General features: G+C 69.4%; 55 protein-coding genes (1 of these 55 only partly in view). 22 read left to right on the plus strand and 33 right to left on the minus strand.

Annotation, left to right across the window (positions count from 1 at the left end; all coding sequences use genetic code 11):
* From EV668_RS11115 to EV668_RS11145, 7 genes are all read left to right on the plus strand, one after another.
* On the plus strand, positions 1-1,074 hold the 3' portion of the coding sequence (locus EV668_RS11115) for an adenylate/guanylate cyclase domain-containing protein (RefSeq protein ID WP_133769801.1). Its footprint begins 126 nt before the window's first position; 1,074 of the gene's 1,200 nt are visible here — the last part of the coding sequence; the start codon falls outside the window, past its left edge; the stop codon is at positions 1,072-1,074.
* Positions 1,075-1,125: 51 nt separating this feature from the next.
* Positions 1,126-1,422 (plus strand): hypothetical protein, encoded by a 297-nt coding sequence (locus tag EV668_RS11120; RefSeq protein WP_133769802.1) that lies wholly within the window; start codon positions 1,126-1,128, stop codon positions 1,420-1,422.
* Positions 1,423-1,662: 240 nt separating this feature from the next.
* On the plus strand, positions 1,663-2,001 hold the full coding sequence (locus tag EV668_RS11125; protein ID WP_133769803.1) for a GCG_CRPN prefix-to-repeats domain-containing protein: 339 nt from the start codon (positions 1,663-1,665) through the stop codon (positions 1,999-2,001).
* 43 nt (positions 2,002-2,044) lie between these two features.
* Positions 2,045-2,560 (plus strand): Spy/CpxP family protein refolding chaperone, encoded by a 516-nt coding sequence (locus EV668_RS11130; RefSeq protein ID WP_245513007.1) that lies wholly within the window; start codon positions 2,045-2,047, stop codon positions 2,558-2,560.
* Positions 2,561-2,632: 72 nt separating this feature from the next.
* Entirely contained in the window at positions 2,633-4,099 is a 1,467-nt protein-coding gene (locus EV668_RS11135; protein WP_133769804.1) for an FAD-dependent monooxygenase, read from the plus strand.
* A gap of 84 nt (positions 4,100-4,183) precedes the next feature.
* Positions 4,184-4,630 (plus strand): GlcG/HbpS family heme-binding protein, encoded by a 447-nt coding sequence (locus EV668_RS11140; RefSeq protein ID WP_133769805.1) that lies wholly within the window; start codon positions 4,184-4,186, stop codon positions 4,628-4,630.
* Between the two features lie 93 nt (positions 4,631-4,723).
* Complete coding sequence (locus EV668_RS11145; RefSeq protein WP_133769806.1) at positions 4,724-6,724, plus strand: AI-2E family transporter; 2,001 nt, start codon at positions 4,724-4,726, stop codon at positions 6,722-6,724.
* A gap of 10 nt (positions 6,725-6,734) precedes the next feature.
* On the opposite strand, the gene EV668_RS11150 is transcribed toward EV668_RS11145, so the two are convergent.
* Entirely contained in the window at positions 6,735-7,019 is a 285-nt protein-coding gene (locus tag EV668_RS11150) for a hypothetical protein (RefSeq protein ID WP_133769807.1), read from the minus strand.
* A 118-nt stretch (positions 7,020-7,137) separates the two neighbouring features.
* Between EV668_RS11150 and EV668_RS11155 the strand changes: the two genes are divergently transcribed.
* Positions 7,138-7,671, plus strand: a complete 534-nt coding sequence (locus tag EV668_RS11155; protein WP_133769808.1) for a hypothetical protein — start codon at positions 7,138-7,140, stop codon at positions 7,669-7,671.
* A gap of 18 nt (positions 7,672-7,689) precedes the next feature.
* On the opposite strand, the gene EV668_RS11160 is transcribed toward EV668_RS11155, so the two are convergent.
* From EV668_RS11160 to EV668_RS11175, 4 genes are all read right to left on the minus strand, one after another.
* Complete coding sequence (locus tag EV668_RS11160) at positions 7,690-8,346, minus strand: response regulator transcription factor (protein ID WP_133769809.1); 657 nt, start codon at positions 8,344-8,346, stop codon at positions 7,690-7,692.
* Between the two features lie 212 nt (positions 8,347-8,558).
* Entirely contained in the window at positions 8,559-9,017 is a 459-nt protein-coding gene (locus EV668_RS11165) for a secondary thiamine-phosphate synthase enzyme YjbQ (protein ID WP_133769810.1), read from the minus strand.
* On the minus strand, positions 9,014-10,825 hold the full coding sequence (locus tag EV668_RS11170) for a cisplatin damage response ATP-dependent DNA ligase (RefSeq protein ID WP_133769811.1): 1,812 nt from the start codon (positions 10,823-10,825) through the stop codon (positions 9,014-9,016). The genes EV668_RS11165 and EV668_RS11170 overlap by 4 nt, the downstream gene beginning before the upstream one ends.
* Complete coding sequence (locus EV668_RS11175; protein WP_133769812.1) at positions 10,822-11,895, minus strand: ligase-associated DNA damage response exonuclease; 1,074 nt, start codon at positions 11,893-11,895, stop codon at positions 10,822-10,824. The genes EV668_RS11170 and EV668_RS11175 overlap by 4 nt, the downstream gene beginning before the upstream one ends.
* 115 nt (positions 11,896-12,010) lie before the next feature.
* Between EV668_RS11175 and EV668_RS11180 the strand changes: the two genes are divergently transcribed.
* A complete protein-coding gene (locus EV668_RS11180; RefSeq protein WP_425359602.1) occupies positions 12,011-12,418 on the plus strand; it encodes a PRC-barrel domain-containing protein in 408 nt (135 codons plus the stop codon).
* A 51-nt stretch (positions 12,419-12,469) separates the two neighbouring features.
* Here EV668_RS11180 and EV668_RS11185 read toward each other — a convergent pair whose 3' ends face one another.
* The 4 genes from EV668_RS11185 to solA form a co-directional block, all read right to left on the minus strand.
* Positions 12,470-12,808, minus strand: a complete 339-nt coding sequence (locus EV668_RS11185; protein WP_133769813.1) for an AzlD domain-containing protein — start codon at positions 12,806-12,808, stop codon at positions 12,470-12,472.
* Positions 12,801-13,544, minus strand: coding sequence for an AzlC family ABC transporter permease (locus tag EV668_RS11190; protein ID WP_133769814.1), 744 nt, complete (start codon positions 13,542-13,544; stop codon positions 12,801-12,803). Before EV668_RS11190 ends, EV668_RS11185 begins: the two co-directional genes overlap by 8 nt.
* A 130-nt stretch (positions 13,545-13,674) precedes the next feature.
* The gene (locus tag EV668_RS11195) at positions 13,675-15,993 is read right to left on the minus strand and encodes a xanthine dehydrogenase family protein molybdopterin-binding subunit (RefSeq protein WP_245513009.1); all 2,319 of its coding nucleotides are present in this window, start codon (positions 15,991-15,993) and stop codon (positions 13,675-13,677) included.
* A gap of 181 nt (positions 15,994-16,174) precedes the next feature.
* Positions 16,175-17,335, minus strand: coding sequence for an N-methyl-L-tryptophan oxidase (gene solA / locus EV668_RS11200; protein WP_133769816.1), 1,161 nt, complete (start codon positions 17,333-17,335; stop codon positions 16,175-16,177).
* 136 nt (positions 17,336-17,471) lie between these two features.
* On the opposite strand from solA, the gene EV668_RS11205 reads away from it, so the two are divergent.
* Complete coding sequence (locus EV668_RS11205; protein ID WP_133769817.1) at positions 17,472-18,704, plus strand: hydantoinase/carbamoylase family amidase; 1,233 nt, start codon at positions 17,472-17,474, stop codon at positions 18,702-18,704.
* A 195-nt stretch (positions 18,705-18,899) separates the two neighbouring features.
* Positions 18,900-19,589, plus strand: a complete 690-nt coding sequence (locus tag EV668_RS11210) for a DJ-1/PfpI family protein (protein WP_133769818.1) — start codon at positions 18,900-18,902, stop codon at positions 19,587-19,589.
* 192 nt (positions 19,590-19,781) lie between these two features.
* On the opposite strand, the gene EV668_RS11215 is transcribed toward EV668_RS11210, so the two are convergent.
* The gene (locus tag EV668_RS11215) at positions 19,782-20,669 is read right to left on the minus strand and encodes an alpha/beta fold hydrolase (RefSeq protein WP_133769819.1); all 888 of its coding nucleotides are present in this window, start codon (positions 20,667-20,669) and stop codon (positions 19,782-19,784) included.
* A 94-nt stretch (positions 20,670-20,763) separates the two neighbouring features.
* Positions 20,764-21,840 (minus strand): MBL fold metallo-hydrolase, encoded by a 1,077-nt coding sequence (locus EV668_RS11220; protein WP_133770187.1) that lies wholly within the window; start codon positions 21,838-21,840, stop codon positions 20,764-20,766.
* A gap of 122 nt (positions 21,841-21,962) precedes the next feature.
* On the opposite strand from EV668_RS11220, the gene hrpB reads away from it, so the two are divergent.
* Complete coding sequence (hrpB, locus tag EV668_RS11225) at positions 21,963-24,509, plus strand: ATP-dependent helicase HrpB (protein ID WP_133769820.1); 2,547 nt, start codon at positions 21,963-21,965, stop codon at positions 24,507-24,509.
* Between the two features lie 177 nt (positions 24,510-24,686).
* Here hrpB and EV668_RS11230 read toward each other — a convergent pair whose 3' ends face one another.
* The 6 genes from EV668_RS11230 to miaA form a co-directional block, all read right to left on the minus strand.
* Positions 24,687-25,868, minus strand: a complete 1,182-nt coding sequence (locus EV668_RS11230; protein WP_425359603.1) for a CaiB/BaiF CoA transferase family protein — start codon at positions 25,866-25,868, stop codon at positions 24,687-24,689.
* A 192-nt stretch (positions 25,869-26,060) separates the two neighbouring features.
* A complete protein-coding gene (locus EV668_RS11235; protein WP_133769822.1) occupies positions 26,061-29,012 on the minus strand; it encodes a M10 family metallopeptidase C-terminal domain-containing protein in 2,952 nt (983 codons plus the stop codon).
* A 57-nt stretch (positions 29,013-29,069) separates the two neighbouring features.
* Positions 29,070-29,600: a toxin-activating lysine-acyltransferase gene (locus tag EV668_RS11240; protein ID WP_245513011.1), complete on the minus strand. Its 531-nt coding sequence runs from the start codon at positions 29,598-29,600 to the stop codon at positions 29,070-29,072.
* Positions 29,601-29,889: 289 nt separating this feature from the next.
* Complete coding sequence (locus EV668_RS11245; RefSeq protein ID WP_133769823.1) at positions 29,890-30,852, minus strand: aldo/keto reductase; 963 nt, start codon at positions 30,850-30,852, stop codon at positions 29,890-29,892.
* Positions 30,853-30,891: 39 nt separating this feature from the next.
* Entirely contained in the window at positions 30,892-31,614 is a 723-nt protein-coding gene (locus EV668_RS11250; protein WP_133769824.1) for a DUF1013 domain-containing protein, read from the minus strand.
* A 167-nt stretch (positions 31,615-31,781) separates the two neighbouring features.
* On the minus strand, positions 31,782-32,735 hold the full coding sequence (gene miaA / locus EV668_RS11255) for a tRNA (adenosine(37)-N6)-dimethylallyltransferase MiaA (protein ID WP_133769825.1): 954 nt from the start codon (positions 32,733-32,735) through the stop codon (positions 31,782-31,784).
* Positions 32,736-32,749: 14 nt separating this feature from the next.
* Here miaA and serB point away from each other — a divergent pair, with 14 nt between their 5' ends.
* From serB to EV668_RS11275, 4 genes are all read left to right on the plus strand, one after another.
* Positions 32,750-33,643 (plus strand): phosphoserine phosphatase SerB, encoded by an 894-nt coding sequence (serB, locus tag EV668_RS11260; protein WP_133769826.1) that lies wholly within the window; start codon positions 32,750-32,752, stop codon positions 33,641-33,643.
* Between the two features lie 865 nt (positions 33,644-34,508).
* On the plus strand, positions 34,509-35,261 hold the full coding sequence (locus EV668_RS11265) for an SDR family oxidoreductase (protein ID WP_133769827.1): 753 nt from the start codon (positions 34,509-34,511) through the stop codon (positions 35,259-35,261).
* 67 nt (positions 35,262-35,328) lie between these two features.
* Positions 35,329-35,601, plus strand: coding sequence for a type II toxin-antitoxin system ParD family antitoxin (locus EV668_RS11270; RefSeq protein ID WP_133769828.1), 273 nt, complete (start codon positions 35,329-35,331; stop codon positions 35,599-35,601).
* A gap of 2 nt (positions 35,602-35,603) precedes the next feature.
* Positions 35,604-35,900, plus strand: coding sequence for a type II toxin-antitoxin system RelE/ParE family toxin (locus EV668_RS11275; protein WP_133769829.1), 297 nt, complete (start codon positions 35,604-35,606; stop codon positions 35,898-35,900).
* On the opposite strand, the gene paaZ is transcribed toward EV668_RS11275, so the two are convergent.
* The 7 genes from paaZ to paaA form a co-directional block, all read right to left on the minus strand.
* Entirely contained in the window at positions 35,891-37,966 is a 2,076-nt protein-coding gene (paaZ, locus tag EV668_RS11280) for a phenylacetic acid degradation bifunctional protein PaaZ (protein WP_133769830.1), read from the minus strand. The two genes, EV668_RS11275 and paaZ, sit on opposite strands and share 10 nt — an antisense overlap.
* 193 nt (positions 37,967-38,159) lie before the next feature.
* A complete protein-coding gene (locus tag EV668_RS11285; RefSeq protein ID WP_133769831.1) occupies positions 38,160-38,930 on the minus strand; it encodes a Phenylacetic acid catabolic protein in 771 nt (256 codons plus the stop codon).
* A 17-nt stretch (positions 38,931-38,947) separates the two neighbouring features.
* The gene (gene paaE / locus EV668_RS11290; protein ID WP_133769832.1) at positions 38,948-40,021 is read right to left on the minus strand and encodes a 1,2-phenylacetyl-CoA epoxidase subunit PaaE; all 1,074 of its coding nucleotides are present in this window, start codon (positions 40,019-40,021) and stop codon (positions 38,948-38,950) included.
* Positions 40,022-40,231: 210 nt separating this feature from the next.
* Positions 40,232-40,726: a 1,2-phenylacetyl-CoA epoxidase subunit PaaD gene (gene paaD, locus EV668_RS11295; RefSeq protein WP_133769833.1), complete on the minus strand. Its 495-nt coding sequence runs from the start codon at positions 40,724-40,726 to the stop codon at positions 40,232-40,234.
* A 5-nt stretch (positions 40,727-40,731) separates the two neighbouring features.
* On the minus strand, positions 40,732-41,502 hold the full coding sequence (paaC, locus tag EV668_RS11300; protein WP_133769834.1) for a 1,2-phenylacetyl-CoA epoxidase subunit PaaC: 771 nt from the start codon (positions 41,500-41,502) through the stop codon (positions 40,732-40,734).
* Positions 41,502-41,786 (minus strand): 1,2-phenylacetyl-CoA epoxidase subunit PaaB, encoded by a 285-nt coding sequence (gene paaB / locus EV668_RS11305; RefSeq protein ID WP_133769835.1) that lies wholly within the window; start codon positions 41,784-41,786, stop codon positions 41,502-41,504. Before paaB ends, paaC begins: the two co-directional genes overlap by 1 nt.
* 176 nt (positions 41,787-41,962) lie before the next feature.
* A complete protein-coding gene (gene paaA, locus EV668_RS11310) occupies positions 41,963-42,958 on the minus strand; it encodes a 1,2-phenylacetyl-CoA epoxidase subunit PaaA (protein ID WP_133769836.1) in 996 nt (331 codons plus the stop codon).
* A 207-nt stretch (positions 42,959-43,165) separates the two neighbouring features.
* Here paaA and EV668_RS11315 point away from each other — a divergent pair, with 207 nt between their 5' ends.
* Entirely contained in the window at positions 43,166-44,095 is a 930-nt protein-coding gene (locus EV668_RS11315) for an NAD(P)-dependent oxidoreductase (protein WP_166652408.1), read from the plus strand.
* Between the two features lie 8 nt (positions 44,096-44,103).
* Here EV668_RS11315 and EV668_RS11320 read toward each other — a convergent pair whose 3' ends face one another.
* Positions 44,104-45,126: a Bug family tripartite tricarboxylate transporter substrate binding protein gene (locus EV668_RS11320; RefSeq protein WP_166652409.1), complete on the minus strand. Its 1,023-nt coding sequence runs from the start codon at positions 45,124-45,126 to the stop codon at positions 44,104-44,106.
* Between the two features lie 105 nt (positions 45,127-45,231).
* Positions 45,232-46,041 (minus strand): SDR family NAD(P)-dependent oxidoreductase, encoded by an 810-nt coding sequence (locus EV668_RS11325; protein WP_133769839.1) that lies wholly within the window; start codon positions 46,039-46,041, stop codon positions 45,232-45,234.
* A gap of 104 nt (positions 46,042-46,145) precedes the next feature.
* On the opposite strand from EV668_RS11325, the gene catC reads away from it, so the two are divergent.
* A complete protein-coding gene (gene catC / locus EV668_RS11330; protein WP_133769840.1) occupies positions 46,146-46,424 on the plus strand; it encodes a muconolactone Delta-isomerase in 279 nt (92 codons plus the stop codon).
* A 35-nt stretch (positions 46,425-46,459) separates the two neighbouring features.
* Here catC and EV668_RS11335 read toward each other — a convergent pair whose 3' ends face one another.
* The 5 genes from EV668_RS11335 to EV668_RS11355 form a co-directional block, all read right to left on the minus strand.
* Positions 46,460-47,677, minus strand: a complete 1,218-nt coding sequence (locus EV668_RS11335) for a CaiB/BaiF CoA transferase family protein (RefSeq protein WP_133769841.1) — start codon at positions 47,675-47,677, stop codon at positions 46,460-46,462.
* Positions 47,664-48,626, minus strand: coding sequence for a Bug family tripartite tricarboxylate transporter substrate binding protein (locus tag EV668_RS11340; RefSeq protein ID WP_133769842.1), 963 nt, complete (start codon positions 48,624-48,626; stop codon positions 47,664-47,666). Before EV668_RS11340 ends, EV668_RS11335 begins: the two co-directional genes overlap by 14 nt.
* 28 nt (positions 48,627-48,654) lie before the next feature.
* The gene (locus EV668_RS11345) at positions 48,655-49,059 is read right to left on the minus strand and encodes a cupin domain-containing protein (protein ID WP_133769843.1); all 405 of its coding nucleotides are present in this window, start codon (positions 49,057-49,059) and stop codon (positions 48,655-48,657) included.
* Positions 49,060-49,069: 10 nt separating this feature from the next.
* The gene (locus tag EV668_RS11350) at positions 49,070-49,801 is read right to left on the minus strand and encodes an IclR family transcriptional regulator (RefSeq protein ID WP_133769844.1); all 732 of its coding nucleotides are present in this window, start codon (positions 49,799-49,801) and stop codon (positions 49,070-49,072) included.
* A gap of 89 nt (positions 49,802-49,890) precedes the next feature.
* Entirely contained in the window at positions 49,891-50,685 is a 795-nt protein-coding gene (locus EV668_RS11355; protein ID WP_133769845.1) for an SDR family NAD(P)-dependent oxidoreductase, read from the minus strand.
* Positions 50,686-50,809: 124 nt separating this feature from the next.
* Here EV668_RS11355 and EV668_RS11360 point away from each other — a divergent pair, with 124 nt between their 5' ends.
* Positions 50,810-51,556, plus strand: coding sequence for a YebC/PmpR family DNA-binding transcriptional regulator (locus EV668_RS11360; protein WP_133769846.1), 747 nt, complete (start codon positions 50,810-50,812; stop codon positions 51,554-51,556).
* 20 nt (positions 51,557-51,576) lie between these two features.
* A complete protein-coding gene (ruvC, locus tag EV668_RS11365; protein ID WP_133770192.1) occupies positions 51,577-52,086 on the plus strand; it encodes a crossover junction endodeoxyribonuclease RuvC in 510 nt (169 codons plus the stop codon).
* 9 nt (positions 52,087-52,095) lie between these two features.
* Here the strand turns inward: ruvC and EV668_RS11370 are convergent, their stop codons facing one another.
* A complete protein-coding gene (locus EV668_RS11370; protein ID WP_133769847.1) occupies positions 52,096-52,905 on the minus strand; it encodes a UDP-2,3-diacylglucosamine diphosphatase in 810 nt (269 codons plus the stop codon).
* A 35-nt stretch (positions 52,906-52,940) separates the two neighbouring features.
* Positions 52,941-54,080 carry a ceramide glucosyltransferase gene (locus tag EV668_RS11375; RefSeq protein WP_245513013.1) on the minus strand — a complete coding sequence of 380 codons (1,140 nt, stop codon included), beginning with the start codon at positions 54,078-54,080 and terminating at the stop codon, positions 52,941-52,943.
* Positions 54,081-54,240: 160 nt separating this feature from the next.
* Here EV668_RS11375 and ruvA point away from each other — a divergent pair, with 160 nt between their 5' ends.
* Together ruvA and mobA are read left to right on the plus strand one after the other, a co-directional pair.
* On the plus strand, positions 54,241-54,861 hold the full coding sequence (gene ruvA, locus EV668_RS11380; protein ID WP_133769849.1) for a Holliday junction branch migration protein RuvA: 621 nt from the start codon (positions 54,241-54,243) through the stop codon (positions 54,859-54,861).
* Positions 54,862-54,944: 83 nt separating this feature from the next.
* The gene (mobA, locus tag EV668_RS11385) at positions 54,945-55,562 is read left to right on the plus strand and encodes a molybdenum cofactor guanylyltransferase MobA (protein WP_133769850.1); all 618 of its coding nucleotides are present in this window, start codon (positions 54,945-54,947) and stop codon (positions 55,560-55,562) included.
* Positions 55,563-55,585: the final 23 nt, after the last annotated feature.

Genomic DNA, 55,585 nt, shown 5'->3' on the forward strand with positions numbered 1-55,585 from the left:
CCGCTCTGGCGCACCCATCTCTCCTTCCCGACCCTCGACCCCGCAAAGCGCAGCGAGAACATCGTCTGGCTGCGCGACACCGGAGCGACGCGCGAGGTGCTGGGTCACGAGGAATTCGACGCCGCCTATGAGCACTCGCCCTTCCCCGAGATGCTGAAGACCAATCGGCTGCTCGGCCGGTGGCGGCTCGAGCAGCCGGGAAGCGTCGCCGGCTATCCCGTCATGGAGGCGATGCAGCGGAACGGAGGAACGGACCTCCTCCTGCGTCTCCTCGCGTTCGGCGGCCATGTCGGCGCGCTCCTCGGCACCGCGATCTCGGCCGCGACCGACAAGCCGGGCGGTTTTTCGCCGGCGGAGATCGAGGCCCTGACCGCCGTCACTCCGGCGGTCGGCCTCGCCGCCTACAGGATCCTCCTCGCGGACGTGATGGGCTCCGTCCTGCGCGCCTATATCGGCCATGATGCGGGAGGACATGTCCTCGGAGGCCAGATCCGCCCCGGAGAGGGCCATCGCGTCACGGGGGCGCTGATGTTCGCCGATCTGCGCGGCTTCACCTCCGCGACGGAGCGCGAAGGCGCGGGCGTGATCGGGCGGCTCGGCGAGCATCTCGCCGCCATGGCCGAGCCCGTCGAGGCCGCAGGCGGCGAGGTTCTGAAATTCCTCGGCGACGGCCTCCTCGCCGCCTTCCCCGTGATGAGTTCGGAGGGCGCGGCCTGCGACAGCGCGCTCGACGCGGCACTGGATGCCCTCGCGCGCAACGCCGCCGTGAACGACCGCCATCCCGGCACGCCGCGGCTCGATCTCGACATCGCTCTCCATCTCGGAGAGGTCTTCTACGGCAATATCGGCGCCGCCAGCCGGCTCGAATTCACCGTCATCGGCCCCGCCGTCAACGAGGCCTCGCGCCTCGAAGCGCTCTGCGGCACGCTCGACCAGGCGATCCTGACCTCGGAGCCCTTCGCGCGCCACTGCTCGAGGCCGTTGACGCCCCTCGGCCAGTTCGACCTGCGCGGTGTGTCGGGGAAGCGCGCGGTCTTCGCGCCTGTCCGGCCGGAGGGCTTTCGGGAGCGTTAACGCTTTCTGATCCGCCTGCGGCGCAGGTTGCGCCCGGACAGGACCGATCCCATGCGATTCGTCGTGATTTCCGGCCTCGCCGCCTGCCTCGTGCTGGCTGCGGCGATCCCGGCCGTGGCCGCCGATCTTCGCGAGCCACCGATAGGCGCGTATGGCTATCCGCAGCCCTCCCGCTATGGGCAGATCTGGGACGAGCAGGATTACGGTCCGGCGCGGCGCCACCCCCGCAGGCCTCCGACGCGGGTGATGGGTGGCCCGGGCTATGTCGGCTCCGATTACGGCCTCGGCAAGCCGGCCTTTTCGGGTGTCGGCCCGCGCCCCGACTGGGGTCGCTCGTCGATCGATTGACGAGGATCGGGACAGGTCCCCGCCGGCCGGAAGCCCGCCTTCGTCTCGACCGCTAGCCCCGTCATTCGCGCGTCGGCGGGAGACGTCTTCACCTCCTGAAGAAAAACATCGGCGGCGGGGCTCCGCATACGCTTCCAGCGATTGCTCTCGCAAATAGCCACGCCTACTGCTTTCCCCGAAAAGATAATCGGCACAAACGGCCCATCTTCTTTTCATCGATCGTCAAACGAGGATAATTCGATGAAAATCCTACCGATCATTACCGCGGCTTTCGGGCTCGCGGTTTGCGCCGCTATGCCTGCTTCGGCTGCGGGCGTTCCGATGGACCGTTCCCTGGCCGGTCCTTCGCTCGACGTGACGCTCGTGTCGGGCGGCTGCGGACCGTTCGCCTGGCGCGGCCCATGGGGTCACTGCCGCGACACGCCCTATTCCGGTCCGCTCCCCGGCGGGGGCTGGGCCGGAGCCGCGCGCGCCGACTTTTTCGGCAACGGCTGCCCTCCCGGCTACTGGCACGGCCCCTGGGGACATTGCCGCGACACGCCGTTCCACGGCCGCCGCCCCGACGGCACCTGGCAGTGACCGCGCCCCATCCCTCCGATCCCTCCGAGACATGAGACCGACGATGACCACGATAAAGGTTCTGGCGGCGGCATTCGCCCTGATGACGTTCGGAAGCGCGACGGCGCAGGCGCAGACCGCACCGGCCCAGACGGCCCCGGCCCAGCCCGGCGCGGCTCCCCAGATGATCGAACTCCACACGGCGGAGGACGCCGATGCGGTGCTCGCGGCGCGGCTCTCCGCGCTCAAGACGGTGATCGGTCTCAACGCCGATCAAGACAAGCTCTGGACGCCCGTCGAGACCGCGATCCGCCAGGTCGCCAAGAATGCCGCCGCGCGCCGGGCTGACCGCGCCAAGGCAGCCCAGCCGCAGGATTTCGTCGACATCCTGGTCCGCGTCGCCGATGCGGAAGCCGCGCGTGCTGCGGATCTCAAGACCGTCGCGACGGCGCTGAAGCCGCTCGTGACGTCGCTGACCGATGCCCAGCGGCGGCGCATCCCGGCCTTCCTCGGCCTCCGCGAGGGGAGCTACGGCAGGCCGCAACCGACGGCCGAGCTCTGGCTCTTCGAGGAAGAATAGGACAACGTGCCGGCCGAATCCGCATCGCGGATCTCGGCCGGCACCGACCCCTTGCCGCCTGCGGAGCAAGACATGCCGACCGTTCTCGTCGCAGGCGCGGGTCCGGTGGGTCTGACGATGGCGGCCGAGCTTGCTCGATACGGGATCGCCGTTCGGATCATCGACGCATCGCCCCATCAGACCGAGACGTCGAAGGCCCTCGTCCTGTGGTCCCGAACCCTCGAACTGATGGATCGGATGGGCTGCACCGCGCCCTTCCTCGATGCGGGCCTTCGCGCCCGCGGCGCCGCCATCCGCAGCGACGGCGCCCTCCTCGGCACGCCGCGCTTCGATGCCATTGCGAGCGCGTACAACTACGCGCTCATGATCCCCCAGCGCGACACCGAGCGCCTCCTGACGGATCATCTTCGATCGCTGGGGGTCGAGATCGAGCGGGAGGTCGAACTGACCGGCTTCACGGCGCGCGAGACCGGGGTCGAGGCGACTTTGCGCCATGTCGACGGCCGCGAGGAGGTCGTGCAGGCGGATTGGCTGATCGGCTGCGACGGCGCCCACAGCACGGTCCGGCACGGCCTCGGGGCGACGTTCGCCGGCTCGGCTCAAGGGGACGACTGGCTGCTCGCCGATATCCGCATCGAGGGGCCGAAGGCGCCGCCGAGCGACGAACTCTCGATCCATTTTCACCCCGACGGCCCCTTCGTCGTGTTTCCGCTGCCGGGCGGGAGGGCGCGTGTCGTCGCGCCGGTCGGAAAGAGCGACCCGTCCCGCCCGCGCGACGCGCCGACGCTGGCGGAGGTCCAGGCCCTGGCCGACGCGCGCGCCGGCGGCGGCTTCCGTCTGACGGACCCTGTCTGGCTGTCGAACTTCCGCATCAACGAGAGGAAGGTCGCCGATTACCGATACGGGCGCGTGTTCCTGGCCGGAGACGCCGCCCATATCCACAGCCCCGCCGGGGGCCAGGGCATGAATACGGGGATGCAGGACGCGATCAATCTCGCCTGGAAGCTGGCGATGGTGGTTCGGGGATCGGCCGACCCGGTCCTGCTCGACAGCTACAGCGCGGAGCGCTCGGCGGTCGGCGACATGGTTCTGCGCAACGCGACGCGTCTCACGGCCGCGGCGACCCTGTCCCGGCCGGCCGCCCGGTTTCTGCGCGATGCCGTCATGCGGTTCCTGCTGGGGTTCAAGGCAGTCCGGGCGGGGATGGTCTCCACGATGAGCGAGATCAACATCGCCTACCCGAACAGTCCGCTGTCCCATGGCTCAGGAGGGGGCACGCGCTGGGATCCCCGGCACGACCGAGGCGCGCCTCCCGGAAGCGGGCGCGAGCCTCGCTTCGTCCTCTATACCGACGATGCGGCGCGAGGCGCGGGGCTCGCCGCGCGCTTCCCGTCCCTGCTCGAAGCGGAGCCGCGTAAGCCGGTGGTTCCGGGAACGCTCGTCATCGTCCGGCCGGACGGCTATGTCGGGCTGTCCGGATCGGCCTCCGACTGGGGCAGCGCGGAGAGCTATCTCGGGCGCCTCGCGAGCGCCGGCTGACGGAGCCGCCAGCCCCCGCGCTGGCAACACGCCCCCGCCGATGCTACCGCGGAGGCAGACCGCTCACCGCAGACAGGACGGATCATGGCCAGCCTCACCCTTGCACAGGCTTCGACGATCGTAGACGCGGCCCTTGCAGACGCGCGCGCCCAGTCGCTGGCGCCGATGACGGTGGTCGTCCTCGATGCCGGCGGACACATGGTGGCGCTGAAGCGCGAGGACGGCTCGGGCATCCTGCGGGTCGAGATCGCGGCCGGGAAGGCCTGGGGCGCGCTCGGGGTCGGGGCCGGCAGCCGGGTTCTCGCCGACCGCATCGCCACGGGCCCCGCCGGCGAGGCCTTCGTGACCGCCGCAGCCGTCGCGAGCGGAGGCCGGCTCGTTCCGGTCGCGGGCGGCGTCCTCATCCGCGACGGCGGCGCCGTGATCGGTGCCGTCGGCGTCTCGGGCGACCTGTCGGACAAGGACGAGGCCTGCGCCCTCGCCGGCATCACGGCGGCAGGGCTCGTCGGCGACACGGGCGCCAAGGCCTGACCTCCGGCAAAATCGGGGAGACGCCTCGGATCGATCGGGGACCTCTCGCGTTGTGACCCCGCCGAGAACGGGCTCGGCGGATCGGATGGTTCTATGGCGGGCGCGTTCTCTTCTTCCCGGCGCGGCGAAGTCGAGGGTAAGGGGCCGCGCTTCAACGCGAGTGCGCTCGTCGCCGCCGGGATCGTCGTCGCCGGCCTGTATCTCGCCCGTGAAGTTCTGGTCCCCTTCGTCATCGCGGTGCTGCTGAGCTTCGTGCTCGCGATCCCGGTGCGGCTGCTGCAAGGCTTCGGCCTGGGCCGCGCCTTCCCGGTCGCTCTCGTCGTTCTGCTCGCCTTCCTCGCCCTCTTCGGCATCGCGACCGTGGTCGCGAGCCAGGCAACGGACCTCGCCGGCGAGCTGCCGCGCTATCAATCGACCATCCGCGAGAAGATCGGCGCGATGAAATCGGCCGCCTCCGGCAGCGGCCCCCTCGAACGCTTCGCCGACATGCTGCAGAACCTGTCGGAGGAGTTCGGCCGGAAGCCGGCCGCGACGGACAACCCGACCGCACCGCCGATCCAGAAGCCGATCCCGGTCGAGATCACCACCCAGTCGAGCCCGATCACGACGTTGCTGAACGTCATCTCGCCGGTGCTGCATCCCCTGGCGATGACGGGCCTCGTGATCGTCTTCACGGTCTTCATGCTGCTCCAGCGCGGCGACCTCCGGAACCGCGCGATCCGCCTCGCCGGCTCGCGCGACCTCCAGCGCACGACCGCGGCGATGAACGACGCCGCGACCCGCCTCTCGCGCTTCTTCCTCGTGCAGGTGCTGCTGAACGGAAGTTTCGGCATCGTCGTCGGGATCGGGCTGTGGCTGATCGGCGTGCCGAGCCCGATCCTCTGGGGCATCCTCGCGGCGATCTCCCGCTTCATTCCCTATGTCGGCGTCGTCATCGCCACGCTCGGACCGCTCGTCCTGGCCGCGGCCGTCGATCCGAACTGGACGATGCTGGTCATCACGGCGATCTTCTTCGGGGTGTCCGAATTCCTGCTGGGCCAGGTGATCGAGCCGCTGGTCTACGGCCACTCGACCGGCCTCTCGCCGATCGCGGTGATCGCCTCGGTCACGTTCTGGACCTGGCTCTGGGGGCCGATCGGTCTCCTTCTGGCGACGCCGCTGACCGTCTGCCTCGTCGTCCTCGGCCGCCATGTCGAGCGGCTGGCCTTCCTCGACGTGATGCTGGGGGACCGACCACCGCTCACGGTCACCGAGAGCTTCTACCAGAGAGTCCTGGCCGGCGATTCCGGCGAGGCGATCGAACAGGCGGAGGACTTCCTCAAGGAGCACCGGCTCTCGACCTTCTACGACGAGGTGGCGACGAAGAGCCTCGGTCTCGCCCAGGCCGATCTCTCGCGCCGGGCGCTCGACGACGATCATCTGACGCGGATCGGCGATACGATGGCGCTGCTCATCGAGGACCTCGAGGAGCACGAGGATCCGCCCGGCGATCCGGAAGACCGGCGACCCGAGACCCGCCGCGAGGTCAAGCGCGCGGCCGGCGACGAGGGCCTCGATGTTTCGCTGGAGGAGGCCGACCTCTCGGCCGCGCGGCTCCCGGTCATCGATCGCGCCGCCCTGCCGGCCGGTTGGCGTGGCGCGGCCGCCGTCGTCTGCATCGCGGGCCGGAACGAACTCGACCGCATCGGCGCGCTGATGCTGGCGCAGATTCTCGAGAAGCACGGCCTCGGCACGCGCGTCGAGGCTGCGGAGAGCCTGATGCCGGGTGCGAGCATCGTCCAGATGCCCGAACACGACACCCGCATCGTCGTCCTGTCCTATCTCGATACGGGCTCCCCGGTGCATATCCGCTACGCGGTGCGCCGGCTCCGCCGCCGCTTCCCCGATGCGCGGATCGTGGTCGGCTCGTGGGGGACGGCGCAGGACCAGTCGAAGACGGTCTGCGAGACCGCGCGGTCCGATGCCTGCGTCAGCCGGCTCGTCGACGCCGCGGCCCTCTGCCTCGATGCGGCGCTGAACCCGACGGACGGGACGCAGGAGGCGGCTCTCGCCGATGAGGGTGAGGCGCCCCCGCTCGCCGCCGGACGGGCCTGATCGGACGACCTCAGACCGCCGGCACCTCGTCGGAGGCGCCGGCGGCTGGGGCCGCGGAACCCGGCTCGTCCACGACCCAGAGCAGGTCCTCCTCCGCGAGGACGCGATAGGCCGCCTCGCCCTCGTCCAGTCCCGCGCCGAGGAGTGCGTCGAATCTGGCGAGGCACGACGGAGCGCGCAGGCCCGCGCGGCGCCCCACGGCATCCCTCCACGTCTCGGCGACCTTGCGCCTCGCCACCAGCGGCATGGTCCGGCTGTCCTCGATCTTTCTCAGGTACGGGCTGAAGCCTCGCATTTAGCGGATCGATCGCCTTGCTGCGATCATAATGTGCCGCCATCAGCGATGGCTGGGCGCAAGGACATCGAATATCGCTCTCGCCACGCGCGGGCGCGCCCTGGGTTCACGAGGTCACATGGCGGTCGATCTGAGGCACGAACTGACGCGGCCGCTTGCGCTCATCCTCGCGGCCTTCGCCGTGCTCGGCTGGGTCCTGTTCGGTCTCTCGTCCTGGTCCGCCTCGTCGGTGCAGAAGGCGCAACGGCTGCAACTCGTCGAGATGAGGACGAAGGCCGACACGCTCTCGGCCGATCTCGCCAAGCAGACGGCCCTGATCGCGGAGGCCGGCGGGCTCGAGAAGAAGATGCTCGCGACGCGCGAGGAACTCTCTCGCATGACGCAGGCCAAGGCGGACGTGCAGTCGGAACTGGCCACCGCACAGCGCCGCCTGTCGACCGTAAGGCGGGACGTGAGCGAGGCCGACCGCAGCCTCGCCGCCCAGGCCCAGAAGCTGTCCGACCTGCAAAGCAGCGCGGCCGAGGCTAACAACGCCGCGCCCGACCAGACCACCCAGCCCACGCCGCGCGTGGGCCGCGGAGCGCGCCGCGGCACCTGGACCCGCCGGGGTCGCGCCTACCGTTCCTATTCGATCATGAGCCGCCCGCGCTGAGCCGCGCAGGGACGCGCGTCAGGAATTCGTGCGGCCCGTCGCGCCGATCCGGCCCGCCGCGATCACCGCCTGGGTGCGGCTGTCGACGCCGAGCTTCTGCAGGATCGCGGAGACATGCGCCTTCACCGTCGCCTCCGAGACGCTGAGCTCGTAGGCGATCTGCTTGTTCAGCAGCCCCTCCGACAGCATCATCAGCACCCGCATCTGCTGCGGCGTCAGCCGACCGAGACGGCGCACGAGGTCGGAGGTATCGCGATCCTCGGCCGTCTCGAGATCGACGTCAGGAGGGGCCCAGATGTCGCCCGACAGCACCGTTCGCACCGCGTTGCCGATCCCGTCGAGATCGAGCGATTTCGGGATGAACCCCGAGGCGCCGAAATCGATCGCGCGGCGGATGACGACGGGATCCTCGTTCGCCGAGACGATCACGATCGGGATCTCGGGATATTGGGCCCTGAGGTAGATCAGCCCGGAGAAGCCCTGCACCCCCGGCATGGTCAGGTCGAGCAGGACGAGATCGACGTCGCGGGAGCGGCCGAGTTGCTCCTGAAGCGTGTCGAGCCCCGTACATTCGGCGACCTCGGCCTGGGGGAGGATGGTTTCGAGCGCCCGCCGCAACGCCTCGCGGAAGAGAGGATGATCGTCGGCGATGATGATCTTGACGCTAGCCTGCAACGAACGCGTCTCCCGCCTGGAGTTGCCCGCCCAATTCGCAGGCCGCTCTGTTTTGGTTCGATCGCGTAGAGGCTGTTATGGACCTTGGCCCGTTCTCGCCGAGCGGCGAGAACGCTAGAAGGGGTCCATAACGGCCTCTAGGTGCGACAATCTGAAACGATGGCCGTTCACCATAGAATCCTTCTGCGCCCCCGTCATGGCCGCCGCGCAATTTACCCCCCGTTAAGGTTGACGACGATTTCGCGGCGATGCGGCGCATCGCGATGCTCGGCGAGGAAGATGCCCTGCCAGGTGCCGAGCCCGAGGCGCCCGTCCATGATCGGGATGGACAGCGAGGCCCCCGTCAGCATGGCCCGGATGTGGCCCGGCATGTCGTCCGGGCCCTCGGAATCGTGCACGTAGCCGGCATGGCGCGGCGCCAGCCGGTCCAGGGCTGTCAGGAGGTCGTGCTGCACGGCGGGATCGGCGTTCTCGCCGATCAGGAGCGAGGCCGAGGTATGGCGGCAGAAGACCGTCGCGAGGCCGGCCTTGATGCCGCTGGCGAGGACCAGGCGCGCGACATCCGCCGTGAGTTCGGTGAAGCCCGGCCCCGGCGTCGACACGACGATCCGGGCGAGCACCTGCCGCGTCACGGGACCGTCGGCGAGGGTCTGGACGGCGACACGCTTCATGGGCCGGCTCCTCCGGTCGGATGCATCTCGGTCTCTCCCTTGGAGAGGATTCGCTCGAGCGCGTCGAGGCGGTCCGCCTCGCCGGCCGGTTTGTCCCAGCGGATGCGGTTGATGCGGGGAAAGCGCATCGCGACGCCGGATTTATGCCGGGCCGAGCGCTGGATGCCTTCGAACGCGACCTCCAGCACGAGTCCGCGATCGGGGCCGTACGCGACCTCGCGCACCGGGCCGAAGCGCTGGGTCGTGTGGTTGCGGACGAAACGGTCGAGCTTGAGCAGCTCGGCATCCGTGAAGCCGAAATAGGCCTTCCCCACGGGCACGAGCTCCGGCCCGCTCTCGCCGTCGCGCCAGCAGCCGAAGGTGTAGTCGGAATAGAAGGACGAGCGCTTACCCGAGCCGCGCTGGGCGTACATCATCACGGCGTCGACGAGATACGGGTCGCGCTTCCACTTCCACCAGGGACCTTTGGGCCGGCCCGGCAGATAGGGCGAATCGGCCCGTTTCAGCATGCAGCCCTCGATCGCGTCCGCATCCGGCCCCGCCCCCGCGGAAGCGGGATCGGCGCGGGCGGCGGCGAGGTCGTCCCAGCTCGCGAAGGGGATCTGCGGCGAGAGGTCGATCCTGGGCTCTCCGAGACGCGCGACGAGGTCCTCGAGGAGCCGCCGCCGCTCGTCGTAGGGCCGCTCGCGCAGGTCCTCGCCGTCGAGGACGAGGAGATCGTAGACGCGCAGATGAGCGGGAAACTCGGTCAGCATCTTCGGCGTCACCGTCTTCCGGTTCAGCCTCTGCTGGAGCACGTTGAAGCTCTCGACGCGCCCCTCCCGCACGATGAGCAACTCGCCGTCGAGCGCGCCGTCGAAATCGAGCGCCTCGACGAGATCGGGGAAGGCGGCGGAGACGTCCTCGCCGGTGCGCGAATAGATCCGCCGCACGGTCTCGCCGTCGCCGTCGCGTCCGGCCACCGCCTGGAGGCGGATGCCGTCCCATTTCCACTCGGCCCGGAAATCGGCCGCATCGAGCTTCGCAAAATCCTCGTCCTCGACCGGATGGGCCAGCATGGGCGGGCGGAAGGGCGCGGGATCGATGCTTTCCGGCCTCTCCCCCCTCCCCTCGACCCAGGCGAAGAGGTCGAGATAGGGCGGCGCGAGCCCGTGCCAGACCTGCTCGACATCGTCGGGCGCGATGCCTTCCCCGAGGCTCGCCACGGCCGTCTTGGCGAGACGGGCCGAGACGCCGATGCGCAGCTCTCCCGTGATCAGCTTCAGCAGCGCCCAGCGCCCGGTCTCGTCCAACGCATCGAGCCAGGAGGCGATCAGGGCCGGGAGCTCGGCCTTGCCCGCATGGGTCAGCCCCTCGACCACCTCGGACAGGAGCGGGCCGTCGGCGGGGGGATGGTTGTGGCCGATGGCAGCTCTTCCACCCGCGTCCTCATCCTGAGGCGCCTCGCGAAGCGAGGCCTCGAAGGACGCACCATCGTCGGCCGTGCTTCGAGGGCTGCCTGCGGCAGCCGCCTCAGCATGAGGAGGTCGTGGATCCGGCGCCCGCCAGATCAGCGCGATGGTCTCGGACGTGTCCCCGACATAATCCCGCGACAGGCGGAAGAGCACGGGGTCGGTGCGCTCCATGGCGAGGCCACGGATGATGCCGGGCTTGGCGTGCCGGAACGTCAGCGCGCCGGTGAGGGCCGCGAGCGCGAAGCCGCGTTCCGGATCGGGCGTCGTGCGGAAGTAATCGGCAAGCAGCCTGATCTTGGCGTTTCGCCGCGGTTCGTAGCCGACGCGGTCGATGAGGCCGGCGAAGCGGTTCATGCCTCGGCCTCGGCCGGCGTCGCGTCGGCGAGGGCCTCGTCGGCCTCCCCCGCCTCTTCGTCGCCATAGCCCAACAGGTGCAGCGGCTTCGCCCGGATGCCGCGGCTGCGGCACCAATGGACGAGCGCATCCTCCTGGCCATGCGTGACCCAGACCTCCTCGGCCTGCGTCTCGAGGATCGAGCGGCAGAGATCGTCCCAGTCGCAATGGTCGGAGATGACGAGGGGCAACTCGACGCCCTTCTGCCGGGCGCGGGCCCGGACGCGCATCCAGCCCGAGGCGAAGGCCGTGACCGGATCGGGGAAGCGCCGCGCCCAGACGTCCTGGATCGACGAGGGCGGACAGATCACGATCGCGCCCTTGAGCGAGGCGCGGTCGGCGGCCGCGACCTTCGGCGTCTCGCCGAGCGCGATGCCCTCGCTGCGGTAGTAGTCCGTCAGCCGCTCCATCGCCCCGTGCAGCCAGATCGGCTCGTCGTAGCCGGCCTCGCGCAGCAGCGCCATGACGCGCTGCGCCTTGCCGAGGGCATAGGCGCCGACGATATGCGCGCGCTCCGGGAAGAGCCGCACGGATTGCAGCAGCTTCGCCACCTCGTCCCGTACGTCCGGATGGCGGAAGACCGGCAGGCCGAAGGTCGCCTCGGTGATGAAGACGTCGCAGGCGACCGGCTCGTAGGGGAGGCAGGTGGGGTCGCGACCCCGCTTGTAGTCGCCCGAGACGACGAGGCGGCAGGACGAGCCATGGCCGCCCTGCTCGATCACGATCTGCGCCGAGCCGAGGACGTGGCCCGCCGGCACGAACGTCACGGTCACGTCCCCGACCCTGACGACCTCGCCGAGGACCGCCTCCTGCGTGCTGCGCGCGAAATCCTCGCCATAGCGGATGGCCATGATCGCCAGCGTCTCGCGCGTCGCCATCACGTGGCCGTGGCCGAACCGGGCATGGTCGGAATGGCCGTGCGTGACGAGCGCCCGCTCCACGGGGCGGAGCGGATCGACATGGAAGTCGCCCGCCGGGCAGTAGAGCCCCTGGGGCGTGAGGGTGAGGAGATCGGCCGCGCGGGACGCCATGACCTCTCATATAGGCGGTCCGGGCGGCGATCGCCGCTCCCGTCGCGTTCGAGACGAACGGAAACATTCGCGGAGACGGCCGTTTCCTTCCCAACCACGAACGGAGGAGGATGTGATGGCTGAATCATTCGGCTCGATGCAGGAACGGATGGCACGGGACCCGGCGACGGGCTCGAATCCGCTGATCGAGAGCGACCGCGTCGAGGGCACCGAGGTCTATGGCGCGGACCAGCGCGGCGTCGGTTCGATCAAGCGCCTGATGATCGACAAGAAGAGCGGCCAGGTCGCCTATGCCGTCCTCGGCTTCGGCGGCTTCCTCGGACTCGGCGAGGAGACCTATACGATCCCGTGGGGCAAGCTGAGCTACGACGTCGATCTCGGCGGCTACCGGACCGACCTCACGGCCGACCAGATCCAGGGCGCCCCGGACTTCTATCGCGGCGACGATTACGGGTGGCGCGAGCGCGACAAGGAGCGCGAGCTGCACACCTATTACGGCGTGACGCCCTATTGGGGCATCTGAGCCGTCCCTGAAACATCCGGAGGGCCGGCACGCGGCTCTCCGGATGCGGGATTACGGTCCGTAGTACCAGGCGCCGGTGATCAGCACGGCCTCGCCGACGAGGATGCCGACGAGGAGGGAGCGCCGCGCGACATAGGCGGATCCGAGCCCCAGCCCGACCGAGGCGAGCCGCAGCCAGAGCGGCACGGCAGCCAGGATCGCGGGCGGCGCCAGGATCAGCTTCGAGACGACCGCCGCCAGGAGCGCCACCGCCACGATCCTGATCCAGGTGAAGAACTCGGAGCGCTCGTTGACGCGCCGGCCGAGCAGTGCCCCCGCGACGCGGAATGCCTCGTTGGGCAGGAAACCCGCGAGGATCACGATCAGATAGGGCCAGAGCGCGTCAGACATCGCTCGATCCTGACGGCACGCGCTCGGTCCGCCTGCGCCTGAAACGGTCGATCCCATACGCGATCGTTCCGGCCACCAATCCGCCGGCCAGGATGTCGTAATCGGAGGTCACGGCCCAGGTGGCGACGGGCAGAAGGGCCATCCCGAGGCCGATCGCGAGCCAGTCGCCGAGCCTCATCGCGCCGAACGCCATGGCGATGGTGAAGTAGATCGGGATGATGAAGACCAGACCGGCCGCCAGCGCGACCGGCAGCGCGCCGACCAGGGCGTAGCCGATCCCCGTCATCGTCACGCAGATGGTGGTGCAGGTGATCGCGAAGCCCGCGTAATAGGGCACGCGGCCCGCCTGCTCCATCGGCGGCAGGCGCCGCATGCTCTCGATCCAGATCGTCGCGGCGACCGGGTGGGCGAGGAGGACGAGTTCGGCGGTCGATTGGTTCGGCCGGCGCAGATAGGGCATCAGCGACAGCGTCATCGGGAACAGACGGATCGCGGAGAACGCCACGGCGATCGCCGCCGCGACCACGGATCCTCCATTCGCGAGGGCCGTATAAAGGATCAACTGGGCCGGCGCGGCATAGATCATCAGCGTCGACAGCATCGCCGCGCCGATCGGGTGGCCGACATCCCTCACGAGGCTGCCCACGCCGAGGAACGAGAAGCCGATGATCCACGCCGGCAGGACGAGCGCCGACCGCGCGCCCGCAAGCGCGTAACGCCGCGTGATCACGTTCACGGGACGCGTCGGTTCCGACCGGCGCCGGCACCGAGCCTTTTCCGCTCATCCCGGCGAAAGCCGGAATCCAGCGGCATCTGCGAGTTGGATCCCGGCTTTCGCCGGGATGAGCGGGTGGACACCATCGAGCCTAGCGCCCCGCCTGGGCATCCGCGATGGCGCGCCAGACACGGGCAGGCGTCGCCGGCATCTCGACGCCCCTGGCCCCGACCTCCGACAGCGCATCGTTCAGCGCGTTCACGACGGAGGGCAGCGCGCCGGCACAACCGGCCTCGCCGCAGCCCTTGGCGCCGAGGACGTTCGTGGTGGCGGGGACGGGGCGGCTCTCGAAGACGAAGGGCGGCGCGTCCTCGGCCCGCGGCAGGGCGTAGTCCATGAAGGAGCCGGAGACGAGCTGGCCCTCCTCGTCATAGGCCGTGCGCTCCATGAGCGCCTGGCCGATGCCCTGCAGCACGCCGCCATGGAGCTGTCCCTCGACGAGAAGCGGATTCACCACCGTGCCGAAATCGTTGACCATCACGTAGCGCACGACCTGGACGGTCCCGGTCTCGGGATCGACCTCGACCTCCGCGACGTGGCAGCCGTTCGGATAGGCGGAGGGCGCCGCCTCATGGACGTGCTTGACGTCGAGCGAGGTCGGGACCCCGTCCGGCATCGAGACGCCGGCGCGCAGCTGCGCGGCGAGGTCCATGATGCCGATGCCGCGGTCGGTGCCCGCGATCGTGAAGCGGCCGTCCTTGAACTCGATGTCGCCGACGCCGGCTTCCAGCAGCTCCGCCGCGATCACGCGGCCGATCCCGATCACCTTCTGCGAGGCCTCGACGATGGCCGCGCCGCTCGCCATCAGCGATTTCGAGCCGCCCGTCCCGCCGCCCGCGATGAGCTGGTCGGAATCGCCCTGGAGCAGCCGGATCTTATCGAACGGCACGCCGAGATGGGCGGAGAGCACCTGCGCGAAGGGCGTCCAGTGGCCCTGGCCGTAATCGAGCGTGCCGGTCACGATGGTGACGGTGCCGTCCTCCTCGAAGCGGATGCCGCCCATCTCGTTCGCGGGCGGCGCCGTGACCTCGAGATACTGGCCGATGCCGCGCCCGCGCAGGAGGCCGCGCGCGCGGCTCTCCTCGCGCCGGGCCGCGAAGCCGTCCCAATCGGCCGCTTCGAGCGCCCGGTCGAGGATGGCGGTGAACTCGCCGGAATCGTAGGTCGTCTCGACCGGCGTCGTGTAGGGGATCTGATCCGGCTGGATGTGGTTCAGGCGCCTCAGCGTGACCGCATCGAGACCCATCTCGCGCGCCGCCTGCTCGATCAGGCGCTCCATGATGTAGTTGCCCTCGGGGCGCCCGGCGCCGCGATATGCGCCGACCGGGACGGCATTGGTGAGGGCGCAGCGCACCTCGGCCGAGACGGCGGGCGTGCGATAGGTGCCGACGGCGTTCTTCGGGATGTTGATCGAGGAGAAGAGCGGCGCGACCGGCGCGAGATAGGCGCCGAGATCGGCGAGGCCCTTGATCCGGAGGGCGAGGAAGCGGCCGTCCGCGTCGAGCGCGAGCTCCGCCTCGGCTTCGAGCCCCCGGCCGTGGAAATCGCCGACGAAGCTCTCCGAGCGCATGTCGGTCCATTTGACCGGCCGGCCGAGATCGCGCGCCGCATGCATCACCGCGACGTATTCCGGGAACGGCGCGATCTTCATCCCGAAGGAGCCGCCGACATTCCCCGTCAGCACGCGGACCTTGTCCCGACCCGTGCCGAGCACGCCGGCCAGCATGTTGCGCATGCCGAAGGCACCCTGGGAGCCGGCCGTGAGCGTGTATTTCTCCTGCTCGGGATCCCACTCGCCGATCGCCGAGCGCGGTTCGAGCGGGTTGATGACGAGGCGGTGGCTGTCGATGGCGAGCTTCGTGACATGGGCCGCCTTCGCGATCCCGGCCTCGACACCCTCCGCATCCCCGTATTGGTAATCGAGGAAGACGTTGCCCGGAATCTCGTCGTAGAGGCTCGGCGCGCCCTCGGCGACGGCGTCCCTCGCGGTCGGCACCGCCGGCAGCGGATCGATCTCGATCGCGACCGCTTCCGCCGCCTCGCGCGCCTCGACCAGCGTCTCGGCGACGACGAAGGCGACCGGATCGCCGACGAAGCGCACCCGGTCGGCCGCGAAGGGCTTGCGCTTCGGCTTCAGCATCGCCGAGCCGTCGCGGTTCTTGAAGGCCGTGACGTTCGGGAAGTCGCCGTAATGGGCGAGGTCCTGCGCGCCGTAGACGGCGAGGACGCCCGGCATCTCGCGGGCCGCATCGAGATCGACGGATCGGATGACGCCGTGCGCATAGGGGCTGCGCACGAAGGCGGCGTAGACCTGCCCCTCGACCTGGACGTCGTCCGTGTAGCGGCCATGGCCCTGGACGAGCGTCGGGTCCTCGCGGCGGTGGACGGGCTGGCCGATCCCGAACTTCATTTCGGCGACGGCGCCCGGGCGGTCCGGCACATCGCAGGGAACAGGCTGGTTCGAGCCGTGGCGCATGGCGTGGGGACCGGAGCTTGGAAGGGCTGGAAGGTGGTGTCAGACAATCATGTCGTGCCGCGCTTCGCAATCGCCCGCAGCGCCCGGCAGGGTGGCGCCGGCTGCGGGCCGAGGCTCAGCCCGTCGTCTCGGACGGCGAGAAGCGCGACAGGGCGTGCAGACCGAGAGCGAAGCGCGAGCCGCCCGTCGTCGCGAGATCGGCCAGGACCTCGCCGACGACGCTGCAGAACTTGTAGCCGTGTCCCGAACAGGGCGAGGCGACGACGACCTGCGGCAGGTCCGGCAGAGTATCGATGATGAAATGCTCGTCGGGCGTGTTGGTGAAGAAGCAGGCGCGCAGGGCCATGGTGGCGCCGTCCGCCTGCGGAAAATAGCGGCGCACGGCCGGCCTCAGCGCATCCTCGTCGCGCGGCCCGGCCTCCCGCGACAGCGCGTCCGCGGCCCCGGTCTCGCCGAGGTGATGCCAGCGCCCGATCTTGAAGCCCGGCACGTGCCAGACCGGGAAGCCGTAGAACTTCCCCTCCTCGGCCTCCATGTTGAAGACGGGAAAGCGCTCGGGCGAGAACAGCGCCGGCTCCTTCGGCTGGAACCAGCCGAGCACCTGCCGCTCGGGCACCGCCACGCGGCGGAGCGCCGGCACGAACTCGCCCATCCAGGCTCCTGCCGAAAGGACGAGCCGACCGGCCTCGTAGGTGCCGCGCTCGGTCGTGACCCGCACGCCGCCGGAGGCGGTCGGCTCCCAGCCGAGCACGGGCTCGCGCGCCCGGATCTCGGCTCCCGCCGCCTGGGCGAGCCCGACATGGGCGACGATGGCCCGCTCGGCCGAGACGAAGCCGCCATCGGGCTGGAGCACCGCCTGGTGCGTCGCCGGCAGGTCGTAGCCCGGCGCGACGGCGTGAAGCTCCGTGCCGCTCAGCACGCGGTGCGGCAGATCGTGCTCGCGGCAGGCGGCGAGCGATCCCTCGACCATCGCCGAACCGGCCGGACCGGCATCGACGGACCCGGTGATGAAGAGAAGCTGCTCGCCGAACCGGCTCTCGAGCTCGCGCCAGTTCTCGTAGGCGCGCCGCAGCAGCGGCACGTAGGACGGGTCCTCGAAATAGGCGAGCCGGATGATGCGGTTGAAGCCGTGCGAGGACCCCATCGTGTGGGGGATGTCGAACCGTTCGAGCCCGAGCACGCGCACGCCGCGCCGCGCGAGATGCCAGCAGGCGGCCGAGCCCATCCCGCCGACGCCGATGACGATGACGTCGTAGCTGTTCGGATTAGCCGGCATCCTGTCCTTCTCCCGTCGCGGGGCCTCGCCCCGACGCCCCTATCACGGACCGGGCCAACTGTTTCTGCAAGCCGTTCCGTCTGGCGAGGCGGGCGCCGCCGTGCCATCGTCTCCGCGTCCCGAGCCGGAGCCTGCCTTGTCTTTCCCACCCATCGACGGCGACCGCCTGTGGTCCGACCTCATGACCCTCGCCCGGATCGGCGAATTGCCGGCCGGCGGCTGCGACCGCCTCGCCCTGAGCGATGCCGACGGGATGGCGCGCAACGTGTTCCGCTACTGGATGGAGGAGATCGGCCTCAAGGTCAGCGTCGATCCGATCGGCAACATGGTGGGGCGGCGCGAGGGCACCGATCCGTCGCTTCCGCCGATCATGATGGGCAGCCATCTCGACACCCAGCAGCCGGGCGGAAAATATGACGGCCCGCTCGGCGTCCTCGGCGGTCTCGCCTGCCTGCGCGCCATCGCTGCGGCGGGCCGCGCGACGCGGCATCCGATCGAGGTGGTGAACTGGACGAACGAGGAGGGCGCGCGCTTCCAGCCGGGCCTCCTCGGCTCGGCGGTGTTCACGGGGCAACTCGACCTCGAGACGGCCCATGCCACGAAGGATGTCGGCGGCCGCAGCGTCTTCGACGAACTCCGGCGCATCCGCTATCTCGGCGACGCTCCGCTGCAGCGGAAGGTCGACAGCTATTTCGAGCTGCATATCGAGCAGGGGGACCGGCTGGAGAAAGCCGGGATCACCATCGGCAACGTCGCCGGCTGCGAATACAACCTCTTCGCCGAGATCACCTGCCACGGCCGCAACGGCCATTCGCAGGCGACGCCGATGGACCAGCGCGCCAACGCCCTCGCCGCGGCGGCGGAGGTGATCGTCGCCATCGAGGAGATCGGCCGCAGGCATTTCCCGGCGGGTTCGGCCGGCGTCGCCTCGCTGCGGCTCTGGCCGAACAACCGCATCAACATCCCGCATCTGGCCAGGATGAGCTATTCGGCCACCCATCCCGACCGGGCCGGCATGGCGCAGATCCGGCGCGAGGTCACGGAGGCCGTCGAGGCGGCCGAGACCCGCACGGGCCTTCGGATCGAGATCGAGCAGCCGCCGGAGCGCGAGGCGGTCGATTTCGATGCCTCGCTCGGCGCCCTGGTCGAGAGGGCGGCGGAGGAACTCGGCCATTCGACGATGTCGCTCCGCAGCCGCGCCGGCCACGACGCCATCCGCATGGCGCCCCATTGCCCGACCCAAATGATCTTCGTGCCGTGCAAGGACGGCATCTCCCACAGCGAGTTCGAGGAGATGACGAAGCAGCACGCCGTGGCCGGGACCGAGGTGATGCTCCGGGCCGTGCTGGCCCGCGACGGAGCGGCCTGACGGGCCCTGCCCTCCCTCGGAGAGGTCCGGGCGGGGTGACGCCGCATCCGCCTCGCGGCGGACGACGATGACAGGAGGTGGGATCGACCCCACCCCGCCGGCTTCGCTGCCCCCAGGGGGGAGCGAGCCGGCGTGATCTGGACGCGATCGACAAACCGGGCTCCGACGAGCACCGCAAAAGGAGAGGATACGACGATGGCCGAACCGTTCCGGGTGGGTTTCCTGCTGTTCCCGAACCTCACGCAGCTCGATCTGACGGGACCCTGGGAGGTGCTGTCGGGACTGCCCGAGACGGAGACGCGGCTCGTCTGGAAGACGGCCGGCCCGGTCACGGCCGGAAAGGGCATGACGATCATGGCCGATACCGGCTTCGCCGATTGCCCGCAGCTCGACCTCATCTGCGTCCCGGGCGGCTATGGCGTCGGCCCGCTGATGGCGGATGACGAGGTGCTCGATTTCCTGCGCCGGCAGGCGGAGGGCGCCCGCTACGTCACCTCGGTCTGCACGGGCTCGCTGGTGCTCGGCGCCGCGGGCCTCCTGAAGGGGCGACGCGCCACCTCCCACTGGAGCGCGCGCGAACTCCTCGCACGCTTCGGCGCCATCCCCACGGCCGAACGCGTCGTCATCGACGGCAACGTGATCACGGGCGGGGGCGTCACGGCCGGCATCGATTTCGCGCTCCGCATCGCGGCCGAGCTCCATGGCGATGCCGTCGCCCAGGCCACCCAGCTTCAGATCGAATACGACCCCGCGCCGCCCTTCGACGCGGGATCGCCGGCTTCCGCCCCGTCCGAGATCCTCGAGCGCGCCCGCACCGCCGGAGCCCCCCGGCTCGCCGAACGGCGCGCCCAGGTGGAGCAGGCCGCCGTGAGGCTGGGCGACTGAGAGGACGCCGCCCCACACCCTCCCCTGGAGGGGGAGGGTCGGACCAAAGGTCCGGGGTGGGGTGATGCGCCCCGTCTGCATTCACGACGTCGCCAGCAAAGGATGGCGGGTTTCACCCCACCCCTCCGGCTTCGCCGGCGACCCTCCCCCTCCAGGGGAGGGTGAAGGGCAGCGGTCGGACCAGCAGATGCCCTACGACCTGAAGAACCCTTCGAAGGCCGCCAGCACCTCCTCGGGCGCCTCCTCCGGGAGGTAATGCCCAGACTGGACCTCGTGGCCCGTCACCTCGGCGGCGCAATAGCTCTGCCAGATCGCGAGCGCGTCGTACCAGCCGCCGATCCGGCCCTTCGCGCCCCAGAGCGCGAGGATCGGGCACTGCACCTTCCGGCCCGACGCGCGGCTCTCGCGGTCATGGACGAGGTCGATCGTCGCCGCGGCGCGGTAATCCTCGCACATGCCCATGATCATGGCCGGATCGCGCGCCGCCTCGAGGTAATCGGCGAGGGCCTCCGGCCGGAAGAAGCTCGGCGGCTTCGGCTCGCGCGAGGTATGGGCGTTCCACCACAGCTCCGGCGCCGCGCTGATCAGGTTCTCCGGGAAGGGATGCGGCTGGGCGAACCAGAACCAATGGTAATAGCCGAGCGCGAAGGACATGTCCGTCCGCTCGAAATGTTCGAGCGTCGGCACGATGTCGAGCACGGCGAGGCGCTCGACCCGGTCGGGATGGTCGAGCGCGAGACGATGCGCCACCCGCGCGCCGCGATCGTGGCTGCCGACCTGGAAGCGATCGTGGCCGAGCCGCGTCATCAGCTCCGCGAGGTCGGCCGCCATGGCCCGCTTCGCATAGGGCGCGTGATCGGACGAGGCGGCCGGCTTGTAGGAGTGGCCATAGCCCCTGAGATCCGGGCAGATGACGGTGAAGCGCTCGGCGAGTTTCGGCGCCGTCAGGTGCCACATGGCATGGGTCTGAGGATTGCCGTGCAGGAGCAGCAGCGGCGGCCCCTCCCCGCCTCGCCGGAGCCGGACCGGCCCCTCGGCGAGCTGCAGCGTCTCCAGCGTGAACCCGTCGAAGAAACCCATCGATCCTCCCCGGCCTTGAGCGGCCTTCTGTTGCCGGAGGTGTAGCCGATGCGCGGCGGAAGGAAAGGCCGAGGCGCGCTCCGACCCGCTGCGATCAGCCGGCCGCGGTCCCCGCGGGCTCCCAGACCTGGCCGGGCCGGAAGGCTGGAAAGCGCTCCGGCGCGATCCCCGCCTCGGCAAGGGCCGCCGCGAGATCGATCTCGGGCTGGTCCACCGGCTCGTTCGTGAGCTGGAACGTGCCCCAATGGATGCCGATCGCCTGCTCGGCCCCGAGATCCGCGAAGGCCTTGACGGCGTCGCTCGGGTTCATGTGCTGCGCCTCCATGAACCAGCGCGGCTCATAGGCACCGATCGGAAGGCAGGCGAGGCGGGGCGGCCCGAAGCGCTCGGGCACGGCCCGGAAGATGTCGCCGTCGCCGTAGCCGGTATCCCCGGCGAGATAGAGGGTCCCGGCCGGGGTCGTCAGCACGAAGGCGCCCCACAGCGCCATGCGCCGATCGTTGATGCCGCGCGCGGACCAGTGGTTGCACGGCAGGAGATGGGCCTCGACCCCCTCGCCGAGCGTGACCGAGCCGCCCCAGTCGAGCGTATCGACGGCCGCCTCGTCCTCATGGGCCCGGATGATCGCGTCGTTGCCGAGCGGCGTGACGATCGTCGGCTGGTCCCGCTCCCACAGCCGCCCGATCGTGGCGACGTCGAGATGATCGTAATGGTTGTGCGTGACCAGCACCGCATCGATCGGCGGCAGGTCCGCGAAGGCGATGCCCGGCGGATTGACCCTGCGCGGCCCCGCAAAGCGAAGCGGGCTCGCGCGCTCCGACCAGATCGGATCGGTCAGGATGTTCAGGCCCGCCACCTGAATGAGCAGCGTCGCGTGGCCGACGAGGACGACCCGCAGGCCCTGCACCCGCTCGGGCGGCTTATCGGCGAAGCTGCTCGGGAAGCGCGGCGGCCAGCTCGCCCGGCCACGGCCCATCTGCCAGCGGGCGAGCTCCAGCATCCCCTTCTCGGTCGCCACGCCGGGGCGATGGAAGCGGATGCCGTCGAAATGATCGGAGACCGCGCCCTGATAATAGGGGTTGCGGCTGCGGGCCATGGCCGCGTAGCCGACGCCCCCCATGGTCAGCACGGCGGCCGCGCTCGCGATTCGTCCTAGGCTGCGCCGGTTCACACCGGCAAGATGGCCCGGCTCCCGCGCTCGTACAAGCCGAAGCTTCGGGCGATCCGCCGCATGGTTGATCAGGCGGGCGCCCATGTCTTGCGCGGATGGCGTCGCGGCCCCATCAGCGCGCCATGGCCGCGCCGTCCGCACCGCTCCCCATCGATGCCGTCCTCCCGGACATCGCCGCCGCGCTGGCCCGGCAGCCGAACGCCGTGCTCGTCGCCCCTCCTGGCGCCGGCAAGACGACGCGCGTGCCGCTCGCCCTGCTCGACGCCCCCTGGCTCGCCGGCCGGCGGATCATCCTTCTCGAACCGCGTCGCCTCGCCGCGCGCGCCGCGGCCGAACGCATGGCGGCGACGCTCGGCGAGCGCGTCGGCGACACGGTCGGCCTGCGCGTGCGGCTCGAAACCAAGGTCTCGCGCCGCACCCGCATCGAGGTGGTGACGGAGGGGGTCTTCACACGTCTCGTGCTCGACGATCCCGGCGTCGAGGGCGTCGGCGCCGTCCTGTTCGACGAGTTCCACGAGCGCTCGCTCGACGCCGATCTCGGGCTCGCCCTCGCGATCGAATCTCAGGGCGCGCTGCGGGAGGACCTTCGCCTCGTCGCGATGTCGGCGACGCTCGACGGCGCCCGCGTCGCCGCCCTCCTCGGCGACGCGCCGGTGATCCGCTCAGAAGGCCGGGCCTTCCCGGTCGAGACGCGCCACCGGGACCGCGACCCGCTCCGCCGGGTCGAGGACGAGGTCGTCGAGACGATCCTGAAAGCGCTCCGCGAGGAGGAGGGCTCGCTCCTCGTCTTCCTGCCGGGGGCCGGCGAGATCCGGCGCGTGGCTTCTGCGCTGGACGAGAAGCTGCGCGATCCGGCGGTCGACATCGCGCCGCTCTATGGCGCTCTCGACCGCGGCGAGCAGGACCGGGCGATCCGCCCCGCCCCCGCCGGACGGCGCAAGGTCGTCCTCGCGACCGCGATCGCCGAGACCTCGCTGACGATCGACGGCGTGCGGGTCGTGATCGATTCCGGCCTCGCCCGCGTGCCGGTCTACGAGCCCGGCCTCGGCCTCACCCGCCTCGTCACGACGCGGGTGTCGCGGGCCGCCGCCGACCAGCGCCGCGGCCGCGCCGGGCGAACCGCACCCGGCATCTGCTACCGCCTCTGGGCGGAGGCGGCGACGGGGGCGCTCGAGGACTTCGCGCGGCCCGAAATCCTCGCCGCCGACCTCGCGCCGCTCCTGCTCGACTGCGCCGAATGGGGCGTCTCCGACCCGGCCTCCCTCCCCTTCCTCGACCGGCCGCCCGCCCCGGCTCTCGCGGAAGGGCGGGCATTGCTGCGCGATCTCGGCGCCCTCGACGCGGATGGGCGGATCACGGAGGCCGGACGGAGCCTGCGCGCCCTCCCCCTGCCGCCCCGGCTCGCCCGGATGGTGCTCGCGGGGGCCGAACGCGGCGCCGCGGCCGAGGCAGCGGACCTCGCGGCGCTCCTCGTCGAACGCGGCCTCGGCGGCGATGCCGTCGATCTCGCCGACCGGCTCGACCGCCTGCGCCGGGACGGCTCCCGCCGGGCGGCCGAGACGCGGCGCATGGCGGCCGGATGGGCGAGGATCGCCACCCTCCCCTCGAGGGGGAGGCTCGGACCGGAGGTCCGGCGTGGGGTGACACCCGGTCTCCGCCTCGACGACGCCAGCGATGAACGAAGGCGGGTTTCGGCGCCCTCCTCCCCCGGCCTGCTGCTCGCCCAGGCCTATCCGGACCGGATCGCGAAGGCGCGCGGCGCGCCGGGCGAGTATCTGATGGCGAATGGTCGCGCCGCCCGGATGGAGCCGCATCTCGCGCTTGCCCGCGAGCCCCATCTCGTCATCGCCGAGATCGCGGGCGGGGCAGCCTCGTCCCGCATCCTCGCCGCCGCCGCGATCGAGATGGCGGAGATCGAGGCGATCGCGGGCGACCGGATCGAAGAGCGCGAGGAGATCGTCTTCGACCGCACGGCCCGCGCCCTGCGGGCCCGGTCGGTCCGGCGGCTCGGCTCGCTCATTCTCGCGGAGAGGCCGAAACCCGTCCCCGCGACGCCGGAGGCGGCGGCGATCCTCGCGCGCGGCGCCGCATCGCTCGGCCTCGACGCCCTGCCCTGGCCGGATTCGCTGCGGCAATGGCGCGACCGCGTCGCCTTCCTGCGGGCGAGCGAGGGAGAGGAATGGCCGGACCTCTCGGACGAGGCGCTGACGCGAGCGGTCGAGGACTGGCTCGCGCCCCATCTCGTCGGGACACCGAGCCTCGACGGCCTCTCCGCCGCGACGCTCTCGAACGCCCTTCATGCCCTCCTGCCCTGGCCGCTGCCCCGGCGGCTCGACGAGGAGGCGCCGACCCATCTCGAGGTGCCGACGGGATCGCGCATCGCGATCGATTACGGCGCGGAAGGTGGCCCCGTTCTCGCGTGCCGGCCACAGGAGCTGTTCGGCCTCGGCCGCCACCCGGCCATCGCGGCGGGGCGCGTGCCGCTCGTGCTGCATCTCCTCTCGCCGGCCGGGCGACCGATCCAGGTGACGCGCGACCTGCCGGGGTTCTGGGCCGGCTCCTGGGCGGCCGTCCGGGCCGAGATGCGGGGACGCTACCCCAAGCATCCCTGGCCGGAGGACCCGGCCAACGCGGAGCCGACGCGACGGGCGAAGCCCAGGGGGACGTGAGATGTCGGCGCCCTATCGCGGAATCCCTCCCTCCTCATCCTGAGATGCCTCGCGCATCTCGGCTGTTGCCGAGATGCGCTCTTTCGAATGCCGAAGTCGGCAGCAGCCGACTTGGGTGAGCGAGGCCTCGAAGGATGAGGAGGTTGGATCTGACGAGGTCGGAGCTTCCTGCCGGCCTCACGACCAGTTCGGATCGGCCAGAACCTCGTCGGTGTGCTGCCCGAGCCCCGGCGAGGCCGTCCGGCCGACCATGGGCTCTCCGTCGACGACGATGGGGCCGCGCAGGGTCGGCACCTTGCCACCCTTCGCCGCCGGCTCGTCGAGATCGAAGGTCATGCGGCGGTGGATGACCTGCGGATCGGCGAAGACCTCGGGCAGGGTGTTGATCGGCCCGGCGGGAACAACCTCGCGCTCGAAGGCGGCGAGGAGATCCGCCTTCGTCCACTTGGCCGTCTCCGCCATCAGCAGCGGAATGAGCGTGCCGCGATGGACGATGCGCGCCGGATTGGTCGCGTAGCGCTCGTCGTCGGCCCAAACGGTGCCGAGCACGCCGCACAGCCGGCGGAACTGTCCGTCATTGCCGCAGGCGATCACGATGTGGCCGTCCGAGGTCGGGAAGACCTGGTAGGGGACGACGGAGCTATGCGCATTGCCGAAACGCGGCGGCGGTGCGCCGGTCAGCAGCTGGATCATGGCCTGGTTGCCCATCACCGCGATCTGCGTGTCGAAGAGCGCCATGTCGATATGGCAGCCGCGCCCCGTATTCTGCCGCCCCTGCAGGGCCGCGAGGACCGCTGTCGTCGCGTACATGCCGGTGAAGACGTCGGCGAAGGCGACGGCGGTCTTCATGGGCTCGCCCTCCGGCTCGCCCGTGATCGACATGATCCCGCTCATGCCCTGGATCATGAAGTCGTAGCCGCCGCGATGGGCGTAGGGGCCGTCCTGCCCGAAGCCGGTGACGGAGCAGTAGATCAGGCGCGGATTCAGGGCCGAGAGGCTCGCGTAGTCGAGCCCGTATTTCTTGAGGCCTCCGACCTTGAAGTTCTCGAGCAGGATGTCGGCCTTGGACGCGAGGCGCCGGATCGTCGCCTGCCCCTCGGGCGTGTCCATTTCGACGGTGATCGAGCGCTTGCCGCGATTGGTCGCGTGGTAATAGCCGGCGGAGAGGTCGCCGCCCGCCTCCGCTTCGACGAAAGGCGGTCCCCAGCTTCGCGTGTCGTCGCCTGCCCCCGGGCGCTCCACCTTGACCACATCCGCGCCGAGATCGGCGAGGTTCTGGCCGCACCACGGACCCGCCAGGATACGCGCCAGCTCGAGGACACGGATTCCGGCAAGGGGCTTGGGGCTCGTCATCGACATGCTCTCCCGTCACGGCGCAAGCGGCGCCGAGACGGGTCGTCAGATCGGAATCCGGACGCCCCCTCGCGGACGGCCGCGCGCCCGGAACCGGCCTAGCCCGATCCGGCGCGCGGGAGCAATGGCGAAGAGGGCCGGGTTCACTTGAACCCAGCTCAGGCGGCGGCACCTGCGAGGTGCCGCCGCGAAGCCCCGTCAGACGACGAAGAAGTCGGCATGCGTGAGGGCGGCCTTGTTGCTGATCCAGGCGATCTGCACACGCCCCGCCGCGCTTCCGCCGTCGGCGTCGTAATAGAGGTAGCCGTTCGACTGATTGTAGAGGATGCGCTGATCGGCACCCGCGACAGCACTCGCCGACGAGATGTTGGCGAACTGCGCCGCATCCAGGGCCCCCAGATCGAGGGCCGTGAACACCGTGTCTTCCAGCCAGATCCGGTCATCGGCGACGTTGAAATCGAGGATCCGGTCGAGGTTGGTGGACGATGCGGCCTTGTCGAAGTGGAACGTGTCGTTCCCCGCGCCACCCGTCAGCGTGTCGTTCCCGAGCCCGCCCTTCAGGACGTTGTTGCCGGAATTGCCGACGATGACGTTCGCCAGCGCATTGCCGGTCCCGTTGATGTTGGCGCTCCCGGTGAGCGTCAGGTTCTCGACGTAGTTCGACAGCGTGAAGCTGACCGTCGAGAGGACCCGATCCGTCCCGCCATCGGCATACTCGACCGTGAGGTCGCCGGCATTGTCGACGTAGTAGGTGTCGTTGCCGTCCCCGCCCACCATCCTGTCCGCGCCGGCCTTGCCGTTCAGCACGTTGTTGCCGACGGTGCCGGTGATGGTGTTGGCGGTCGCGTTGCCGGTCCCGTTGAGGTTGCCGGTTCCGGTCAGGGTCAGGGTCTCGACATTGGCGCCCAGCGTGAAGCTGACGGTCGAGATCACCCGATCGGTTCCGCCATTGGCGGCCTCCACGGCCGTGTCGCCGGCATTGTCCACGTAGTAGGTGTCGTTGCCGGCCCCGCCGACCATCCTGTCCGCCCCGGCCTTGCCGTTCAGGACGTTGTTGCCCGCATTGCCGGCGATGATGTTGGCGAGGTTGTTGCCGGTCCCGTTGATGTTCGCGGTCCCGGTGAGGGTCAGGTTTTCGACATTGCCGGCGAGCGTGTGGGTGATGGTGGAGATGACCCGGTCGGTTCCGCCGCCACCGTATTCGACGGTCTTATCGCCTGCATTGTCGACGTAATACGTGTCGTTGCCGAGGCCGCCGCGCATATCGTCGGCGCCCGTCTTGCCGTTCAGGACGTTGTTTCCGTCATTGCCGAGGATCTTGTTGGCGAGCGCGTTGCCGAAGCCGTTGATGTTGCTGCTTCCGCCGAGCGTGAGATTCTCGACGTTGTTCGCCAGGGTGTGCGTGATCGAGGCGATGACGAGATCGGTGCCCTGCCCGGCGCTCTCGATGGTCCGGTCGCCGGCATCGTCGACGTAGTAGGTGTCGTTCCCGGCCCCGCCCGTCATCGTATCGGCGCCGCCGCCGCCATTGAGGACGTTGGCGAGCGCGTTGCCCGTCAGCGAGTCGTTGTAGCCGCTGCCGGTGACGTTCTCGATGTTGTAGAGGACGTCGCCCTGGGCCGTGCCGCCGAAGCCGCTGCCCGCCGCCGATCCGGCGCCGAGAATGATGCTCACGGCCGCGCTGGAATCGTCGTAGGTGACGGTATCGATGCCCGCGCCGCCGTCGAGGGTGTCGGCCTCGCCGCCGCCCTTGAGGGTGTCGTTGTCGTTGCCGCCGTACAAGGCGTCGCTTCCGCCGCCGCCCTTCAGGTAATCCTCGCCGGCGCCGCCGCTCAGCACGTCCTCGCCGGCATAGCCGTAGAGGCTGTCGTTGCCGGCATTGCCGTAGAGCCCGTTATTGGCGGCGTTGCCGTTGATCGTGTCGTTGCCCGAGCCGCCGATCGCATTCTCGATCAGAGACCGGGCATCGCCGTTGAATTGAAGCGCGTTGAAGACGTTGCCGCGGGCATAGCCGGCATTCGAAGAGCCGCCGATATAGGCCGACTGGCCGCTGTTGAAATCCGAATAGCCGCCGGGCGACAGGTCGATCTCGAGGTTGCTCGAGTAGTTCGACAGGTCGTAGGTGTCGTTGCCGTTGCCGTCCCAGATCGTCAGGAAGATCCTGTTCGCCCCCGGGGTGCCCTGGCCGACGCCGTTAACGAACATCTGGCCGGTGGTGGTGCTCCAGGTATAGGTCGTGCTGCCGCCGTTATGCGTGAAATCGGCCCCGTACATGTGCTGCAGGGCGGCGATGTCCAGCATCATCCAGCTCTGCGGGTGGCCATAGGTCTCGTTGGTATAGCCGCCGGATCCCGGATGCCCGACATAGCTCCGATACGTCATGAGCGTGTACTCATGACTGTTGTAGTTATCCGGAACGATCGTGTTGTTGCCGTTGCTCCCCTCGTGGCCGTGTTTCAGGCCGAGCTGATGGCCGATTTCATGGAAGGTCGAGCGATAGGCATCTCCGCCGAGGACGGGCGCCTGGTAGTTGCGCGGGCTGTTGGTGCCGTACCACGCATCCCCGCCATAGAAGTTCGTGGACGGGTAATAGGCGTAGGCGCTGCTGCCGGGATCGGTCGAGTACGCCGCCCGCAGCGTCGCGTTGCCGGTCGGGAAAAGGGAGGTGATGCCGAGATTGGTGAAGCCCTCGACGGCCGTGAACAGGCCGCCGCCAGGTCCGGTCGTGACCGTGCTCGTATTCAGGGCGTTATGGTAGACGGCCTGCTGAGCAACCGTGAGCTGGCCGAAGCCGAGATTGGGGTTGTTGCTGGGGTAGCCGGATTCGAAATCCGTCGAATTCTCCGGAAAGGCATAGGTGATCGTGCCGTCCGCCCATTTCACGAGGCTGAGAAGGCCGTCGATCCGCGCATCACCCGTGAGGCCGACGGAGGCCGTGGCCCCGTCGCGCTGAGGATCGGCCGCGGGCGCCGCTCCGCCCGGCTCCGAGACCGCGACCGCGACCGCATGCGCATCGACCACGGGCGCGCGCCAATGGCTCATGTCCGCCGCGCCGCGTGCGCCGAACATCCTGTCGAAATCGAGAAGGCTGGATCCGGGCTGGTTCAGCCACGATGCCGTGCGGGTCTCGTCGTCCGAAACTTGGGCCATGTTCCCCTCCGTCTTGAAGCGAGAGCCGCCGCGCGGTCCTCGTGAGTTCCGCCGCCCTCAGAATGCGGCGGTGAGTTCGCGGTCCGCCGCCTCGGCGGGCCCGCGGGACGTCGCCCTGCGCCGGATGTGACCGGCGACGAAATCGTTCACGGACAGGCGCACGACGCGCGAGCCGCCGTCGGGGTAGTGCCGGCGGAAATACATCGTCTCCTTGCCGGCGATCAGCTTGCGCGCCTCGTCGACGAGGAAGCGATGCACGGCGTTGGAGTTGGCCGACCAGGCGTTGAAGACGATGCAATCGCCCGCGAGGCTGTCCTGATACGAGAGGGGGCGGCCTTCGGCCCAACCCTCGGCCTTCTCGCGCGTGGCGAACGCCCAGCCGACGAAACCTTCGATGCGGTCCTGACGGTCGACCGCGAAGCTGAAATGGCCGCGATTGATCTGCCCGACGAGGATCCTGGACCAATCGCCGAATTTCAGATTGGCGAAGGCCGGCTTGGTCATGAGATGATTGACCGCGAGTCCGAGCGCCGCGGCCGGCTTGTCGGGCCGGAACAACCGAAACTCAGGCGCCTCTTGGACCGGCATCGTCCATGTCCCAGCTTCCGTCCAACTTGCCGATGCTGGGTATCACGGCCGGGAAGACTGCGACAATCTAGTTTTCGCGTGTCATCTTTCGCATTTCACGAAGGAAAACAACGTACAATCGGAAGGGATCACGCCGTTTAATCGGGGATCAACTTGTTGACGCGGATCGCGTTTTGGGCGCGCGCCGACGGCCCCGCGCGTCGGCGCGGAGAGGAATGCGAACCGGAAGAGGGCTGTGCCGCAAGGGCGCGATGCGGCGGCCTCCCATCGGAGGCCGCACACGCCGCCATCAAGCGGCGGCGGGAGCGCTCGCCTCGTCGAGCAGGGCGACCTGCGCGGGCGTCAAGGTGAGGCGGGTCGCGGCCACGAGCCCCTCGATCTGCGCGATCGAGGTCGCGCTCGCGATCGGCGCCGTGACGGCGGGCTTCGCCATCAGCCAGGCGAGCGCCACCGTGCCGGGCTGCGCGCCCGTCTCCTCGCCCACCTTGTCGAGGCCGGCCAGGATGCGCAGGCCACGGGGGTTGAGGTTCTTCGCGACCGAGCGGCGGCCCCGGGCGCTCTTGTCGAGATCGGCCTCGCTCCGGTACTTGCCGGTCAGGAAGCCGGCCGCGAGCGAGAAGAAGGTGATGACGCCGACCTCGTTCGCGAGACAGACGCGTTCGAGCGGCCCCTCGAAGATGTCGCGGACGACGAGGTTGTATTCCGGCTGCACCGATTCATAGCGCGGCAGGCCGTCAGACGCGGCGAGGTCCAGGGCTTCCTGAAGCCGCTCCGCGGAGAAGTTCGAGGCGCCGATCACCCGGACCTTGCCCGCCTCGATCAGGCGCTGATAGGCGCCGAGCGTCTCCGCCTGCGGGGTCTCCGCATCGTCCGTATGCGACTGGTAGAGGTCGATGTAATCCGTCTGGAGGCGCTGCAGCGAGGCGTCCACCGCCCGGGCGATATAGGCCGGCGACAGACCCTTGTCCGCTCCGCCCATATCCATCCCGACCTTGGTCGCCAGGATGACGCGGTCGCGGCAGCCTCGCGCCTTCATCCAGCGCCCGATGATCGCCTCGGATTCACCGCCGACATGGCCCTCGGCCCAGCGCGAATAGACGTCCGCCGTATCGAGGAAGGTCAGCCCCTCGTCGAGCAGCCGGTCGAGCAAGGCGAACGACGTCGCCTCGTCGGCCGTCCAGCCGAAGACATTGCAGCCGAATGAGAGAGGAGGGACCTGCAGATCGGAGCGGCCGAGACGACGCGTTTGCATGGTGAACTCCCCCTGTGTCGGACGTCTCTGTCGGGACCCTTACTCGTCGTCCTGCCCGTCGTCCTCGTCGTCGCGCTTCAGCGTCTTGAGCTTGGCGAACACCGAATCGACGTCGATCCGGCCGGCATCCCCCGGCCGCGAACCCACACCGTAATCCTCCTCCTCGTGGGAGGCGGTGGTGACTTCGACGGGCAGCAGCTTCTGGCCGGCATCCGCCGGGTCCTGCGGCGGACGGTCCTTGGCGGCGCGCTGGACCTCGAAATCGAGATCGATCTGCGAGCAGAGGCCGAGCGTGACCGGGTCCATCGGCTGCAGGCTCGCCGAGTTCCAATGGGTCCGGTCGCGAATCTGGGCGATCGTGGTCTTGGTGGTGCCGACGAGGCGCATGATCTGCGCATCCTTCAGCTCCGGATGGTTGCGCAGCAGCCAGAGGATCGCGTTCGGACGGTCGTGCCGGCGGGAGACGGGCGTGTAGCGCGCGCCGCGGCGGACCGACTTCATCTCGGGCAGCTTCACCTTCGACACCGAGATCTTCAGCCGGTACTCGGAATCGGCCTGGGCCCGGTCGATCTCCTCGCGGGTGAGCTGGCCCGTTCCGATCGGATCCCAGCCCTTGATCCCCTGCGCGACCTCTCCGTCCGCGATGCCCTTCACCTCGAGCGGATGCAGGTGGCAGAACTCCGCGATCTGGTCGAAGGTCAGCGACGTGTTCTCCACGAGCCACACGGCCGTCGCCTTAGGCATCAGCGGGGCTTGCGACATGGTCTCTCTCCTCATGGGAAGGGGGGCGGTCGGCACATTTCGACCGTGCTTCGGCTCGGTCTCGTCCGAAGCTCCGCCTTCCCGGTGATCTCGGAAAGCGTGCTATATAGGCGAGCAGCCGGCGCGGCGCAAAGGATTCCTGATGCCGCCGCCGCCGGCGGAGCCGGTCAGACCATCCCGCGCAGGGCCTCGTCGGCCGCCTCCGGCGGAACGGCATGGAAGTCCGGCATCTGGTGCCGGAACCAGGTGAATTGGCGCTTGGCATAGGCGCGGGTATCGGCCTGTCCGCGCCGGATCGCCTCGGCGAGCGTCACCTCCCCGCGCAGATGGGCGAGGAAGCCCGGCACGCCATGGGCGCGCATGATCGGCAACGCAGGATCGAGCCCGCGCGCGGCCAGGGCGTGCACTTCGTCGAGGGCCCCCCGTTCCATCATCGTGTCGACCCTGCGGTCGATCCGCGCCCGCAATTCCGCCCGTTCGGCAGGTGCGATGAAGAGCTTCGCCATGCGCCGCCCGTCGAGCGGGCCGGGACGCCGAAGCCCCTGGAAGGCGCCGATCGGCCGGCCGGTGGCGGCGACGATCTCGAGCGCGCGCAGGATGCGCTGGCGGTCGCCGGGCTTGAGCCGCGCCGCGCTCTCGGGATCGCGCCGGGCGAGTTCGGCATGGAGTTCGGGCGCCGCGCGGCCTTCGGATTGCGCCCGGACCTCTGCGCGGACCTCCTCGGGCACGGCCGGAAGGTCCGACAGGCCCTCGGTCAGCGCCTTGAAGTAGAGACCCGTGCCGCCGACGACGATGGGGAGCGTTCCCTCGGGCAAGCCGCGCAGAAGCCGCTCCATGTCGGCGACGTAGAGCCCGGCCGAATAGTTCACGGCACCGTCGACATGGCCGTAGAGGCGATGCGGCGCCTCGCCCTCCTCCTCCTCGCTCGGGCGGGCCGAGAGGATGCGAAGGTCGCGATAGACCTGCATCGAATCGGCGTTGATCACCACGCCGCCGTGATCGCGCGCGAGCCGCAGCGCCAGGGCCGACTTGCCCGAGGCCGTCGGCCCTGCAATGAGGATCGCCTCCACCCGCCGCACGACAGCCCGCCCCGCTCCTTCTCGCGGCCGGGCCGTGCCCATCACGGCACCCGACCTTGGCCGATTCCCCGTCCCTCATCGCGACCCTGATTGCAAATCCGGACCGCCCGACGCTCGATGCCGGCCTCCTGCGCCGCGCGGGCGACGCCCTCGGCATCGGCACGCCGCGCATCCTGGCGGAGGGAATCGCGGCCGAGTTCGAGACCGCGGGGGCGCCGTCCGACATCGAGCGGCACCTGCGCGCGGCGATCGCGGACGCGCCCGTCGACATCGCGGTGCAGCCTGCCGGCTCCCGCCGCAAGCGCCTGTTCCTGGCCGATATGGATTCGACCATGATCGGGCAGGAATGCATCGACGAACTCGCCGATTTCGTCGGGCTGAAGCCGCAGGTCTCGGCGATCACCGAGCGGGCCATGCGCGGCGAGATCGCCTTCGAGCCGGCCCTGCGCGAGCGCGTCGCGCTGCTGAAGGGTCTCTCGACCGGGATCGTCGAGGGCATCATCCGCGAGCGCATCACCCTGACGCCGGGCGGGCGCGAACTCGTCGCCACGATGAAGCGGGACGGCGCCCATACCTGCCTCGTCTCCGGCGGCTTCACGCTGTTCACCGGACCGATCGCGGCGATGATCGGCTTCGACGAGAACCGGGCGAACGTCCTCCTCACGGAGGGCGACGAACTGGTCGGCCATGTCGCCGAACCCATCCTCGGCCGGGAGGCGAAGCTCGCGACGCTGATCGAACTGCGCGACACGCTCGGCCTGCGGCCCGAGGACGTGCTCGCGGTCGGCGACGGCGCGAACGATCTCGCCATGCTGGGCGAGGCTGCGCCTGGGGTCGCCTTCCGCGCGAAGCCGGCTGTCGCCGCCGCCGCCCATATCCGCATCGACCACGCCGACCTCACCGCCCTCCTCTACCTCCAGGGCTACAGGCGGGACGAGTTCGCCGCCTGACGCCCACTCGGCCACAGCGCCGCCCGAACCGCCATCGCGAGGATGCGCAGGCGAGGCGGCCCCAACCGGGAGTCATGGGCTGGTTCGCGGAGCCTTCCCTTGCCCCGGCCCAGGCGGATCCACCGGCTCGCCCTGACGATCGCACTTGACAATATAGGAATATCCGCCTATATGCCGTCCGTCCCGTCCACGAGGGGCGCGCTCCTGAGGCGTCGTGATTGTGGGACGATCTTCGGATGGCCGGAATGGGCAACAGCCCAAGCCGGCCGGATCGGCGCCTGCGGGCGGGGTTCGCGGCCCCGCGCTCGGGAGGCCGGGTCGAATGCCGCCCTCCGGATACTACGGTCCGGGCGCCGCTAGTGCGGCTAGATCGGGCGGAGATGCCCTGGGGTCCCTGGTCGAATCCTCTCCGAGAGGGGAGTGGAGGCCAAACCGCAGGATGGTCTCCGATCCCGTGACGAGTGGCCGGCCCAGCCCAAAATCGCCGAACCCGAGACGCCGGACGGCTCTCCAAACAACAATCTGATCGAGCCCCCGGCGTTTCGGGTCCCCTCGGCTCTTTGAATCACGGATCGGATCACCCACCCGACGACGCGGGCGATGACGCTCGGCCCGTCGCAGGACGCGCCAACTGCGTCCCCTCTCCCGGCGGGAGAGGGACAGGGCGTAGCCGACCAGGGGACCCCGCCCGCGAAGCGGGATGGGGTGGTCGGCGGAGGGGAGAGCAGGACCGCAGGGGCGGAGCCCGCACGACGTGCGACCTGCGGAAAGGTCCCCCTCCCCTCCGCCCACCCCTTCCCCGCTTCGCGGGCGGGGTTCGCGCCGGTCCAGAATGCGCTATGCGACCCGAAACGGGAGGATTCGGATGAGGCTTGCGGGCAAGAGGGCGCTGGTGACGGGCGCAGCGGCGGGGTTCGGCCGCGTGATCGCGGAAACCTTCGCGCGGGAGGGCGCCTCCGTCGTCCTGGCCGATCGCGACGGTGACGGCGCGAGGACGGCGGCTGCCGCCCTCGGTGCCCCGACGACATCCGTCGCGGGCGATGTCTCCTCGGTCTCGGACGTCGCCCGGATGGTCGCGGCCGCGCAGGAGGCCTTCGGCGGGCTCGACATCGTCGTCAACAATGCCGGCATCATCTCCAACCGCGAGCCCCACGAGGAGGTCGAGGAGGAGACCTTCGACCGCCTGATGGCGATCAACGTGAAGTCGCTCTACTGCATGAGCCGCGCGGCTGTGCCCGTCCTGCGCCAGCAGGGCACCGGCGGGTCGATCGTCAATATCGGCTCGACGGGCGGCCTCAGGCCGCGCCCCGGCGTCGCCTGGTACAACGGCTCCAAGGGGGCCGTGCATGCCATCACCAAGACCCTGGCGGTCGAACTCGCGCCCGACAACATCCGCGTGAACGCGATCGCGCCCGCCCTCGCCCCGACCTCGATGATCAACGCGGTGCTGGGCGGAACGGATACCGAGGAAGGCCGCGCGGCGATCCTGACCTCGATCCCCCTCGGCCGGCTCTGCGCCCCGTCCGACGTCGCCAATGCCTGCCTCTGGCTCTGCGAGGACGCCTCCTCCTACATCACGGGCATCATCGTGCCGGTGGATGGCGGCCGCACGGTCTGAGGCGCCGCCGCTTCGTCCGGCCGGACCGGTATGCTAAACGCATACCGGTCGGATGCTGGAGGAGGCCATGGCCACGGTCGAGAAGATCACGATCGCGCTCACGCCGGAAATGGCCGGCTTCGTGCGCCGCGCCGTCGAGGCGGGCGACTACGCCTCGACGAGCGAAGCCATCCGCGAGGCGGTGCGCGAGTGGAAGGACCGGCGCGAGTTGCTCGGCTATACGGTCGAGGAGTTGCGGGCGCTGGCGCAGGAGGGGATCGATAGCGGGACGAGTGATCGGACCATGGGCGAGGTAAAGGCGGAGGCCCGCCGCCGCTTCAGCGCGCGCTCGCGAGACTGATCGTGGCGACGATCGTTCGCGCCGCTCGCGTCGACGAAGACCTCATCGAGATCTGGCACTCGATCGCTGCGGACAGCCCGGTCAATGCGGACCGGATCGTCGACGAGATCGAGCGTCGGTGGCTGCAACTTGAGGCTCACCCGCTGTCCGGACCTTCGCGAGAGGACATCGGCCCTGGCATCCGGCATCTGCTGAGCGCCCCTTACCTGATCCTCTATCGCGCCGAGGGCGATTCCATTCGGATCCTTCGTGTCCTGCACGGGCGCAGGAACCTTGGACCCAGCAGCCTTCAGGCCTGAACAGCAGCCGCACGCCTCGTCTTCGCCACCAGCGTCAGCACGTCATATTGCGCCACCACGGCCGCGTCCTGGTTCGTGACGGTGCAGTCCCAGCGCACCTCGCCGTAATCGGCGGTGGCGCGCGGGTCGATCGCCTTGCAGACGAGCGTCACCTGAAGCGTGTCTCCGGGGCTGACGGGGGTCAGGAAGCGCAGGTTGTCGACGCCGTAATTGGCGAGGACCGGCCCGGGCGCCGGATCGACGAAGAGGCCCGCCGCGAAGGAGACGATGAGGTAGCCATGGGCGACGCGGCCCGGGAAGAACGGGTTCGCGCGCGCCGCCTCCTCGTCCATATGGGCATAGAAGGTATCGCCGGTGAACTCCGCGAAATGCTCGATATCCGCGAGCGTGACCGTGCGGCTGCCGGTGACGAGGCGGTCGCCGATCTCCAGCTCCGCCAGGGACTTGCGGAAGGGATGCTCGGCCTCGTCGCGCGTCTTCGCCCCCTTCATCCAGCGCCCGGTCGCCTCCGTCAGGAGCCAGGGCGCGCCCTGGATGGCGGAGCGCTGCATGTAGTGCTTCACCGCCCGCATGCCGCCGAGTTCCTCGCCGCCGCCCGCCCGGCCCGGCCCGCCATGGACGAGCATCGGCAGCGGCGAGCCGTGGCCGGTCGAGGATTTGGCGCTGAGGCGGTTCCCGATCAGGATGCGGCCATGCCAGGGGCCGAGCGCGCCGACCATTTCGCGCGCGACCCCGCCGTCATTGGTGAAGACGGACGCGACGAGGCTGCCCTTGCCGCGCCGGGCAAGCTCGGCCGCCTCCTCGATCGTATCGTAGGGCATCAGGGTCGCGACCGGGCCGAAGGCCTCGATCTCGTGCACGGCGCTCGCCGAGAGCGGCTTCGCGCAGTGGAGGAGGACCGGCGAGAGGAAGGCGCCGGCCTCAGCATCGCCGGACGCAAGACGGGGATCCGCCGGGTCGCCCGACACGATCTCCGCTTCTGCCCGGAGCCGCTCGATGCAGCCCCGCACCTCGTCGCGCTGGCCGAGGCTCGCGAGCGGCCCCATCCGCGTCGCCTCCTCGGCGGGGTTGCCGACGACCGTCTTCGCGAGCCGCTCGCCGAGGGCCTTCGCCACCGCATCGATCGCAGCGCGCGGCGCGATCAGGCGGCGGATGGCGGTGCATTTCTGGCCGGCCTTCGCCGTCATCTCGCGCGCCGCCTCCCGCACGAAGAGGTCGAATTCCTCGCTGCCCGGCCCGGCATCGGGGCCGAGGATCGAGGCGTTCAGGCTATCCGCCTCCATCGTGAAACGGACGGAATTCTCGATGACGGCCGGATGCGCACGCAGCCGCCGTCCGGTGGCGGCGGAGCCGGTGAAGGTCACGACATCCTGGGGCGTGACGAGGTCGAGAAGATTGCCGACGGAGCCGCAGACGAGTTGCAGCGCGCCGTCGGGCAGGATCCCGGTCTCGACGATGCGCCGGACCATGAGTTCCGTCAGATAGGCCGTCTGGCTCGCCGGCTTCACGATCGCGGGCAGGCCGGCCAGCAGCGTCGGGGCGATCTTCTCCAGCATGCCCCAGCAGGGGAAGTTGAAGGCGTTGATGTGGATCGCCGCCCCTTCGAGCGAGGTCAGGACATGCTGGCCCGAGAAGGTTCCGTCCCGCGACAGGGCCTCCGGCTCGCCCTCGACGACGAGGCGGGCATTGGGCAATTCGCGCCGGCCCTTCGAGGCATAGGAGAGGAGGGTCGCGATGCCGCCCTCGATGTCGATCCAGCTATCCGAACGCGTCGCGCCGGTCGCGGTCGAGAGCGCGTAGAACTCCTCCTTCCCCTCCATGAGGGCCTGCCCGACCGCCTTCAGCATCAGGGCGCGCTCGTGGAAGGTCATCCGGCGCAGCGCGGCGCCGCCCTTCTCCCGCGCATGATCGAGCATGGCGGCATGGTCGAGCCCGCTTGCATCGATCAGCGCCACCACCGCCCCGGTCGAGGCGTCGAGGAGGGGGATGCCCGGGCCGGAACCGCGCACCCAACGGCCGCAGACATAGCTTTCGAGATGGCGGGGCGTGGCGAGGGGGGCGTTCATGGTGCGGCTTCCAAAAGAGCGATGACGTGTCCGCGGGTCCCCTCTCCCCTTGCGGGAGAAGGTGGCAGCGCGGAGCGCTGACGGATGAGGGGTGCAGCGCTCCGGTGGACGTCGAGTCTCCACCCCTCATCCGACCCTCGCTGACGCGAGGGCCACCTTCTCCCGCAAGGGGAGAAGGAACCGCGGAGGAAGGTCACGCGCCGAGCCCCAGCTCGCCCAGCAGCCGGCCTGTCGCCGCCTCCCAGGCCTCGGCCAGGACCGCGTTGGGCGTCCCGCGCAGTCCGAAGCGCTTCTGCGTGTCGAACCGCGCCGAATTCGGCGAACCGAAGCTCGCGGCGACGCGCGGGCGCCAATAGGCGATGGACGCGAGGAGATCGGGCCGCCGGGCCGGGTCGGCGGCGAGCTTGCGCAGGCCCTCGATGCCGAGTTCCAGATGCCTCCGCTCGCGCGGCAGGATGGCCCGGAAGGCCTCCGCCAGCGGCTGGTACGACACGCCTTCGAGCTCCCCGAGCTGGATCACGGTCGCCTGCCCCATCAGGACGTTCATCGTGACCGCATCCGCCCAGCCCTGCAGCGGATAATGGAAGACCGAAAGGCGCATGTCGGCGCCGTGGCGGGACGCGCCGAGATCGGCATCGCGCGCCACGCGGTCGGTCCAGGGATGATGGTCGGCGTAGCGCGAGACGTCGGCGCCGAACTCGCCCATGATGGCGAGGACGCGCTCGGCATGGTCGAGCTTCTCGAGCACGATGCGCGAGGCGGCGATGCGCTCCTTGATGCCCGGCCCCTCGTTGATCGTGTCGGCGAAGCCGGCCGCGCCTGCGAGTTCGCTGTCGACGAAGGTCGCCATGAGGCGCATCAGCTCGCCCCGGTAGCGCGGCGACGCGTTCTCGGGCGAGGTCAGCTTGCCACCCTGCGCGAGGTACTCCTCGATCGGCATCGTCTCCGTGGCGGCTTCGGACATCCGGATCCCCCCTGCCCTCACTGATCGTAGGTGACGACGACCCGGTCCGAGAGCGGATAGCACTGGCAGGTCAGGACGTAGCCGCGGCGCACCTCGTAATCCTCGAGCGCGTGGTTGGTCTCCATCTCGGTCTCTCCCTCGAGCACCATGGCCCGGCAGGTCGAGCAGACGCCGGCCTTGCAGGCATAGGGTGCGTCGAGGCTCGCCCCGAGCGCGGCGTCGAGGAGGGACTGACCGCGTTTCGGCATCTCGACGATGCGGGTCGTGCCGTCGAGCGTGATCGTCGCCGTGCAGAGATCGGCCCTGTCACCGCTGGCGACGGCCTTCGGAACGTAGCTCCCGCGCCGCGGCGCGGAGGCGAAGAGCTCGAACTTGATCTGCTCGTCGCGCAGCCCGTGCTCGCGCAGGGAGGCGGCGATGGCGAGCATCATCGGCTCGGGGCCGCAGATGAAGGCCATGTCGACCGAGGCGAGGTCGATCCACCCCTTGAACAGCCGGGCGCATTTCTCGCCGTCGATGCGGCCGGAGAAGAGGTCGATCTCCTGGGCCTCGCTCTCCAGCACATGGATGACGTTCAGGCGCCCGAGATGGAGGTTCTTCAGGTCCTCCAGCTCCTCCCGGAACATGATCGCGTTGATCGAGCGGTTGCCGTAGACGAGCGTGAAGCGGGATCGGGGCTCGGCGGCGAGCGTCGTCTTGATCAGGCTCAGGACCGGGGTGATGCCGGAGCCGCCGGCGAAGGCGAGATGATGCCGCGCGGAAGCCGGATCGAGCGGCGCGTGGAAGGTGCCCATCGGCGGCATCGCCTCGAGCACGTCGCCGACGCGCAACTCCTCATTGGCGAAAGCCGAGAAGGCGCCGCCGTCCACCCTCTTGATGCCGACCTGGAGGATCCCCTCGTCGCGCCCGGCGCAGATCGAATAGGAGCGCCGGAGCTCCTCGCCCTCGAAGGCGCGGCGGAAGGTCAGGTACTGGCCCTGGACGAAGCCGAAGGCGCCGCGGTCCTCATCGCGCGGGGCGAGCGTGAGAACGACGGCGTCGCGCGTCTCCCGGCGGATGTCGGCGACCGTGAGGGGCAGGAAGCGGGACATGTCAGGCTCCCCGCACCGCAACGCGCATGCCTTCTCCCCTTGCGGGAGAAGGGGGCCCTGCGAAGCAGGGTCGGATGAGGGGTGATGACTCGACGGCCACGGAGGAGTTGCCCCCCTCATCCGTCCCCCGGGACGAGCCCGGGGGCCACCTTCTCCCGCAAGGGGAGAAGGGGCCGCGCGGAACTCCAAATGATCGCGCTGCAGCCATCGTCAGATGCTCTTGAAGTAGTCGAAGGGCTCGAGGCAGTCCTGGCAGCGCCAATGCGCCTTGCAGGGTGTCGAGCCGAACTGGCTGATCCGCTCGGTCCGCCGCGAGCCGCAGCGGGGGCAGGCGACGTCGAGGGCGCGGAGCGAGCCGACGCAGGCGGCGGTGCCGTCGACGGGCGGGGCGATGCCGTAATCGCGCAGCTTGTCCCGTCCCTCCCGGCTGATCCAGTCGGTCGTCCAGGCGGGCGAGAGCCGGCGCTTCAGCGCGACCCGGTCGAGACCTTTCTCGCGCAGATGCCGGTCGATCTCGAAATTGATGACGCTCGTCGCCGGGCAGCCCGAATAGGTCGGCGTCACCGTCACTTCGAGCGTATCGCCCGCCCAGGCCACATCGCGCACGATGCCGAGATCGACGAGGGAGATCACCGGGATCTCGGGATCGGGCACCTCGCCGAGCCAGGACCAGACCTCCTCGACGGACGGGCGGGCGGGCGTCATGGCGCTCACCACGCCGCGCCGGGATAGGCGCGCTGGAGGAACTGCATCTCGGCGAGGATGAAGCCCAGATGCTCGCTGTGCCGGCCGCTCTTGCCGCCCTTCTGGGCGTAATCGTTCTGCGGCACCGCGAGCGTCGCCTCGGCCAGAACCGCCTCGACATGGCTCCGCCAGACCGGCCGCAGGCTGTCGGGCTCGGGCGCGAGACCGGCAGCCGCGATCTCCGCGTCCCGCGCATCGCCCGCGAACATCTCGCCGGCATAGGACCACAGGAGGTCGAGCGCGGCCTGCATGCGGCGGTGGCTCTCCTCCGTCCCGTCGCCGAGGCGGATGACGAGATCGCCTGAGCGCTCGAGGTGATAGGCGACCTCCTTAGAGGCCTTCTCGGCGATCTCGGCGACGCGCTCGTCGCTCGCCCCCTGGAGAGCCCGCAGCATCGGCAGGTGCCAGGAATCGAACAGGAACTGGCGCATGATCGTGCGCCCGAAATCGCCGTTCGGCTGCTCGACGAGCAGCAGGTTCCGGAAGGCTGGCACGTCGCGCAGATAGGCGAGATCGTCGGCGCTGCGCCCCCTCCCCTCGGCCTCCGCCGCGAGGCCGAGCCAGAGCTGCGTCTGGCCGATCAGGTCGAGCGCCATGTTGGCGAGCGCGATATCCTCCTCCAGGGCCGGCGAATGCCCGCACCATTCGGAGTTGCGATGGCCGAGGATGAGGCAGTTGTCGCCCATCCGGAGCGCCAGCTCGACGAGAGGCGCGGTCTGCACCGCGTGGCCGGCCATCACATGTGGCCCACTTCGTCGGGGATGTCGAAGAAGGTCGGGTGCCGGTAGACCTTGGAATTGGCCGGATCGAAGAGCGGCCCCTTCTTGGAGGGAGCGCTCGCGACGATGTCGGCGGAGCGCACGACCCAGATGCTCACCCCCTCGTTGCGCCGCGTATAGACGTCGCGGGCATGATGGATCGCCATCTCGGCATCGGGCGCGTGCAGGCTGCCGACATGCCGGTGGTTGAGCCCGTGCTGGCCGCGGATGAAGACCTCCCAGAGAGGCCACTCGCTCGACATCGGTTTCCCTCCCGATTTCAATCCGCCCCGCTTCTCCCCTTGCGAAAGAAGTCGAGTTGCGCGTCAGCGCAACCGAATGAGGGGCTAGGGACACTCGCCGCTGGCGAGGCAAACCCCTCACCCGGTCGGCTGGCGCCGACTCGACCTCTCCCGCAAGGGGAGAGGCAGGCGCTACCTCACGCCGCCTGCGCCATCCGGCGGTCGGCCTTCTTTCGCGCATGCGCGCTCAGCCCCTCGCGGAACCAGGCGCCCTCGTCCCAGGCGTCCTTGCGGGCCTGGAGCCGCTCGCGGTTGCAGGGGCCGTTGCCGGCGATCACCGCATAGAACTCGTCCCAATCGGGCTGGCCGAAATCGAAACCGCCCTTCTCCTCGTTCCATGCGAGGTCCGGGTCGGGCACGGTGAGACCGAGGAACCGGGCCTGCGGCACGGTCTGGTCGACGAATTTCTGGCGCAGGGCGTCGTTCGAATCCTGCTTGATGTTCCAGGCCATCGACTGGGCCGAATGGACCGAGGCGTCGTCCGACGGGCCGAACATCATCAGCGAGGGCCACCACCAGCGATCCAGCGCATCCTGCGCCATCGCCTTCTGCGCGTCGCTGCCCTTGGCCAGCACCGACATGATGTGGAAGCCCTGGCGCTGATGGAAGCTCTCTTCCTTGCAGATGCGCACCATGGCGCGGGCATAGGGGCCGTAGGAGCAGCGCTGCAGCGGCACCTGATTCATGATCGCCGCGCCGTCGACGAGCCAGCCGATCGCGCCGATATCGGCCCAGGACAGCGTCGGGTAGTTGAAGATCGAGGAATACTTCGCCTTGCCCGAATGGAGCTGGGCATACATCTCGTCGCGCGAAATGCCGAGCGTCTCGGCCGCGCAGTAGAGATAGAGGCCGTGCCCAGCCTCGTCCTGCACCTTGGCGAGGAGGATCGCCTTGCGCTCGAGCGTCGGGGCGCGGGTGATCCAGTTCCCCTCCGGCAATTGCCCGACGATCTCGGAATGGGCGTGCTGGCTGATCTGCCGGACAAGCGTCTTCCGGTAGCCCTCGGGCATCCACTCCTTGGGCTCGATCTTCTCGCCCGCATCGATGCGTTCCTGGAAGGCGCGCTCCTGCGGATCCATCTCGTCGAGAGTGCGGAGCCGGGCCGCGTCGGTCTTCACCAGTTGGGCGTACATGCGCGTCCTCCTCGGTGCCCCAGAGTCGACGTGTTACACCACGCTCGAGACCGTGGCTTGTTTTGTAACATAAAGCGACCGGTCGTCAAAGACTTTGTAACGCATCCAAGGAGGGCACTCCATCCGCCCCTCCGGCGATGCGCGCCCTTGCAAGGGTCGGCCGATCGGCGCAAGTCCGCCCCATCGAAGATGGGAGGGTTCGCGGGGATGACGGATACCAAAGGGCCGGTCGGCTTCATCGGGCTCGGGGCCATGGGAGCGGCCATGGCCGAGCGGCTCGCGGAAGCGGGCATTCCCCTCCTCGCGCTCGACAGGAACCAAGCCGCCCTGGACGCCTTCGTCGCCCGCGGCGCCACGGCCTGCGCCACCCCGGCCGAGGTCGCGGACGGCGCGGAGGTGGTGTTCTGCTGCCTGCCGAAGGCCGCCATCTCCCGAGAGGTCGCGCTGGGCGCGGACGGAATCGCGAAGGGGCGGCGCGCCCGCGTCGTCGTCGAGACCTCGACCATCGGCAAACAGGCCATGGAGCCGATCGCAGCCGGCCTCGCGGCCGCGGGCAAGGCGCTCGTCGACTGCCCGATCAGCGGCGGCCCGCGCGGCGCCCGCGCCGGCACGCTCGCGGCGATCGTCTCCGGCGCGGCGGTCCCGATCGAGGCCGCGCGCCCCTATCTCGAGATCATGGCCAAGAACGTCTTCGTCGTCGGCGACGAACCCGGCCAGGCCCAGGTCATGAAGCTCGTCAACAACCTCATCTCGGCCGCGAACATGGCCTCGGCCTTCGAGGCGCTCGTGATCGGCGCCAAGGCCGGGCTCGACCCGGACATGATGGTGCAGGTCATCAACGTCTCGACGGGCCGCAACAGCGCGACCCTCGACAAGGTCCCGCAATCGGTGCTGACCGGCAGCTTCGACTACGGGGCCCGGCTCGACATCCTCTACAAGGACATCAATCTCGGCCTGTCCGAAGCGGAAGCCCTCGGCGTTCCGACCTGGACGCTGAACGCCGTGACGCAGCTCTTCCGCCACGGCGTCATGGAACTCGGCGGCGAGAAGGACTTCACCTCGCTCATCCGCCTCGTCGAGGGCTGGGCCGGCGCCGAGGTCCGAAGCCGGGCTGCGACCGACCGGGATGCCGGCTGAGCCTCGGCTCAATCGACCGAGACGTTCAGGCTCTCGACGATCGGCTGCCAGCGCCGCCCCTCCTCCGCGAGCAGGCGCTGCGCGCCCTCGGGGGCGATCTGGCTCTCCTCCGGCCGATCGAGCCCGAGCTCGACCGTCCGTTTCGCGAAGAGCGGATCGCGGGTCGCCTTGGCGACCGCATCCGCCAGACGCCGCACGATCGGATCGGGCGTGCCCTTCTTCACCACGACCATGTTCCAGATCCGGTAGTCGAGATCGGAGAAGCGGGATTCGGAGGCGGCCGGCATCTTCGGGGCACCCGCCATGCGCGATTTCTGCAGCACCGCGACGCCGGTCACGACGCCGCCCTGGATGTGCTGCAGGGACCCGGTCGGGCTCTCGACGATGAACGAGACGTTGCCGGCGAGAAGATCGTTCAGCGAACCGCCCGAGCTTCGGTAGTTCACGATCTGGATGTTCAGGCCGAGCCGCCGGTTCAGGATCACGGCGCCGAGATAGGAGCCGGAGCCGATCCCGGCCGCGCCGAAGTTCAGCTTGCCTTCGTTCTCCCGGGCATAGGCCTCGAACGCATCGAGACCCGAGAGCACCGTGTTCTTGTTGGCCACCAGCATCTGAGGCGAGTCGGCGACCGAGGCGAGCGCCGTGAAGTCGGCCGGCGGATCGTAGGGCTTGTTGCGGTAGAACGCGATCGCAGCCGCGAGCGTGCCCGTATTGCCGATGAGCAGCGTATGGCCGTCGGCCTGGGCGGCGAGCACCCGCCGTCCCGCGATGCCGCCGCCCGCGCCGGGGACGTTCTCGACGATCACCTGCTGGCCGAGTTCCTTTCCGACCGCATCGGCCAGGAGCCTGGCGAGGATGTCAGTCGAGCCGCCGGCCGCGAACGGCACGATCAGTGTCAGGATGCGGCTCGGAAAGGCTGCTTGCGCGCGCCCCGCGACCGTCGAGGCGGCGAGCCCTCCGAGACCGAGCAGCGCCGCTCTCCGGTCCAGTCCCGGTTGTGCCGCAATGATATTGCCCGACGCGTCTTGCATGATGTCATCCTCCCTCTCGGCCTGCCTCGCTTCGGGAGGCATGGCCGCTCGACCATGAGATTCGCTTCGCCGCATCGTCGGCGCGACGAAGCCGTTGCGGCTTCGTCAGCCGATCCGGTTCAACGCGCCGCCGTCCACCGGCAGGGCGATCCCCGTGATGAAGCCCGCCTCGTCCGAGGCGAGAAACAACGCCGCATGGGCGACGTCCCAGGCGGTCCCCATGCGGCCGCGCAGCGGGACGCGGGCGTCGCGCTCCGCCGCCACCTCCTCGCGCGGGCGCCCCGTGGCGCGCGAGCGCGTATCGACCGCCATCGGCGTGTCCATGAGGCCCGGCAGGATCGCATTGGCCCGAATGCCGTAGGCGGCATTCTGCATGGCGAGCTGCTGGGTGAAGGCGATGAGGCCGGCCTTGCTGGTCCGGTAGCTCACGAAGGGATAGGTGGTCTCGATCGCGGACATCGACGAGACGTTCAGGATCACGCCGCTCCCCTGCTCGCGCATGATCGGCACGGCGTGCTTGGCCGCCATCACGGCGCCCCGCAGGTTGATCGCATGGACGCGGTCGAAGGCCTCCTCCGTCACCTCGGAGAGGATCGTGTCGCCGCCGGCGATGCTGACGCCGACATTGTAGTACAGGATGTCGAGGCGTCCCCAGAGCCGCACCGCCTCTGCGATCGCCCGGCCGAGCGAGGCGCCGTTCGTCACGTCGGCCGCGGAGGCCTTCACGGCGCCACCCGAGTCCGGACGGGCCATCGCAGCCGTCTCCTCGGCGGATGCGAGGTCCCGATCCACCGCCAGGATCTTCGCACCCTCTTCGGCGAAGCGCAGGCAGACCGCCCGACCGTTGCCCATTCCCTGGCCGGGGCTCTGCCCCGCCCCGATCACGATCGCGACCTTGCCCTCGAGGCGCCCCATCCTCTCCATCTCCCTGTCCCGTAGCGGCGCGGTGCTCGTTATGGCCGCGCTCTGCGTCCGGGCTATACAGTCCCGACGCGAGAGGGAAGAGCGAGGAGGAGCAGGTGCTGTATTGCGTCCGCATGGATGTGCGCGTGCCGCACGACGTCGATCCGGACCGCTTCGCCGCCCTGAAGGCGGCGGAGAAGGCGCGAGCGGAAGAACTTCAGCGCGCCGGAACCTGGCGCCATCTCTGGCGCATTGCGGGGCAATACGCGAATATCAGCGTCTTCGACGTGGCAAGCCACGACGAGCTGCACGAGGTCCTGTCGACGCTGCCGCTGTTTCCGTTCATGGAGATCGAGGTGACGCCGCTCGCACGACATCCCTCCGCGATCGATTGACCGGGGGCTGAGGCGCCCCCGGCTCCCGTCGGCTCTCAGCCCGCCGCCGCCGGCACCGGGGACAGGGCCGCGATCTCATCCTCCGACAATCCCACCTCGGCGAAGACCTCGGCATTGTGCTCGCCGAGGGCCGGCGCATGACGCCGGATCGACGGCTCGTGCGCCGACCAGGTGCTCGGACAGCGGATGACGCGGACGCGCCCCTCGGTCGGGTGATCCATCAGTTCGAACAGCCCGACATCCTGCAGATGCGGGTCGTCGAGCAGGCTCTCGACGGTGTTGAGCGGCATCACGGGGATGTCCGCCTCTTCGAGAGCCGTGCGCCATTCGGCGGATGTCCTCTTCAGCATCTCCTCGGCGACGAAGGCATTGACGGCGTCGATATTGGCTGCCCGCACCGCATGCGGCCAGAAGCGCGGATCGGAACGCAGCGTCCCCTCCCGGCCGATGACCCGGAAGAAGCCCTCCCAGTGCCTGTCGGTGTAGATGAGCGTGCAGATATGCCCGTCCTTCGTGGCATAGGGGCGGCGATGCGGCGTCATCAGCCGGCCGTAATGCGGAGGGCCGGTCGGAGGGTCGAAGCCCAGGCCGCCGAGATGATCGCCGAGGAGGAGCTGGCTGAAGACCTCCAGCATCGGCACCTCGACCGCCTGCCCCTCCCCCGTCCGCTCGCGATGCACCAGCGCGGATGAGATGGCCGTCGCGCAGTAAAGACCGACGGCCCGGTCGACGATGTTCGAGGGCACGTAGCGCGGGTCGCTGCCGGAGACGACTCGCATGGTCGAGGCAAGGCCGGATGCGCCCTGGATGAGGTCGTCATAGGCGGGCTTGCCTGCGTAGCGACCGCCCGCTCCGAACCCGACCGCCGCAACGTAGACGATCCCCGGATTGACCTTGGCGACGTCCTCGTAGCCGAGCCCGAGCCGCGCCATGGCCTGAGGCCGCACATTGTGGACGAGCACGTCCACCGTCTTCGCGATGCGCAGGAGCGCATCGCGCGCCTCGGGCCGCTTGAGGTCCAGCACGATGCCGCGCTTGTTGCGGTTCCCGGTCATGAAGAGGTGGCCCATGCCGGGGTTCCTCATCGGCCCGACATGCCGCATGAGATCGCCGCCCGGCCCCTCGACCTTGATCACGTCCGCGCCGAGATCGGCGAGGACCTGCGTTGCGTAGGGGCCGAGGATGACCGTCGACAGGTCGAGGATGCGGATGCCGTCGAGCGGGCCGCTGCTCTTGGGCCTATTCGGGCTCAATGCCGGCCTCCTTGATCAGCTTCGTCCACTTGACGAGCTCGGACTTGACGAAGGCGTCGAGTTCCTCGGGCGTCGAGGAGAACGCATCGAAGCCCATCTCGGCGAGCCGTGCCTTCACCTCGGGCTTGGCGATGATCGCCTTCAGCGCCTCGTTGAGCCTCGCCGTGATGTCCTTCGGAAGGTTGGCCGGGGCGAAGATGCCGTTCCACGACGTGATGTCGAAGCCGGGAACTCCCGCCTCCGTCATGGCCGGGATGTCGGGAAGGATGGCGCTGCGCTCGGCCGTCGTGACCGCGAGCGGCCGGAGCCCGCCCGATTTGACCATGGCCATGCCGCTGGTCAGGTCGATGAACATGAAGGAGACGCGCCCGCCGACGACGTCGGTGATGGCGGGCGGGGTGCTCTTGTAGGGAACCTTCAGCACGTCGATCCCGGTCGCCCGCTTGAAGGTCTCGCCGGCGACGATGCCGGTCGAATTGCCGTAGGCGTAGGTCAGCTTGCCGGGATTGGCCTTGGCGTAGGCGACGAGTTCCTGGACCGACTTCACCGGCAGCTTCGGGTCGACCACCAGCATGAAAGGCAGGTTCCCGCCCCGCACGATCGGCGTGAAATCCTTCACCGGGTCGTAATTGATGCTCTTGAGGAGGCTCGGATTGGCGGAATGCGACGTGTTCGTCGTCATGAACAGCGTGTAGCCGTCCGGCTGGGCTCGCGCGACGAAGGTCGCGGCGATGGCGCCGCTGGCCCCCGCCTTGTTCTCGACGACGACGTTGCCCTTGAGCGCCGGTCCGAGCTCCTGAGCGATCACTCGGGCGACGGCATCCGTCCCCGACCCCGCCGCGAAGGGCACGATCATCGTGATCGTCCGCGACGGATAGGCATCGGCCTGCGCCGCAAAGCTCTGAATGGCGGCAAGGCCGCCTGCCAGCAGCACCCCCAAGACCCTCATGATGTTCCTCCCGTTTTTTTGATCTGCGTTATTGCTGTTGCTGCTGCATGGCCGCCCGACGGACGACCCTGTCCGGGTTCTCCTCGTAGGGCGGAGAATAGATCACGAGCAGCTTGACCGGCGTCTCGCTCGTGACGGTGAAGACGTGCTCCTGGTCGGGTGGAAAGAAGCAGCAATCGCCCGGCACCATGTCGAAGCTCTCGCCCCCGACCTCCGCCCGCGCCGTCCCTTCCAGCAGGTAGCAGACCTGCTCGATGCCGGGATGGGCGTGGGGCAAGGCCCCCTGCCCGCCCTCGATGGTCCCTTGCAGCATCTCGATATGCTTGGCACCGACCGTCTCGCGCGAGATCAGGCGGCGATTCACCGTGCCGGTATGATTGGCGGGGCTGTAGCCCGGCATCTCGGCCGCGCGGATATGGTAGCGACTGGTCATCCTGCCTCCTTCACGAGTCGCGGCCCTCGATGGCGGCGCATGCCTCGCGCAGGGCCTCGGCATGGGCATCGAGCGCAGCCTCGATGCGGGCAAGTGGGCCGGCAACGGAGACCGCGTAGCGATCGCCCAGGCGCAGCGGGCGGGCGATGGCACCGAGATCGGGTACGCTCTCGCCGAGATTGCAGTAGCAGCCCCTCTCTTCCGAGGCCTCGAGATCCCGTTCGAGCGCAGCCCGGTCGAGCGTTCGGGCGGTGAACGGCCGGAATTCGACCTCCGCCAGCAGCACATCGCGCGCCGCCGGATCGAGCGCGGCGAGCAGGGCCTTGCCGAGCGAATTCGCCTGGACGGGCCGCGTGGCGCCGATCTCGGCGATGTAGCGCACGCTCTGCCGGGATTCGACGACGTCGAGATAAAGCACCTCGTGCCCGCGCAGCCGGGCAAGGACCACGGTCTCGCCGGTTCTGTCGCGCAATGCATGCAGCGCGTCGCTCGCGCGGGCGACGATCGGATCGTGCGCGCCGATCACGGCTGCCTGCGCCTGAAGCCGGCCGGTCGGATAGAAGCCGCCGCGCCGTTCGACCTCGTAGAGGTAGCCGCGGCCGGCCAGGGTCCGGATCAGTTCGAGACAGCTCGCACCCGGAATCGCCAGGATCCGGGCGAGTTCGCTCATCGTCAGCGGCCTCCGCTCGGCGGCGAAGGCCTCGATGACGTCCAGCACGCGAGCGGCCGACTTCACACTCATGAAGCGAGCTTCACATACCCGAAAAATCCGGTCAATTCGGTCCGTGCGTCGCCGGCCCTGTTTCTGCCGATAGAGATCGCTTCGGCGATCTACCGCGTCGCCGCGGTGATGCCGCCATCGACCACGATCTCGGTTCCCGTGACGTAGCGGGCCTCGTCCGAGGCGAGGAACAGCGCGGCATGCGCCACGTCCCAGGCATCGCCCATATGGCCCATCGGCACCTGGCCGTGGCGCTTGGCGACGAACCCCTCGTAGTCGCCGCCGGCGTAGCGCTCGGCGAGGCGGTTCACGAGCGGCGTATGCATGAGGCCCGGCACGACGCAGTTCATCCGGATGTTCTCACCCGCATGGATGACGGCCGACGTCTTCGTGAACTGGATGAGCGCGGCCTTGGCGGCGGCATAGCCGACCTGGGGCTTGCCGATATAGCGCTGACCCGCAACCGAGGACACGCTGACGATCGCGCCGGAGCCCTGCTTCTGCATGATCGGGATGACGTGCTTGCAGGCGAGGAAGGCGGTCGTCGCATTGAGCTGGAACTGGGCCGCCCAGACCTCCTCGCTCATATCGACCGGCCCGCCGGGCTCCGATTGGCCGACATTGTTCACGAGGATGTCGACGGCACCATGCGCCTCGTCCACGCCGCGGATGAAGGCTCCGACCGCGGCATTATCCGTCGCGTCGCAGACATGGACCTCGCAGGCCCCACCCTCCTCCGCGATCAGCCGGCGCGTCTCTTCGGCCGCCTCCGCGTTTCGGTCGGTCCCGATGACCCGCGCCCCCTGCCGCGCGAACAGAACCGCGATCGCCTTGCCGTTTCCCCAGCCGGGCCCGGATGACCCGCAGCCCATCACGATCGCGATCTTTCCCTTGAGGCTCAGCATGGGGTCTCCGTTTCCAATCCCGCGCCGTCCGCGAGGATGACAGGCGGTGTCTCTTCTCTTAAGCCGCTTCCAACGCGTCGCGATACCGGGCGGCGCCCACGGCAGCCACCCCAGAGACGATCCTATGGCAGGACATTCACAGTTCAAGAACATCATGCATCGGAAGGGCCGTGCCGACGCGGTCCGCTCGAAGCTCTTCTCGAAGCTTGCCCGAGAGATCACCGTGGCGGCGAAGATGGGCATGCCCGATCCCGACATGAACCCGCGCCTGAGGGCGGCCATCCTCGCCGCGCGCGCCGAGAACATGCCGAAGGACAATATCGAGCGCGCCATCAAGAAGAGCCAAGGCGGCGACGCCGAGAATTACGAGGAGATCCGCTACGAGGGATACGGCCCCGGCGGCTCGGCCATCATCGTCGAGGCGATGACCGACAATCGCAACCGGACCGCGTCGGACGTGCGCTCGGTCTTCACGAAGGCCGGCGGCAACCTCGCCGAGACGGGCGCCGTCGCCTTCATGTTCGACCGCGTCGGCGTCGTCGAATTCGACGCCAAGGCGGCCTCGGACGACGCGATGCTGGAGGCGGCGATCGAGGCCGGCGCCAACGACGTCGAATCCGATCCCGAAGCCGGGCACACGGTCTATTGCGACCAGAGCGCGCTGAACGAGGTCAGCAAGACGCTCGAGGCCGAGTTCGGCGAGCCGCGCAAATCCGCCCTCGTCTGGAAGCCGCAGAACGCGGTCGCGGTCGACGACGAGACCGGCGAGAAGCTCGTCAAGCTGATGGAGGCCCTCGACGGCCACGACGACGTGCAGAACGTCTACGGGAATTTCGAGCTCTCGGACACGCTTCTCGCGAAGATGGGCTGACGGACGAGCGCACCGTGGCGATGCCCGGCGAGCCTCCTCGCGCCATCCGCATCCTCGGCCTCGATCCAGGCCTTCGCCGCACGGGCTGGGGTCTCGTGGTGGCGGAGGGAAACCGGCTGTCCTTCGTCGCCTCGGGCGTGATCCTCTCCTCGGACAAGGAGGCGCTCGCCACGCGCCTGTGCCAATTGCACGAGGGGCTGAGCGAAAGGGTCCGCTCGCTCGATCCGGACGAGGTCGCGGTCGAGGAGACCTTCGTCAATAAGGATGCGCAGGCGACCCTGAAGCTCGGCCATGCGCGCGCGGTCGCTCTGCTCGTCCCCGCTCTCGCGGGGCTCCCGGTCGCCGAGTATGCGGCCAACCTCGTCAAGAAGACGGTGGTCGGCACCGGACACGCGGACAAGCGGCAGATCCAGGCCATGGTGCGGGTCCTGCTGCCGAAGGCGGATCCGGCCTCGGATGACGCGGCGGATGCGCTGGCGATCGCGATCACGCATGCCCATCACAGGAAGGCCAGAGCCCTCCTGCGCTGACGCGCCGCCTCAGGCTGCCTCGGCCTCGACGATCCGCACCGGAGTCGTGGACACCTCCTCCTGTAGAGGCCAGCTCAGGAGGATGAACTCGCCGTCGTAGGTTTCGGCGAGCGCCGTGCAGCTTTCGACCCAGTCCCCGCAATTCATGTAGCGGACGCCCTGGATGTCGCGGATCGCGGCATGGTGGATATGTCCGCAGATGATGCCGTCGACGCCCTGCTTCTTCGCCTCGGTGACGAGCGCGTTCTCGAAATCGCCGATGAAGTTGACGGCGTGCTTGACCTTCAGCTTCGCCCATTGCGACAGCGACCAATAGGTCAGGCCGAGCGCCCGGCGCGCATGGTTGAGATAGGTGTTGACCCAGAGCGCGAAGTCGTAGGCCCAGTCGCCGAACAGGGCGAGCCATTTCGCATGGCGGACCACGAGGTCGAAGGCATCGCCGTGGACGACGAGATACCGACGGCCGTCCACGCCCTCGTGGATCGTCGTCTCCATCACCTCGACGCCGCCGAAATGCACGCCGTAATAGTCGCGCAGGAACTCGTCGTGATTGCCCGGGATGTAGACGACGCGCGCATGCTTGCGGACCTTCCGCAGCAGCTTCTGGACGACGTCGTTGTGCTCCTGCGGCCAGTACCAGCCCTGTTTCAGCCGCCAGGCATCGACGATGTCGCCGACAAGGTAGATCGTGTCGGCATCGACCCTCTTCAGGAAGTCGAGCACGAGGCGGCTCTGGCAGCCTCGTGTGCCGAGATGGACGTCGGAGATGAACACCGCTCGGTAGCGCTGCATCCCGTCCTGATCGGGTTCTCGCGACATGGCCTCGTGCACCCGCGCGTCGATGGGGAACTTGGTCAGGGCTCCGCTCCTGCGGCTGCGAGTTGGGCCGCCCCACGCCGCACATCCATGGGGCGGCCGTGCCAGACGACCTGCCGCGTCACGAAGGATGCGAGCCAGAGGGCGGGGATCATCAGATCTCGGACGAGGAAGGCCGCGACGGCATGCCGTCCGAGAGGCCAGCCCATGCGACGCGCGAGCGCGATCTCCGCGGCGTAGCAGAGGGCGAGCGCGGGCAGAGCCAGCCAGGGCGAGAACCCGAGAGCGGGAGCGCCCGCCGCGAGGCCGCAGGCCAGCACCACGGGGCTCGTCAGGAATTCCCCGAGATAGAGCGCGGGGAAGGTCACGAGCCGCAGCCGGGACCAGCGCAACTGCCGCTTCCAGACGTGAGCGGCCGTCTTCGCACCGATCGGCTGCGGGAAGGGCCGGTCGACGAGATGGACCCGCAGGCCCGCGCGGCGGACGAGCTTGGTGGCCGCGGCATCCTCGGCCGCTTCGGACGAGAGCGCGCGCAGCCCGCCATGCGCGTCGAGCATCGAGCGATGCCACAGCATGGACTTGCCCTGGGCATAGCCCTCGCCCAGCGCCTCGGCCGCATATTGCCAGCGGGCCTGGAAGGTATTGAGGAAAGCGCATTCGACGGCCGCCCAAAAGCCCGAGGGCTGGGTGCCGACCGGCATCGAACAGACGAGGCCCGTGTTCGGACGCCAGGCCGCGAGAAGGCGGCGGATGTAGTCGCGGGGCATCTCGACGTTGGAATCGGCGAGGACGATCCAGTCGTGCCTCGCTGCATCCCAGCCCTTGATGCAGTTGTTCAGCTTCGGGTTCTCGCTGACCGCATCGTCCCCGACGAGGAGGCGGGCGGGAACGTCGGGATGGGCTCCCATCAGCCGCTCGACGAGCGGGACCACGGGATCGGCCCGCGTGGCGACGCAGAAGACGAGCTCATAGGCGGGGTAGTCGAGGCGAAAGCCGGAGCTCAGAGTCGCGACGCTGAAGGGTTCGAGCCCGCAGACGGGCCGAATGATCGTGACCGGAGGCGCCACATCCGGCCCGAGCAGCGGCGCGGCACGCCGTGACAACCGCCACGCAGCGAGGGCAACCATTGCGATCGAGAGGAGGATGGCGATCGCGCTCAGGAGCGCGACGAGGGCCATGCCTTGCATCGAAACCTCGTTTTTCCGACGCGCCCCGCCTAAGCGACTCGCATGTCAGCCCGGAGTCGCGCGCATGTCGGCTGGATGACGGGGCATGCGGGCCACAGGAGACTTGCCAGCGCAGCGGCGCGATGCGACCCCCGTGCGGAGAGGATTGCGAATGATCGGCAAGCTGAAGGGCGTGATCGACAGCTACGGCGAGGATTTCGTCATCGTCGACGTCGGCGGGGTCGGCTACGTCGTGCATTGTTCGAGCCGGACGCTGCAGAACCTGCCGCCGGTGGGCGAGGCCGCCAGCCTCGCGATCGAGACCCATGTCCGCGAAGACATGATCCGGCTGTTCGGATTCCGCTCGGATTCGGAACGCGAATGGTTCCGGCTCCTGCAGGGGGTGCAGGGCGTCGGATCCAAGGTAGCGCTCGCGATCCTGTCCGTGCTCGACCCCGGCTCCCTCGCCACCGCACTCGCGACAGCCGACAAGACCGCCATCGCGCGCGCCCCCGGCGTCGGGCCGAAACTTGCGGCCCGCATCACCGCCGAACTGAAGGACAAGGCACCGGCCTTCGGCGGTGCCGATCCTGTCGTCGCCGGCCTCGCGGGCGCGGAGGATGACGCGAAGGCTCCGCCGGCCGCCGCGGACGCGATCTCGGCCCTCGTCAATCTCGGCTACGGACGTCCCCAGGCGGCAGCCGCGATCGCCGCCGCGCTCAAGACCGCGGGCGACGGCGCGCAGACGCCGGCCCTGATCCGTCTCGGCCTGCGCGAACTCGCCTCGCTCTGACGCCAGGGTTCGGCTTGTCCGGCGAGCCGATCCGGCCGAGTGTGACGCGAGAGGATCGGTCGTGATCATGCGTGCTCGGAACCATGGCTGACCGTCCGCTGGGAGCCATCCTCGCGGGCGGACTCGCGCAGCGGATGGGCGGAGGCGACAAGACCCTCCTCCTGCTCGCAGGCCGGACGATCCTGTCGCGCGTGGTCGAGCGCCTCGCCCCGCAATGCGCCGGGCTCATCCTCAACGCCAATGGAGACCCGGGGCGTTTCGAGCGCTACGGCCTGCCCGTCGTCCCCGATGGCCGCCCGGATTTCGCAGGCCCCCTCGCAGGATTGCTCGCCTCGCTCGACTACGCCGCGACGCTGGATGACCGACCCGACGACGTCCTGACGGTCTCCGCCGACACGCCCTTCCTGCCCTCCGACCTCGTGGCCCGGCTCGTCGAGGCGCGCCGCCGCGAGGGCGCCGATCTCGCCTGCACGCGCTCGGGTGGCCGGACGCATCCGGTGATCGGCCTCTGGCCGCTCCGTACCCGCGACGACCTGCGGATCGCGCTTCGGAACGGCGAGCGCGGCGTCGGCCGCTTCGCCTCCCGCTTTCGACTTGCCGTCGCCGAATGGGAAACCAATCCGGTCGATCCGTTCTTCAACGCCAATACGCCCGCAGATCTCGAAGAAGCTGCGGCGGTGCTCGCTCAGTCCCCGCCGTAGACAAGGCTGAAGGGATGCGCATA

Origin of the sequence: Enterovirga rhinocerotis (genome assembly GCF_004363955.1) — a bacterium.
Lineage (GTDB): Bacteria > Pseudomonadota > Alphaproteobacteria > Rhizobiales > Beijerinckiaceae > Enterovirga > Enterovirga rhinocerotis.

Excerpts from the sequence above, each read along its gene's own strand:
- EV668_RS11120 (WP_133769802.1), top strand. The coding sequence starts at position 1,126 with ATGCGATTCGTCGTGATTTCCGGCCTCGCCGCCTGCCTCGTGCTGGCT.
- EV668_RS11125 (WP_133769803.1), top strand. The coding sequence starts at position 1,663 with ATGAAAATCCTACCGATCATTACCGCGGCTTTCGGGCTCGCGGTTTGC.
- EV668_RS11130 (WP_245513007.1), top strand. The coding sequence starts at position 2,045 with ATGACCACGATAAAGGTTCTGGCGGCGGCATTCGCCCTGATGACGTTC.
- EV668_RS11135 (WP_133769804.1), top strand. The coding sequence starts at position 2,633 with ATGCCGACCGTTCTCGTCGCAGGCGCGGGTCCGGTGGGTCTGACGATG.
- EV668_RS11140 (WP_133769805.1), top strand. The coding sequence starts at position 4,184 with ATGGCCAGCCTCACCCTTGCACAGGCTTCGACGATCGTAGACGCGGCC.
- EV668_RS11145 (WP_133769806.1), top strand. The coding sequence starts at position 4,724 with ATGGCGGGCGCGTTCTCTTCTTCCCGGCGCGGCGAAGTCGAGGGTAAG.
- EV668_RS11150 (WP_133769807.1), bottom strand. The coding sequence starts at position 7,019 with ATGCGAGGCTTCAGCCCGTACCTGAGAAAGATCGAGGACAGCCGGACC.
- EV668_RS11155 (WP_133769808.1), top strand. The coding sequence starts at position 7,138 with ATGGCGGTCGATCTGAGGCACGAACTGACGCGGCCGCTTGCGCTCATC.
- EV668_RS11165 (WP_133769810.1), bottom strand. The coding sequence starts at position 9,017 with ATGAAGCGTGTCGCCGTCCAGACCCTCGCCGACGGTCCCGTGACGCGG.
- EV668_RS11170 (WP_133769811.1), bottom strand. The coding sequence starts at position 10,825 with ATGAACCGCTTCGCCGGCCTCATCGACCGCGTCGGCTACGAACCGCGG.
- EV668_RS11175 (WP_133769812.1), bottom strand. The coding sequence starts at position 11,895 with ATGGCGTCCCGCGCGGCCGATCTCCTCACCCTCACGCCCCAGGGGCTC.
- EV668_RS11180 (WP_425359602.1), top strand. The coding sequence starts at position 12,011 with ATGGCTGAATCATTCGGCTCGATGCAGGAACGGATGGCACGGGACCCG.
- EV668_RS11185 (WP_133769813.1), bottom strand. The coding sequence starts at position 12,808 with ATGTCTGACGCGCTCTGGCCCTATCTGATCGTGATCCTCGCGGGTTTC.
- EV668_RS11195 (WP_245513009.1), bottom strand. The coding sequence starts at position 15,993 with ATGAAGTTCGGGATCGGCCAGCCCGTCCACCGCCGCGAGGACCCGACG.
- solA (WP_133769816.1), bottom strand. The coding sequence starts at position 17,335 with ATGCCGGCTAATCCGAACAGCTACGACGTCATCGTCATCGGCGTCGGC.
- EV668_RS11210 (WP_133769818.1), top strand. The coding sequence starts at position 18,900 with ATGGCCGAACCGTTCCGGGTGGGTTTCCTGCTGTTCCCGAACCTCACG.
- EV668_RS11215 (WP_133769819.1), bottom strand. The coding sequence starts at position 20,669 with ATGGGTTTCTTCGACGGGTTCACGCTGGAGACGCTGCAGCTCGCCGAG.
- hrpB (WP_133769820.1), top strand. The coding sequence starts at position 21,963 with ATGGCCGCGCCGTCCGCACCGCTCCCCATCGATGCCGTCCTCCCGGAC.
- EV668_RS11230 (WP_425359603.1), bottom strand. The coding sequence starts at position 25,868 with ATGTCGATGACGAGCCCCAAGCCCCTTGCCGGAATCCGTGTCCTCGAG.
- EV668_RS11235 (WP_133769822.1), bottom strand. The coding sequence starts at position 29,012 with ATGGCCCAAGTTTCGGACGACGAGACCCGCACGGCATCGTGGCTGAAC.
- EV668_RS11240 (WP_245513011.1), bottom strand. The coding sequence starts at position 29,600 with ATGCCGGTCCAAGAGGCGCCTGAGTTTCGGTTGTTCCGGCCCGACAAG.
- EV668_RS11245 (WP_133769823.1), bottom strand. The coding sequence starts at position 30,852 with ATGCAAACGCGTCGTCTCGGCCGCTCCGATCTGCAGGTCCCTCCTCTC.
- EV668_RS11250 (WP_133769824.1), bottom strand. The coding sequence starts at position 31,614 with ATGTCGCAAGCCCCGCTGATGCCTAAGGCGACGGCCGTGTGGCTCGTG.
- miaA (WP_133769825.1), bottom strand. The coding sequence starts at position 32,735 with ATGGGCACGGCCCGGCCGCGAGAAGGAGCGGGGCGGGCTGTCGTGCGG.
- EV668_RS11265 (WP_133769827.1), top strand. The coding sequence starts at position 34,509 with ATGAGGCTTGCGGGCAAGAGGGCGCTGGTGACGGGCGCAGCGGCGGGG.
- EV668_RS11270 (WP_133769828.1), top strand. The coding sequence starts at position 35,329 with ATGGCCACGGTCGAGAAGATCACGATCGCGCTCACGCCGGAAATGGCC.
- paaZ (WP_133769830.1), bottom strand. The coding sequence starts at position 37,966 with ATGAACGCCCCCCTCGCCACGCCCCGCCATCTCGAAAGCTATGTCTGC.
- EV668_RS11285 (WP_133769831.1), bottom strand. The coding sequence starts at position 38,930 with ATGTCCGAAGCCGCCACGGAGACGATGCCGATCGAGGAGTACCTCGCG.
- paaE (WP_133769832.1), bottom strand. The coding sequence starts at position 40,021 with ATGTCCCGCTTCCTGCCCCTCACGGTCGCCGACATCCGCCGGGAGACG.
- paaD (WP_133769833.1), bottom strand. The coding sequence starts at position 40,726 with ATGACGCCCGCCCGCCCGTCCGTCGAGGAGGTCTGGTCCTGGCTCGGC.
- paaC (WP_133769834.1), bottom strand. The coding sequence starts at position 41,502 with ATGGCCGGCCACGCGGTGCAGACCGCGCCTCTCGTCGAGCTGGCGCTC.
- paaB (WP_133769835.1), bottom strand. The coding sequence starts at position 41,786 with ATGTCGAGCGAGTGGCCTCTCTGGGAGGTCTTCATCCGCGGCCAGCAC.
- paaA (WP_133769836.1), bottom strand. The coding sequence starts at position 42,958 with ATGTACGCCCAACTGGTGAAGACCGACGCGGCCCGGCTCCGCACTCTC.
- EV668_RS11315 (WP_166652408.1), top strand. The coding sequence starts at position 43,166 with ATGACGGATACCAAAGGGCCGGTCGGCTTCATCGGGCTCGGGGCCATG.
- EV668_RS11320 (WP_166652409.1), bottom strand. The coding sequence starts at position 45,126 with ATGCAAGACGCGTCGGGCAATATCATTGCGGCACAACCGGGACTGGAC.
- EV668_RS11325 (WP_133769839.1), bottom strand. The coding sequence starts at position 46,041 with ATGGGGCGCCTCGAGGGCAAGGTCGCGATCGTGATCGGGGCGGGGCAG.
- EV668_RS11340 (WP_133769842.1), bottom strand. The coding sequence starts at position 48,626 with ATGAGGGTCTTGGGGGTGCTGCTGGCAGGCGGCCTTGCCGCCATTCAG.
- EV668_RS11345 (WP_133769843.1), bottom strand. The coding sequence starts at position 49,059 with ATGACCAGTCGCTACCATATCCGCGCGGCCGAGATGCCGGGCTACAGC.
- EV668_RS11350 (WP_133769844.1), bottom strand. The coding sequence starts at position 49,801 with ATGAGTGTGAAGTCGGCCGCTCGCGTGCTGGACGTCATCGAGGCCTTC.
- EV668_RS11355 (WP_133769845.1), bottom strand. The coding sequence starts at position 50,685 with ATGCTGAGCCTCAAGGGAAAGATCGCGATCGTGATGGGCTGCGGGTCA.
- EV668_RS11360 (WP_133769846.1), top strand. The coding sequence starts at position 50,810 with ATGGCAGGACATTCACAGTTCAAGAACATCATGCATCGGAAGGGCCGT.
- ruvC (WP_133770192.1), top strand. The coding sequence starts at position 51,577 with ATGCCCGGCGAGCCTCCTCGCGCCATCCGCATCCTCGGCCTCGATCCA.
- EV668_RS11370 (WP_133769847.1), bottom strand. The coding sequence starts at position 52,905 with ATGTCGCGAGAACCCGATCAGGACGGGATGCAGCGCTACCGAGCGGTG.
- EV668_RS11375 (WP_245513013.1), bottom strand. The coding sequence starts at position 54,080 with ATGGCCCTCGTCGCGCTCCTGAGCGCGATCGCCATCCTCCTCTCGATC.
- ruvA (WP_133769849.1), top strand. The coding sequence starts at position 54,241 with ATGATCGGCAAGCTGAAGGGCGTGATCGACAGCTACGGCGAGGATTTC.
- mobA (WP_133769850.1), top strand. The coding sequence starts at position 54,945 with ATGGCTGACCGTCCGCTGGGAGCCATCCTCGCGGGCGGACTCGCGCAG.